54 protein-coding genes and 1 pseudogene are annotated in these 56,686 nt (G+C 55.3%); 38 read left to right on the top strand and 17 right to left on the bottom strand.

Annotation, left to right across the window (positions count from 1 at the left end; all coding sequences use genetic code 11):
• Positions 1–19 precede the first annotated feature (19 nt).
• From ptsP to IBT47_RS21290, 6 genes are all read left to right on the top strand, one after another.
• On the top strand, positions 20–2,530 hold the full coding sequence (gene ptsP, locus IBT47_RS21315; RefSeq protein ID WP_200562862.1) for a phosphoenolpyruvate--protein phosphotransferase: 2,511 nt from the start codon (positions 20–22) through the stop codon (positions 2,528–2,530).
• Between the two features lie 60 nt (positions 2,531–2,590).
• Positions 2,591–2,911, top strand: coding sequence for a PTS fructose transporter subunit IIB (locus IBT47_RS21310; RefSeq protein ID WP_200562860.1), 321 nt, complete (start codon positions 2,591–2,593; stop codon positions 2,909–2,911).
• A gap of 169 nt (positions 2,912–3,080) precedes the next feature.
• A complete protein-coding gene (locus IBT47_RS21305; RefSeq protein ID WP_200562858.1) occupies positions 3,081–4,184 on the top strand; it encodes a PTS fructose transporter subunit IIC in 1,104 nt (367 codons plus the stop codon).
• A 9-nt stretch (positions 4,185–4,193) separates the two neighbouring features.
• A complete protein-coding gene (locus tag IBT47_RS21300) occupies positions 4,194–5,447 on the top strand; it encodes a class II D-tagatose-bisphosphate aldolase non-catalytic subunit (protein WP_105592709.1) in 1,254 nt (417 codons plus the stop codon).
• 83 nt (positions 5,448–5,530) lie between these two features.
• Entirely contained in the window at positions 5,531–6,481 is a 951-nt protein-coding gene (gene tal, locus IBT47_RS21295) for a transaldolase (RefSeq protein ID WP_234472034.1), read from the top strand.
• Between the two features lie 104 nt (positions 6,482–6,585).
• Positions 6,586–6,921: a gamma-glutamylcyclotransferase family protein gene (locus IBT47_RS21290; RefSeq protein WP_200562856.1), complete on the top strand. Its 336-nt coding sequence runs from the start codon at positions 6,586–6,588 to the stop codon at positions 6,919–6,921.
• 13 nt (positions 6,922–6,934) lie between these two features.
• Here the strand turns inward: IBT47_RS21290 and IBT47_RS21285 are convergent, their stop codons facing one another.
• Entirely contained in the window at positions 6,935–7,717 is a 783-nt protein-coding gene (locus tag IBT47_RS21285) for an SDR family oxidoreductase (protein ID WP_200562855.1), read from the bottom strand.
• 214 nt (positions 7,718–7,931) lie between these two features.
• On the opposite strand from IBT47_RS21285, the gene IBT47_RS21280 reads away from it, so the two are divergent.
• On the top strand, positions 7,932–8,492 hold the full coding sequence (locus tag IBT47_RS21280) for a TetR/AcrR family transcriptional regulator (protein ID WP_200562853.1): 561 nt from the start codon (positions 7,932–7,934) through the stop codon (positions 8,490–8,492).
• Between the two features lie 19 nt (positions 8,493–8,511).
• Here the strand turns inward: IBT47_RS21280 and IBT47_RS21275 are convergent, their stop codons facing one another.
• Complete coding sequence (locus IBT47_RS21275; protein ID WP_200562850.1) at positions 8,512–9,090, bottom strand: TetR/AcrR family transcriptional regulator; 579 nt, start codon at positions 9,088–9,090, stop codon at positions 8,512–8,514.
• Positions 9,091–9,264: 174 nt separating this feature from the next.
• Here IBT47_RS21275 and IBT47_RS21270 point away from each other — a divergent pair, with 174 nt between their 5' ends.
• The 3 genes from IBT47_RS21270 to IBT47_RS21260 are packed head-to-tail and all read left to right on the top strand — an operon-like array spanning position 9,265 to position 12,128.
• Entirely contained in the window at positions 9,265–10,344 is a 1,080-nt protein-coding gene (locus tag IBT47_RS21270) for a sugar phosphate isomerase/epimerase (RefSeq protein ID WP_200562848.1), read from the top strand.
• Positions 10,337–11,206 (top strand): alpha/beta fold hydrolase, encoded by an 870-nt coding sequence (locus IBT47_RS21265; RefSeq protein WP_200562846.1) that lies wholly within the window; start codon positions 10,337–10,339, stop codon positions 11,204–11,206. The genes IBT47_RS21270 and IBT47_RS21265 overlap by 8 nt, the downstream gene beginning before the upstream one ends.
• Positions 11,193–12,128 (top strand): alpha/beta hydrolase, encoded by a 936-nt coding sequence (locus IBT47_RS21260; RefSeq protein WP_200562844.1) that lies wholly within the window; start codon positions 11,193–11,195, stop codon positions 12,126–12,128. The genes IBT47_RS21265 and IBT47_RS21260 overlap by 14 nt, the downstream gene beginning before the upstream one ends.
• A 70-nt stretch (positions 12,129–12,198) precedes the next feature.
• Here the strand turns inward: IBT47_RS21260 and IBT47_RS21255 are convergent, their stop codons facing one another.
• The 3 genes from IBT47_RS21255 to IBT47_RS21245 are packed head-to-tail and all read right to left on the bottom strand — an operon-like array spanning position 12,199 to position 17,114.
• Positions 12,199–12,927, bottom strand: coding sequence for an amino acid ABC transporter ATP-binding protein (locus IBT47_RS21255; protein WP_200546656.1), 729 nt, complete (start codon positions 12,925–12,927; stop codon positions 12,199–12,201).
• Positions 12,924–14,162: a M20/M25/M40 family metallo-hydrolase gene (locus tag IBT47_RS21250; protein WP_200562841.1), complete on the bottom strand. Its 1,239-nt coding sequence runs from the start codon at positions 14,160–14,162 to the stop codon at positions 12,924–12,926. The genes IBT47_RS21255 and IBT47_RS21250 overlap by 4 nt, the downstream gene beginning before the upstream one ends.
• 18 nt (positions 14,163–14,180) lie before the next feature.
• Positions 14,181–17,114, bottom strand: coding sequence for an FAD-dependent oxidoreductase (locus IBT47_RS21245; RefSeq protein WP_200562839.1), 2,934 nt, complete (start codon positions 17,112–17,114; stop codon positions 14,181–14,183).
• Positions 17,115–17,202: 88 nt separating this feature from the next.
• Between IBT47_RS21245 and IBT47_RS21240 the strand changes: the two genes are divergently transcribed.
• The 5 genes from IBT47_RS21240 to IBT47_RS21220 are packed head-to-tail and all read left to right on the top strand — an operon-like array spanning position 17,203 to position 21,848.
• A complete protein-coding gene (locus IBT47_RS21240) occupies positions 17,203–18,099 on the top strand; it encodes a dihydrodipicolinate synthase family protein (protein ID WP_105592721.1) in 897 nt (298 codons plus the stop codon).
• A 33-nt stretch (positions 18,100–18,132) separates the two neighbouring features.
• Positions 18,133–18,948, top strand: a complete 816-nt coding sequence (locus tag IBT47_RS21235) for an ABC transporter substrate-binding protein (protein WP_105592722.1) — start codon at positions 18,133–18,135, stop codon at positions 18,946–18,948.
• Between the two features lie 18 nt (positions 18,949–18,966).
• On the top strand, positions 18,967–19,716 hold the full coding sequence (locus IBT47_RS21230) for an amino acid ABC transporter permease (RefSeq protein ID WP_234472032.1): 750 nt from the start codon (positions 18,967–18,969) through the stop codon (positions 19,714–19,716).
• The gene (hydA, locus tag IBT47_RS21225) at positions 19,713–21,125 is read left to right on the top strand and encodes a dihydropyrimidinase (protein WP_200562837.1); all 1,413 of its coding nucleotides are present in this window, start codon (positions 19,713–19,715) and stop codon (positions 21,123–21,125) included. The genes IBT47_RS21230 and hydA overlap by 4 nt, the downstream gene beginning before the upstream one ends.
• Before the next feature lie 45 nt (positions 21,126–21,170).
• Positions 21,171–21,848 carry a GntR family transcriptional regulator gene (locus tag IBT47_RS21220; protein ID WP_105592724.1) on the top strand — a complete coding sequence of 226 codons (678 nt, stop codon included), beginning with the start codon at positions 21,171–21,173 and terminating at the stop codon, positions 21,846–21,848.
• A gap of 12 nt (positions 21,849–21,860) precedes the next feature.
• Here IBT47_RS21220 and IBT47_RS21215 read toward each other — a convergent pair whose 3' ends face one another.
• The gene (locus IBT47_RS21215) at positions 21,861–22,439 is read right to left on the bottom strand and encodes a TetR/AcrR family transcriptional regulator (protein ID WP_105592725.1); all 579 of its coding nucleotides are present in this window, start codon (positions 22,437–22,439) and stop codon (positions 21,861–21,863) included.
• Between the two features lie 151 nt (positions 22,440–22,590).
• A complete protein-coding gene (locus IBT47_RS21210) occupies positions 22,591–23,178 on the bottom strand; it encodes an NAD(P)H-dependent oxidoreductase (protein ID WP_200562835.1) in 588 nt (195 codons plus the stop codon).
• 260 nt (positions 23,179–23,438) lie between these two features.
• Here IBT47_RS21210 and lptF point away from each other — a divergent pair, with 260 nt between their 5' ends.
• Entirely contained in the window at positions 23,439–24,509 is a 1,071-nt protein-coding gene (gene lptF / locus IBT47_RS21205; RefSeq protein ID WP_200562833.1) for an LPS export ABC transporter permease LptF, read from the top strand.
• Positions 24,506–25,585, top strand: coding sequence for an LPS export ABC transporter permease LptG (gene lptG, locus IBT47_RS21200; RefSeq protein WP_200562831.1), 1,080 nt, complete (start codon positions 24,506–24,508; stop codon positions 25,583–25,585). The genes lptF and lptG overlap by 4 nt, the downstream gene beginning before the upstream one ends.
• On the opposite strand, the gene IBT47_RS21195 is transcribed toward lptG, so the two are convergent.
• Complete coding sequence (locus IBT47_RS21195; RefSeq protein ID WP_200562828.1) at positions 25,582–26,298, bottom strand: thymidylate kinase; 717 nt, start codon at positions 26,296–26,298, stop codon at positions 25,582–25,584. The genes lptG and IBT47_RS21195 overlap by 4 nt on opposite strands.
• A gap of 144 nt (positions 26,299–26,442) precedes the next feature.
• On the opposite strand from IBT47_RS21195, the gene IBT47_RS21190 reads away from it, so the two are divergent.
• Both IBT47_RS21190 and IBT47_RS21185 read left to right on the top strand, forming a co-directional pair.
• A complete protein-coding gene (locus IBT47_RS21190; protein ID WP_200562826.1) occupies positions 26,443–27,171 on the top strand; it encodes a hypothetical protein in 729 nt (242 codons plus the stop codon).
• Entirely contained in the window at positions 27,164–27,913 is a 750-nt protein-coding gene (locus tag IBT47_RS21185; protein WP_200562824.1) for a hypothetical protein, read from the top strand. Before IBT47_RS21190 ends, IBT47_RS21185 begins: the two co-directional genes overlap by 8 nt.
• Positions 27,914–27,941: 28 nt before the next feature.
• Here the strand turns inward: IBT47_RS21185 and IBT47_RS21180 are convergent, their stop codons facing one another.
• Both IBT47_RS21180 and IBT47_RS21175 read right to left on the bottom strand, forming a co-directional pair.
• The gene (locus IBT47_RS21180; protein WP_200562822.1) at positions 27,942–28,301 is read right to left on the bottom strand and encodes a diacylglycerol kinase; all 360 of its coding nucleotides are present in this window, start codon (positions 28,299–28,301) and stop codon (positions 27,942–27,944) included.
• A 26-nt stretch (positions 28,302–28,327) separates the two neighbouring features.
• A complete protein-coding gene (locus tag IBT47_RS21175) occupies positions 28,328–29,452 on the bottom strand; it encodes an N-acetyltransferase (protein ID WP_200562820.1) in 1,125 nt (374 codons plus the stop codon).
• Between the two features lie 580 nt (positions 29,453–30,032).
• Here IBT47_RS21175 and IBT47_RS21170 point away from each other — a divergent pair.
• Genes IBT47_RS21170 through IBT47_RS21155 form a run of 4 tightly spaced genes read left to right on the top strand, consistent with a single transcriptional unit; the run spans position 30,033 to position 34,137 of the window.
• Positions 30,033–31,772, top strand: a complete 1,740-nt coding sequence (locus IBT47_RS21170) for a fatty acyl-AMP ligase (protein ID WP_200562818.1) — start codon at positions 30,033–30,035, stop codon at positions 31,770–31,772.
• Positions 31,769–32,683: an NAD(P)-dependent oxidoreductase gene (locus IBT47_RS21165; RefSeq protein WP_200562816.1), complete on the top strand. Its 915-nt coding sequence runs from the start codon at positions 31,769–31,771 to the stop codon at positions 32,681–32,683. The genes IBT47_RS21170 and IBT47_RS21165 overlap by 4 nt, the downstream gene beginning before the upstream one ends.
• A 34-nt stretch (positions 32,684–32,717) precedes the next feature.
• The gene (locus IBT47_RS21160) at positions 32,718–32,978 is read left to right on the top strand and encodes an acyl carrier protein (protein ID WP_200562813.1); all 261 of its coding nucleotides are present in this window, start codon (positions 32,718–32,720) and stop codon (positions 32,976–32,978) included.
• The gene (locus IBT47_RS21155) at positions 32,965–34,137 is read left to right on the top strand and encodes an aminotransferase class I/II-fold pyridoxal phosphate-dependent enzyme (protein ID WP_200562811.1); all 1,173 of its coding nucleotides are present in this window, start codon (positions 32,965–32,967) and stop codon (positions 34,135–34,137) included. The genes IBT47_RS21160 and IBT47_RS21155 overlap by 14 nt, the downstream gene beginning before the upstream one ends.
• Here the strand turns inward: IBT47_RS21155 and IBT47_RS21150 are convergent.
• The 3 genes and pseudogenes from IBT47_RS21150 to IBT47_RS21140 all read right to left on the bottom strand — a co-directional run bounded on the left by IBT47_RS21150 (position 34,134) and on the right by IBT47_RS21140 (position 36,961).
• Positions 34,134–34,742 carry a YtfJ family protein gene (locus IBT47_RS21150; RefSeq protein ID WP_200562809.1) on the bottom strand — a complete coding sequence of 203 codons (609 nt, stop codon included), beginning with the start codon at positions 34,740–34,742 and terminating at the stop codon, positions 34,134–34,136. The genes IBT47_RS21155 and IBT47_RS21150 overlap by 4 nt on opposite strands.
• Before the next feature lie 48 nt (positions 34,743–34,790).
• Positions 34,791–35,624 carry a hypothetical protein gene (locus IBT47_RS21145; RefSeq protein ID WP_200562807.1) on the bottom strand — a complete coding sequence of 278 codons (834 nt, stop codon included), beginning with the start codon at positions 35,622–35,624 and terminating at the stop codon, positions 34,791–34,793.
• Positions 35,614–36,961: pseudogene (locus IBT47_RS21140) on the bottom strand (lipopolysaccharide biosynthesis protein). The gene IBT47_RS21145 and the pseudogene IBT47_RS21140 overlap by 11 nt, the downstream one beginning before the upstream one ends.
• Positions 36,962–37,433: 472 nt before the next feature.
• Here IBT47_RS21140 and IBT47_RS21135 point away from each other — a divergent pair.
• The 4 genes from IBT47_RS21135 to yobA all read left to right on the top strand — a co-directional run bounded on the left by IBT47_RS21135 (position 37,434) and on the right by yobA (position 40,871).
• Positions 37,434–38,180 carry an SDR family oxidoreductase gene (locus tag IBT47_RS21135; protein ID WP_200562804.1) on the top strand — a complete coding sequence of 249 codons (747 nt, stop codon included), beginning with the start codon at positions 37,434–37,436 and terminating at the stop codon, positions 38,178–38,180.
• Between the two features lie 210 nt (positions 38,181–38,390).
• On the top strand, positions 38,391–38,939 hold the full coding sequence (locus IBT47_RS21130) for a DUF2946 domain-containing protein (protein ID WP_234472031.1): 549 nt from the start codon (positions 38,391–38,393) through the stop codon (positions 38,937–38,939).
• Positions 38,940–39,034: 95 nt separating this feature from the next.
• Positions 39,035–40,423 carry a PepSY domain-containing protein gene (locus IBT47_RS21125; RefSeq protein WP_200562802.1) on the top strand — a complete coding sequence of 463 codons (1,389 nt, stop codon included), beginning with the start codon at positions 39,035–39,037 and terminating at the stop codon, positions 40,421–40,423.
• Between the two features lie 73 nt (positions 40,424–40,496).
• The gene (yobA, locus tag IBT47_RS21120) at positions 40,497–40,871 is read left to right on the top strand and encodes a CopC domain-containing protein YobA (protein WP_105592743.1); all 375 of its coding nucleotides are present in this window, start codon (positions 40,497–40,499) and stop codon (positions 40,869–40,871) included.
• A gap of 93 nt (positions 40,872–40,964) precedes the next feature.
• Here yobA and IBT47_RS21115 read toward each other — a convergent pair whose 3' ends face one another.
• Positions 40,965–41,882 carry a pyridoxal-phosphate dependent enzyme gene (locus tag IBT47_RS21115; protein WP_200562800.1) on the bottom strand — a complete coding sequence of 306 codons (918 nt, stop codon included), beginning with the start codon at positions 41,880–41,882 and terminating at the stop codon, positions 40,965–40,967.
• Position 41,883: 1 nt separating this feature from the next.
• Positions 41,884–42,549, bottom strand: a complete 666-nt coding sequence (locus IBT47_RS21110) for an alanyl-tRNA editing protein (protein WP_200562798.1) — start codon at positions 42,547–42,549, stop codon at positions 41,884–41,886.
• A 98-nt stretch (positions 42,550–42,647) separates the two neighbouring features.
• Here IBT47_RS21110 and IBT47_RS21105 point away from each other — a divergent pair, with 98 nt between their 5' ends.
• On the top strand, positions 42,648–43,358 hold the full coding sequence (locus tag IBT47_RS21105; RefSeq protein WP_200562796.1) for a transcriptional regulator: 711 nt from the start codon (positions 42,648–42,650) through the stop codon (positions 43,356–43,358).
• Here the strand turns inward: IBT47_RS21105 and cynR are convergent.
• Positions 43,306–44,202 (bottom strand): transcriptional regulator CynR, encoded by an 897-nt coding sequence (cynR, locus tag IBT47_RS21100; protein WP_200562791.1) that lies wholly within the window; start codon positions 44,200–44,202, stop codon positions 43,306–43,308. The genes IBT47_RS21105 and cynR overlap by 53 nt on opposite strands.
• A gap of 108 nt (positions 44,203–44,310) precedes the next feature.
• Here cynR and IBT47_RS21095 point away from each other — a divergent pair, with 108 nt between their 5' ends.
• Both IBT47_RS21095 and IBT47_RS21090 read left to right on the top strand, forming a co-directional pair.
• Positions 44,311–45,510, top strand: a complete 1,200-nt coding sequence (locus IBT47_RS21095; RefSeq protein WP_200562789.1) for a cyanate transporter — start codon at positions 44,311–44,313, stop codon at positions 45,508–45,510.
• Positions 45,511–45,689: 179 nt separating this feature from the next.
• A complete protein-coding gene (locus IBT47_RS21090; RefSeq protein ID WP_200562787.1) occupies positions 45,690–46,580 on the top strand; it encodes an oxidoreductase in 891 nt (296 codons plus the stop codon).
• On the opposite strand, the gene IBT47_RS21085 is transcribed toward IBT47_RS21090, so the two are convergent.
• Positions 46,581–47,288, bottom strand: coding sequence for a YceI family protein (locus tag IBT47_RS21085; protein ID WP_370569930.1), 708 nt, complete (start codon positions 47,286–47,288; stop codon positions 46,581–46,583).
• Positions 47,289–47,420: 132 nt separating this feature from the next.
• Between IBT47_RS21085 and IBT47_RS21080 the strand changes: the two genes are divergently transcribed.
• The 8 genes from IBT47_RS21080 (at position 47,421) to treA (ending at position 56,537) form a co-directional block, all read left to right on the top strand.
• Positions 47,421–48,626 (top strand): lysozyme inhibitor LprI family protein, encoded by a 1,206-nt coding sequence (locus IBT47_RS21080; protein ID WP_200562784.1) that lies wholly within the window; start codon positions 47,421–47,423, stop codon positions 48,624–48,626.
• 100 nt (positions 48,627–48,726) lie between these two features.
• Positions 48,727–49,242, top strand: coding sequence for a serine protease inhibitor ecotin (eco, locus tag IBT47_RS21075; protein ID WP_200562782.1), 516 nt, complete (start codon positions 48,727–48,729; stop codon positions 49,240–49,242).
• Positions 49,243–49,423: 181 nt separating this feature from the next.
• Positions 49,424–50,353 (top strand): N-acetyl-gamma-glutamyl-phosphate reductase, encoded by a 930-nt coding sequence (gene argC / locus IBT47_RS21070; protein ID WP_105592752.1) that lies wholly within the window; start codon positions 49,424–49,426, stop codon positions 50,351–50,353.
• A 222-nt stretch (positions 50,354–50,575) separates the two neighbouring features.
• Positions 50,576–51,178 carry a CDP-alcohol phosphatidyltransferase family protein gene (locus IBT47_RS21065; RefSeq protein ID WP_200562780.1) on the top strand — a complete coding sequence of 201 codons (603 nt, stop codon included), beginning with the start codon at positions 50,576–50,578 and terminating at the stop codon, positions 51,176–51,178.
• A gap of 15 nt (positions 51,179–51,193) precedes the next feature.
• On the top strand, positions 51,194–52,957 hold the full coding sequence (locus tag IBT47_RS21060; protein WP_200562778.1) for a bifunctional alpha/beta hydrolase/class I SAM-dependent methyltransferase: 1,764 nt from the start codon (positions 51,194–51,196) through the stop codon (positions 52,955–52,957).
• On the top strand, positions 52,950–54,269 hold the full coding sequence (locus IBT47_RS21055; RefSeq protein ID WP_200562776.1) for a phosphatase PAP2/dual specificity phosphatase family protein: 1,320 nt from the start codon (positions 52,950–52,952) through the stop codon (positions 54,267–54,269). The genes IBT47_RS21060 and IBT47_RS21055 overlap by 8 nt, the downstream gene beginning before the upstream one ends.
• Positions 54,251–54,637, top strand: coding sequence for a hypothetical protein (locus IBT47_RS21050; RefSeq protein ID WP_200562774.1), 387 nt, complete (start codon positions 54,251–54,253; stop codon positions 54,635–54,637). The genes IBT47_RS21055 and IBT47_RS21050 overlap by 19 nt, the downstream gene beginning before the upstream one ends.
• A gap of 223 nt (positions 54,638–54,860) precedes the next feature.
• Positions 54,861–56,537 (top strand): alpha,alpha-trehalase TreA, encoded by a 1,677-nt coding sequence (gene treA, locus IBT47_RS21045; RefSeq protein WP_200562771.1) that lies wholly within the window; start codon positions 54,861–54,863, stop codon positions 56,535–56,537.
• Positions 56,538–56,686 lie beyond the last annotated feature (149 nt).

Below are 56,686 nucleotides of genomic sequence, written 5' to 3'. Positions count from 1 at the left end.
AGCTTTATCGGGAGCGATGATGTCAGAGATAATAGCGTACCAGTGTGAACTGAATGAAGGCATTCACGCCCGGCCTGCAGGGCACATCGAACGACTGTGTAATACATTTCAATCCGACGTGTGCTGGAAGAATATTCGCAGCGGCATTCAGGGTAATGGGAAAAGCGCTCTCTCGGTGGTGGCTACCGACACATTATTCAACGACGCCTGCGAAATATCGCTCAGCGGGAAAGATGCGGCTGAAGCCGCACAGCAGCTGCGGGCGCTGCTGAAAAAGCTGCCCTCTTTCGAGGTCAGTCAGGCGGAGGAAGCCACGGCGCCAGCGGGCTATCTGCCGCGATCCCTGCGGGAAACCCGGCTCGACTTTATTCAGGGTTCACGCATCAGCGGCGGCGTGGCGATTGCGAAGCCGGTGCGCATACAGAGCCTGTCTTTAAACGAAATGCTGGCGCGTAATCCCGGCGGAGAATATTCAGCAGAACAGCAACAGCATATTTTCCTGGCGGGTCTGGCGGCACTGAAGGATGAGAAGCTTACCGCGCTGGAAATTAAGACCGGCGTTGAGCATGATATTTTACAGGCGCATTTATCGATCGTGACCGATGCGACCTTCCAAAGTCAGATTACCACCGCCATTGCAAACGGCGAGAATACGTGGAATGCCGTCATTAAATCGGCGATGGAATTTTGTGAAATTCTTAACCGTTCAGCGAGCAAATATATTAAAGAGAGAACCCTTGACGTTCTCGATATTACCGGACAGCTGCTTACCGCTATTTATGGCGCGGGTGCACTGCCGCAAAACAGCCTGGAATTAACCCAGCCGTCGATTATTCTGGCGAACAGCCTGACGCCGAGCCAGTTCCTCGGCATCAATAAGCAGTACCTTGCCGGCATGGTCCTGTCGGCCACCGGTAAAACCTCGCACACCGCGATCCTCGCGCGTTCGCTCGGCATCCCGACCCTGACGGATATTGATTTTACGGCCCTGGCGCTGGATGCGAACACGGACATCATTATCGACGGTAACCCGGGGATTTTGATTACCGCACCGGACGAGCAGGTCCTGCGCTATTACCGTCATGAAATCACCGTCCAGCAGCAGATGCGGCAGCAGATGATGGCGGGCGTGATACAACCGGCAACGACCTGCGATAACCATAGCGTGGAAATCGCCGCCAATATTGCCAGCGTGGCGGAAGCCGAAGCGGCATTCAACAACGGCGCGGAAGGCATCGGCCTGTTTCGTACCGAAATGTCGTTTATGGACCGCGAAACGCCGCCGGACTACCGCGAGCTGGCGGATCTTTATGGTCAGGTCATGGTACTGGCAGATGTCAGGCCGGTTATCTTCCGCACCTTCGATATCGGCGGCGATAAGCCGGTGGACTATCTGGATACCGGCGAGGAGGAAAACCCGTTTCTCGGCTTCCGCGCCGTGCGCACCTATCCGCGCTATCGCGACCTGTTTGCCATGCAGCTGAGGGCCATCCTCAGCGCCTCCGCACTCGGCGAGGCGAAGATCATGATCCCGATGATTGCCAGCGTCGATGAAGTTATCTGGTGCCGCGAGGTGCTCGAAGAGGTCAAAAGCGCAATGCGCGATGAAGCTCTGCCTTTCAACGAGGCCATCTCGCTGGGCGTGATGCTGGAAATCCCCTCGGTTCTCTTCGCCATTGGCGAAATTGCCGAATACGCCGATTTCTTTAGCGTCGGCAGCAACGATCTGACCCAGTATTTTTTTGCCGCCGACCGTGGCAATTCGCAGGTTGAATCGGTGTACGACAATTATGCCCCGTCCTTCCTGCGCGCCCTGAAGTTTGCCGTCGATGAGGTGCACCGCGCGGGCAAGTGGATCGGTATCTGCGGTGAGCTGGGTGCCAGCAGCGATTTCCTGCCGCTGCTGGTCGGAATGGGCTTTGACGAACTGAGCATGAGCGGGACCGCCATCCCGGGGGTTAAGCACACGCTGCGCGAGCTGGATTTCACCAAATGCCAGCGGCTGGTGCAGGAGATCGTCAGCGTAAAACGTTCCGCCGGGGTGAAAAGCGCCCTGCGCTCGCCGGAGGTCAGGGCAATAAGCAAAATGCCGATCCTCGCGCCGGAATTTATCCTCTGCGCTCTGGATGCTGGTGATAAGAACGAAGCGATCAAGATGATGACAGACAATCTCTGGCTGCATCACCGTACCGATAATCGCGATCGGTTAACCGATGATATCTGGGCGCGGGAAGACTCTTTTTCCACCGCCGTGGGCTATGGCTTCGCCATTCCGCACACCAAATCGGACCATATTCAGCACTCCACTATCAGTATGGCCACCCTTGCGAAGCCCATTACGTGGGGCGATCAGCAGGTTGAAACCGTATTTATGCTGACGGTGAGTAAATCCGCCGATCCTAACGAGCATATGAAATATTTCTCAACGCTTGCCAGAAAGCTAATGAAAGAGGATTTCCGCAATGAAATAAAACAGGCCGAAAACGTGACCGTACTCTACAACCTGATGGCCAGCACGCTGGCTATATAAAAACAGAATAACCGTCAGTCCTATTTTAAAAATCAGCCAATAAAAAATCAGGAGTTCATTATGAAAATTGTCGGCGTTGCAGCATGTATTACCGGAGTTGCCCATACCTATATGGCGCAGGAAGCGATTGAGCAGGAGTGTAAAAAAAGAGGTTATGACGTCAAGGTGGAAACCCAGGGCGGCATGGGCATTGAAAATGAATTAAGTGACGATGACATTGCCGATGCCGACGTGGTGATTCTGGCAATTGCTATCGGTATTGAGGGCGTTGAGCGCTTTGAAGAAAAAGAAGACGAGGGTCGGGTTATTTCCCTCAACCCGGCCGAAGTGGTGCGCGATCCGGCTGCGATTATTGATAAAGCGGTAAGCCTGGTGAATTAAACAACGCGCCGGTGCGTTTTATTTCGACGGCCGTCACCGGAATATTAAAAACGTTAATTACATGTCTGCGAATCCTGCAATTTTAAATAGCGCGCACGGGCGCACGGGTATCGCTGCGTTCAAAAATCTCAGCAGCCAATAAAAAATAGCGGATTCGGGAGGATAAAAAATGTCGGAAAATATCAAAGTCATTAAAGATGATTTAGTCAAAGCGTTCAGTACCGGGGTGTCCTATATGATGCCAGTGGTGGTGGTCGGCGGGATCTGCCTGGCGCTGTCGCTGGTAGGTGGCGAACCGGTCGTGGGCAAAGGGATGGTGGTGACTAACCCGTTCTTACTCAATCTGGGTGCTATCGGCAGTGCCGGGCTGGGGATGATGATCCCGGTGCTGGCGGCCTATATCTCCTACTCGATCGCCGGTAAACCGGGGCTGACGCCGGGCTTTATCACCGGCTTTATGGCCAGCACGCCGCTGGGCGCAGACCACGTGGTGACCGGTTTCCTGGGGGCAATGCTGCTCGGTATTCTCAGCGGCTACGTCGCCAAATGGATCAAAACCTGGAAGGTTGGCAAGGCGTTGATGCCGGTGATGCCCATTATGATCATCCCCATCGCCTCCACCTGTATTGTCGGCATGCTCTATCTCTACGTACTGATTGGGCCAATCGGCTTTGCGATGAAATGGCTGGTTTCCATGCTGTCGAATATGCAGGGAAGCAGCGGCGTTATTCTCGGCCTGATTCTGGGTGCGATGGCGGCCTTTGATATGGGTGGCCCGGTCAATAAAACCGCCACGGCCTTTACCCTAGCCTTAATGGCCGAAGGTATTTATGGCCCGAACGGCGCGTATCGTATTGCCTGCGCTATTCCACCGCTGGGTATTGCCCTCTCAACCTTTATTTCCCAGCGTAAATGGGCGGAAGACGAAAGAAGAATGGGCACCTCTGCTGCCTTTATGGGATTAATCGGTATTACCGAGGGTGCCATTCCGTTTGCCGTTAAGAATCTTAAAACCGTACTGCCGTCAATTATTATCGGCAGCGCCGTCGGTGCCGGTCTGGCAATGATTCACGGCGTTGAATCCATGGTTCCCCACGGCGGATTAATTGCCATCGCGGGCGTGAATAAGGCCCCGATGTGGTACGTCATCGATATGGCCATCGGCGTGATTGTGACCGCCATCTGCCTGCATATTCTGCGACCGAATATTACCGAGCCGGTAAAAAAATCATCGGCTAAAAAATCCATCACTTCTGATATGAATAAAGCCTGAGGAGTTATTATGAAAAACACAATGAAACAGTACGTTGATTATATTGTTAACGGTGGAAAATCTACCATGCTGGGAATTGGCCCCATGTCTCCGGCATTAATTCAGGCCTGTTTTGAACTGGGAAAAGAAAAAGATCTGCCGCTGATGTTTATTGCCAGCCGTAACCAGGTCGATGCCGATGAATTCGGTGCCGGTTACGTGAATAACTGGGATCAGTTCCGCTTTGCCGCTGACCTGAAAGCGATGGCGGATAAAGTCGGTTTTGACGGCGATTACTTCCTCTGCCGCGACCACGGCGGCCCGTGGCAGCGCGATAAAGAACGTAAAGACCATATCCCTGAAGACGAAGCGATGAAGCTGGCCCGCCGCTCCTATCAGATTGATATGGATGCCGGTTTCGACCTGCTGCATATCGACCCGACCAAAGATCCGTACGTTGTCGGTAAAGCGATTGATATCGAACTGGTTCTGAGCCGTACCGTTGAGCTGATCCGCTTCTGCGAAGATTACCGCAAAGCCAACAGCCTGAAAGAGTTCTTCTATGAGGTCGGCACCGAAGAGACCAACGGCGGCCTGACCGATGTCAGCGCCTATGAAGAATTTATTATCGAGCTGAACAAGCGCCTGGCGGCCGAATCGCTGCCGCAGCCGCTGTTTATCGTCGGCCAGACCGGAACCCTGACCCGCCTGACCAAGAACGTCGGTCATTTCAACGATAAGCAGTCCGCTGAACTGTCCGCCATCAGCACCCGTCACGGCGTAGGCCTGAAAGAGCACAACGGCGACTATCTGCCGGATGAGATCCTGCTGAAGCACCCGGGCCTGGGGATCACCGCGATGAACGTGGCCCCGGCTTACGGCACCATTGAAACTCGTGCCTATCTGAAGCTGGCGCAGGTGGAAAAAGATCTGGCGGCGAAAGGCTTTATCAAGACCGCGTCCGACCTGAAAACCGTGCTGACCCGCGAGTGCGTGCTGAGCCACAAGTGGGAAAAATGGATGACTGATGAGCACAAAAACAAGTCCGAAGAGCAGATCTTTAATGAGCCGGACCTGCTGAAAGAGATCCTTGAACTCAGCGGCCACTACAACTACGAAAAACCGGCGGTAGTGAAAGAGATGAAGGCGATGTTTGCCAACCTGAAATCGTTTGGCGTGGAGCCTGAACGTTACGTGGTCAATAAAATCAAGGATATGATTCAGAATGAAGCCGAGTGCTTCAATATGCCAGGCCTGACCACCCGCGTCGCGCAGGCTAACTGATCGCCCTTCCAGCCCCACCACAGGGAGCGGCTCCGTGCCGTTCCCCGTGCATTCAATCCTACTTCTCATTACAGGTCACGATTATGAATCAGCTTGAACAACTAAAGCAGCACACGACGATTGTTGCCGACAGCGGGGATATTGACAGCATTCTGGCGTATCAGCCGGAAGATGCGACCACCAACCCGTCGCTCATCTACAAGGCCGCGCAGCTTCCGCAGTATCAGGCGCTGATTACGGAAGCCGTCGCGGCGGTCAAGGCCCGCCAGGCGGGAAAACCGATAAAAGCGTCAGACATTGCCGACACGCTGGCCGTCAGTATCGGCGCACTGATCCTGAAAAGCGTGCCGGGGCGCATTTCCACCGAGGTGGATGCCCGCCTCTCCTTCGATACCGCAGCCAGCATTGCCAAAGCGCGGGAAATCATTGCCCTGTATGAAGCGAAAGGCATTGGCAAAGAACGGGTGTTGATTAAGCTTGCCGCCACCTGGCAGGGGATACGTGCCGCCGAAACGCTGGAAAAAGAAGGCATCCAGTGCAACCTGACGCTGCTGTTCTCATTTGCCCAGGCCAGAGCCTGCGCCGATGCCGGTGTGTTCCTGATTTCACCGTTTGTCGGCCGTATTTACGACTGGTACAAGAAAAACAATCCCGGCACCGCCTGGACCGTCGACAACGATCCGGGCGTGGAGTCGGTGCAAACTATTTATCGCTTCTATAAACAGCACGGTTACCACACGGTCGTGATGGGTGCCAGCTTCCGCACGCCGGAACAGGTGCTGGCGCTGAACGGCTGCGATCGTCTGACTGTTTCTCCGGCGCTGCTGGCACAGCTACAGCAAAGCCAGGGGCCGGTGCCCGCGCCGCTGAACTATGCGGGCGAAGTACTGGCTAAGCCTGTGGCCATGACCGAAGCGGAATTTTACTGGGCGCATAATCAGGACGCGATGGCGGTGGAAAAACTGGCCGAAGGGATTCGCCTGTTTGCCGTCGACCAGAACAATCTGGAGACGTTGCTGGCGCAGTATCTGTAGGAGGGTGCCCGCGTGACGAAGGGTTTGCCAGCCGCCGGATTAGGCCGTATGTTGAAGGCTGTTCTTTACCCGGCGGGTAATCCCTTTTTCAATGTTGAGGCAAGATGGAATCGTTGTTTGTCTACGGCACGCTGCGCCCGGGCCATTCGAATGCGCATATCATGGAAAACATCGGCGGCGAATGGCTGGCAGGCCACGTGACCGGCACCTTTTACGAGCGGGGCTGGGGCGCGGCGGCGGATTTCCCCGGCATTGTGCTGCACAGCGATGGCGCGCAGGTGAACGGCTACCTGTTTTTATCCGACAATTTGCAGGCGCACTGGCCGATGCTGGATGAATTCGAAGATGGCTATGACCGGGTGACGGTTGACGTCACCACGGTTGATGGCCTGCAGGTGAGCGCCTGGATTTATCAGCTACAGCCCAAGTCCGGGCTGTAGCAGTAAGCGCGGGTCAGGCAGATTGATACCTCTCCGCCACCTTCGCCTGATTGATATCCGCTATCAACGCCTGCCGCGCCGCGTCCAGGCTATTCCAGCTTAATGCACTCTGCACCGGTGGGATGGTGATCGTTTCCCGGCGGTCAAAGCCCACCAGTGCGGCGTCGACCAGATCGCCGGCTTCCATCATTTGCGGCAGGGTGTTGATATCAATGCCCGCACGATCCCAGATTTCGGTGTAAGTGCCGGCAGGCAGCACCGCCTGTACGTATACGCCTTTATCCGCCAGTTCAACGTTCAGCCCCTGTGACAGGAACAGTACGAAGGCTTTCGTTGCGCCATAGACCGACATGCCGAATTCCGGTGCCAGCCCTACGACCGAGCTGATGTTGACGATAGCGCCCTCCCCGGCCTGCACGAAACGTGGCGTGACCGCGTTAGCCAGCCGCGTCAGTGCGGTAACGTTCAGCGCGATTAGGCGCTCAATCGAATCGGCCGTCTGCCCGGCAAATCCCCCCGACTGGGCGATACCGGCATTGTTGATCAGAATGCCAATTTTCGTATCGTCGCGCAGGCGCGCTTCTACCGTGGCGACGTCATCCGACTGGGTAAGATCGGCGGGCAGAATATCCACGGCAACGCCGTTTTCCCGCTGCAAACGTTCGGCCAGTGCGGCCAGCTTTGCTTTATCACGCGCGACCAGCACCAGGTCGTGCCCGCGTTGGGCAAAGCGCTGCGCATAAACTGCGCCAATACCGGTTGAGGCACCTGTAATCAGAACGGAAGGTTTGGACATCTGCGTGTTTCCTCTGTGAATGATTGAATGAGTCGTGCTGCCCATATTGCTCTCTGCCTGCCGCACCCGGTTGGCACGGAAGATCCCGCTGACGGCAACAACGCGACGTGGAATTAATGATGACGATCATAATCTAAACAGTCAACATTTTTTGATTATGGTCATCATCAATGTATAATTGCGCCAGAAATTTCGCTCAGAGGAGCCAGCAGCAATGAAAGTGTCGAAAGAACAGGTACGCGAAAATCGCCAGCATATTGTCGAAACGGCCTCGGCGCTGTTTCGCGAGCGCGGCTTCGACGGGGTTGGCGTGGCGGAACTGATGTCTGCGGCGGGCTTCACCCACGGTGGCTTCTACAAGCACTTTGCTTCCAAGGCGGATCTGATGGCTGAAGCGGTGAGCTGCGGCTTTGTGCAGGCGGCGGGTATGTCAGGCGGCACCACCCGGGAAGAATTTGTTGAGCGCTATCTCTCCCGCCAGCATCGCGATGCGATGGGGTCAGGCTGCGTGATGTCGGCGCTCAGCACCGACACGGCGCGCCAGCCCGAGTCGGTGAAGGCCATATTTGCCGCCGGTATTGAAAAGAATCTGGCCAGGCTCTCGGGTGAAGAAGGGGAAAAAGGCGCAAAGCGTGCCGATCTGATCGACACCCTCGCGCATCTGGTGGGTGCGATGGTGCTGTCCCGCGCCTGCCCGGATGATTCCGCGCTGGCCGATGAAATTCTGGCAGTTTGCCGGGCACGAATTCTTGCAGAGGGCAATGACCAGGATTAAGCCATCCGCGGCTTAACCGTCAGAGCACCGCCAGCGAGGCGTTAACCACCTCGATCAAGACGCCCGCCGGCACGCCGTCCCGCGCCTGTACCGACAGGCCGTGCAGCACCAGCGCGAAATAGTTGCCCAGCAGGTCCGGGTTGGCATCGCTCTTCAGCTGCCCGGACTCCGCCGCCTGGCGGAAGCGGTCAATAATCGCTTCCGTACGCAGGCGGCGCTGTTCTGCCATCCACTGCTGCAACGGCTGATTTTCATCGCTGAGCGCACCGGCGGCGGAAACCACCATACAGCCCGCTGGCGCAAGAGGCCGGGTATAGAGCGCGATGGCATCCATTAACATTCGCTTGATCGCGAGGGCGATCTCGCCCTCTTCCAGCGCCCGCGCGGCAAAACCGCCTTCGTGTTCCGCATAGTGCGCCACCGCCTCGCGGAACAGCTGTTCCTTTGAACCAAACGCTTTGTAAATGCGGGCGGAGGCAATGCCAAGCGCCGCCACCAGATCGGACATCGACGTGCCCTCAAAGCCGTGACGCCAGAATAAATCCCGCGCCTGAATCAGGGCGGCTTCACGATCGAATTCTCTGGGTCTTCCGGCCATAGCGGTTCTCTTCTCTGCGATGATACGTTCAGGATCTGGCAGCAAGAATATCACATTAAATCAGCCACCTTCTGCCCTTGCGACTGAGCACTCTGTGCTGCGTTAACAAAAACGCCTTGTGGCCGTTTCGTCAGACCTCTATTGTTTGCCAATCGACAAACAATAGAGGTTCATATGCAAACGATCAAGGGTCCCAGCCTGCACCTGGCACAATTCAGTGATGATGTTTTCCCGTTTAACAGTCTTGAGGCGATTGCCGGATGGGCAGCGGAGAACGGCTTCCGCGCTCTGCAAATCCCGGCCTGGGATAAGCGACTGTTTGACGTCAATCTGGCGGCGGAAAACCAGCAGTACTGCGATGAGATCACCGACATGCTCGCGCGGCACGGGCTGGTTATCAGCGAGCTGACCACGCATATTTTCGGCCAGCTGATGGCGGTACACCCGGCCTACGATGCGCTGTGCGACAGCTTTGCGCCGCCGCACCTGCACGGCAAACCGGAAGCCCGCACCGCATGGGCAAAACAGCAGCTGCTGGCGGCGGTCAGCGCCTCTTCTCGTCTTGGGCTGACCGAGATGGGCACCTTTTCCGGTTCGCTGGCCTGGCCCTACGTGTTCCCCTTCCCCCAGCGCCCGGCCGGGCTGGTGGAAACCGCCTTTGACGAGCTGGCCCGCCGCTGGCTGCCGATCCTTGATGCCTGCGAGGAGCAGGGTGTGAACCTGTGTTATGAAATTCATCCGGGTGAAGATCTGCACGACGGCATCTCATTTGAGATGTTCTTACAGCGCACCGGCCATCATCCGCGCTGTAAAATCCTGTTCGATCCCAGCCATTTCGTCCTGCAACAGCTGAATTACCTCGATTTTCTGGATATCTATCGCGACCACATCGGCATGTTCCACGTTAAAGACGCCGAGTTTAATCCCACCGGGCGCCAGGGCATGTACGGCGGCTACCAGTCGTGGGCCGATCGCGCCGGGCGTTTTCGCTCAACGGGGGACGGCCAGGTCGACTTCAGGGCGATATTCTCCCGCCTGACTCAGAACGGTTACGCCGGATGGGCGGCGCTGGAATGGGAGTGCTGCCTGAAGAATAAGGACGATGGTGCGCGCGAGGGGGCGGCGTTTATCCGCGACCATATTATTCCGGTCACCGATAAAATTTTCGATGATTTCGCGGCAGCCCCGGTCAGCCAGTGTCAGATAGACCGCCTGTTAGGCATCACCACCACGGAGGCTGAACACCATGGCTAACCCAACCCGGCACCATCACTATCTGCGCGTTAACGGAAGCCGTCTGCACTGCGTCACTCAGGGCCACGGCCCGGCGGTCCTGCTGATCCCCGGCTGGCCGCAGACGTGGTACACGTGGCGACACGTGATGGAGCATCTGGCCCGCGCGGGCTATACCGCCGTCGCGGTCGATCCGCCCGGCACCGGCGAGTCGGACGCACCAACCGGCGGTTTTGATACCGGGAATATCGCCGCGCAGCTGGTTGACGCGATGTCCCAGCTCGGCCACCAGCGCTTTCCGGTTATCGGCCATGATATTGGCATGTGGGTGGGCTACGCCATGGGCGCAGATTTCCCGCAGCGCGTACATTCGCTGCTGCTGACCGAAGCGGTGATCCCCGGTCTGGCCCCCGCGCCGGAGATTTTTGTCAGCCCGCAGGAGAATATCTTCCTCTGGCACTTTATGTTCAACCAGCTGAACGGCCTGCCGGAGGCGCTGATTGCGGGGCGCGAACGGCTGTATCTCAGCTATATGTTCGATAAATGGTCATGGCGGCGGGAACGCGTGGCGGCGGAAGTCTATATCGATGCCTACAGCGTGCCGGGGAAACTGGAGGCCGGGTTTAACTACTATCGCGCCATCCCGGAGACCATCCGCCAGAATCAGCAGCGGGCCGCCACGCCGCTGAGTATGCCGGTGCTGGCTATCGGTGCCGAGCACGCCACGCGGGATGCCCCGGCGGAGACGATGAAAAAAGTCGCCCCCGATTTACGCAGCGCGATGGTCAGCGACTGCGGGCATTTTATTACCGAAGAGTGCCCGGATGAATTCTGTGCGCTGATTGCGGCGTTTTTACAGGAGAAAGGCTATGCCGCTCGATAGCGCAACGCAGCGCTGGCTGGCCGCCGCGCCCGCTTTCAGCGCCGCCGTGCCGCTGGCGGTAATGCGGTCGGCCACCGACGCAGGATTGATCGCCGGTCAGCAGCCCGTTGCCGAAGAAACTCGCCTCCGGGAGGCGTTAAGCATTGCGGCGCAGGATGGCTGGCCGATCTCGGTAAGAATGTATTTTCCGGCCGGGGCAGAAGACGGTGAGGCACATCCGGCTTTGGTGTATGCCCCCGGCGGCGGCTGGTGCCTGGGCGGTCTGGATGCCTGGAATACTCCGTGCCAGCAGCTGGCCGACGCCACCGACAGCGTGGTGTTCTCCGTTGGCTATCGCCTGGCCCCGGAGCACCCGTTCCCGGTGCCGTTAAGCGATTATTATGCCGCGCTTTGTGCCATCGCCGACCGGGCGGATTCGCTGGGCATCGACCCGCAGCGCATCGCGGTTGGCGGCGACAGCGCGGGCGGCAACCTGGCCGCGGCGGCCTGCCTGCTGGCGCGAGATCGCCAGGGGCCGTTGATTGCCCGCCAGCTGCTGCTGTACCCGGCGCTGGATGCGGCGATGCAGTCGGCTTCCTTGCAGCAGTTCGGCGAGGGCTTTGGCCTGACGCGGTCGGTGATGGAATACTGCTGGGAGCGCTATTTGCCCGACGCCCGCGAGCAGCAGAATCCGCTGGCCAGCCCGTCTGCGGCAGCGTCGCTGCACGGCCTGCCGGACACGCTGCTGCTGAGCTGTGAATGCGATCCGCTGCGGGATGAGGCGGAAGAGTACGCCCGCGGACTGGCGCGGGATGGGAACAGAGTGCGGCTCGTACGGCTGGCGGGGACGGTCCATGGCGCGATGCATATGACCGCCGTCACGCCCGCCGCGCGGCGGGTATTTGAACAATGCGCAGCGCTGTGGGATAAGCCTGCAACTTAACGCCGCCGGATCTTCCCGTTGAGCGCGTTCCCGCGCCTGCCGCAATGGTCAGGCGCGGTTTTCAACTCGGTTAATGGTGGATAATCTGCTCCAGGAAATCTCTTGCCCGCCCGGAAGCCGGAGCGGTAAAGAAGGCATCGGTCGGCGAATCTTCGATGATTTCTCCGGCGTCCATAAAGATCATCCGGTCGGCGATTTTCCGCGCGAAGCCCAACTCGTGGGTCACGCAGCACATGGTCATGCCCTGCTCCGCCAGTTCCGCCATCACCGCCAGCACTTCGGCGACCATTTCAGGATCCAGCGCCGAAGTCGGTTCATCAAACAGCATCACCTTCGGCTCCATCGCCAGGGCGCGGGCTATCGCCACGCGCTGCTGCTGGCCGCCGGAAAGTTGTGCCGGGTATTTATGACCGTGGGATTTCATGCCGACGCGCTCCAGCAGCTCGTGGGCTTTTTTCTGCGCCTGCTCGCGGCTGTGTTTAAGGATGCGCATCTGCGGCACGATTAAATTGTCCATCACCGTCATATGCGGGAACAGCTCAAACGACTGGAATACCATACCCACCTGCTGGCGCAGCGCGGGCAGGCTGGTTTTTTTATCGCTCAGCACCATACCGTCGATATTAATCTCCCCTTTCTGGAACGGCTCCAGCGCGTTCATGCACTTGATCAGCGTGGATTTCCCGGAGCCGGAAGGACCGCAGATCACCACCACTTCCCCCTTCTGAATATCCAGGGTGCAGTTTTTTAGGACCGGCAGCTCGCCGTAGTATTTAGTCAGATTTTTAATGGCAATCATGCGGTTTTCTCCTGCAAAAGGGTGGCCAGGCTGTTGGCAACCACCAGGGTGGCGCGGCGTAAGTCATCAAGGTGAATGCGTTCGTCGGCGCGATGGCCGTTCGCTTCCAGGAAACTGCGCGGTCCGGCACCGTACATGATGGTCGGGATACCGGCACCGCTGTACAGCCGCGCGTCGGTGTACAGCGGCAGGCCGACCAGCGGAATGGGCTCATTGAATACGGCTTCGGCCTGCTGGCTGAAAATCTCTGCCAGCGCCAGGCTTTGCGGCGAAGGGGTAAACGGACGGGCGAGCAGGATGTGACGCGCGTTGAAGGCCACGCCGGGAACCTGCCGCTGTACGTCGGCGACCAGCGCCAGCAGTTCCTGCTCGACGGCCTCCGGGTTTTCTTCCGGGATAATGCGGCGATCCAGGCGCAGCACGAAATTGTCCGACACGACGTTGGTGTTAATGCCGCCGTTGACCAGGCCAATCACCAGCGTTGGTGAGTCAATACCGTCAATTGCCGAACGGGTTTCGCCCAGCGCATCACGATAGCGGTAGAGCGCGCTCATCAGGCGATTTCCGGCTTCAATAGCATCGCAGCCGGTGGTGGGAAATGCGGCGTGGGCCGACTGGCCTTTTAAATCAATTTCCAGGTGCAGGCAGCCGTTGTGCGCGGTGACCACAAAGTAGCTCAGCGCGGCGCAAACCACGTAGTCCGGTTTGCTGTGGCCGTTGGCCAGCAGCCAGCCGGGGCCGGTCGATCCGCCCGTCTCTTCATCGTAAGTGATATGCAGTTCAACGGTGCCTTGCAAATCTGCACCGCTGTGAATCAGCGCCAGCAGCGCGGAAGTGTAGGTGGTGATATCGGATTTCGATACCGCCGCGCCGCGCCCGTACAGCCAGCCGTCCTCAATTTCCGCGCCGTAGGGATCTTTGCTCCAGCCGCCGCCCGGCGGCACCACGTCACCGTGGGCGTTCAGCGCCACGGTCGGGCCGGGGCCAAAGCGGTGGCGGACAATCAGGTTGGTGGCGCTGCGCATGCCACCTGCGGCGACGACGTCATCGGGCACGGTGAGGATTTCCACCTCCAGCCCGAGGTCGTGCAGGCATTGAGCTGTCATTAACGCGTGCGGAGTACAGTCGCCTGGCGGATTGTCAGACGGCATCTGTACCAGCTTTCTCAGCATCTCAACCTGCTGTTCAAAATGGTTATCAATCCAGCTGGCGAGAGTGTGTTGTGTATTGCTCACGAAAAGAAGTCCTTATTATCAGTGGAATCGGGAAATCGCATAGGGCGCAAGATCGATCTCGCTGCGGCCCTGCAAAATCTGTTGTGACAGGCTCCAGGCGACAACCGGTGCCAGCGTGTAGCCGTTAGAGGTAACCGCGTGGTAAAAGCCCGCTTTGCCGGGGACTTCACCGACGATCGGTGCACCGTCGATATTGATGTTCATCCCCGCCCAGCTGCGCACCATATGCAGGCTGTTGAGGGCGGGCAGCACCTTCCCGGCCACCCACAGGTTGCCTTCAATGCTGGCGCGCAGTGACTGGTTCATCCGCATTTCGGGGTTAAATCCGGCGCTCCAGCCGCCGCCGATCAGAATGCTGCCGTGTGCGGTTTGCTTGAGGCTCAGGTGGCGGCCCGCGTGGGCGATCAGGTGGTCAATACGCGGTGCGGACTGTTCGGTGACGATCATTTGCAGCGGCGCGCCTTTCACCGGCAGCGCAACATCAACCATTTCAGCCACTTTGGCCGCCCAGGCTCCGGCGGCGTTGATCACCCGCCCGGCTTCAATCACCCCACGGCTGGTCTGCACCCGGTAACCGCCGTGCGGCAGTGGTTCGATGGCCTGCACATCGGTCCCGCGCTGGAAGCGTGCACCGGCCTCCGTCGCCAGTCTGTTAACCACGTAGGTGGCACGCAGCGGGTTGATTTTTCCTTCCATCGGGCAAAACTCCGCGCCGAGCAGGTCCGGTGACAGATGAGGAGAAAGCCGGTTGAGCTGGGCGGCATCCAGCAGTTCGGTTTCAATGCCGTAGCGGCGCTCCAGGGCGATTTTCTGCTCCAGAAAACGCATGTCCTGTTCCGTTTCGGCCACCATCAGCCCGCCGGTAATTTTAATTTCCAGCGATTCGCCGCTGGCCTGTTCCAGCGCCTGCCACAGCCTGACCGACGTCGGACCCAGCGGTAGCGTCTGCGCCGCCGGGCCGCCGCCCTCCTGCGCCTTGCTACCAAAATCAAAGGACAGCAGCTGTACGTGCAGGCTGCCCGCATTGGCACCGGAGGCCTGCAGGTTGATCTCGTCACGCTCCACCACTAGCACACCGGCGCCGCCCGCCGCGAGGTAATAACCGAGGCAGTTACCCATCACCCCACCGCCAATCACCAGAATGTCGGTTTTTTGCAACGGCAGCGCGGTCTGCTCCACCGGTCGGGCAAGATTGGGAGTGATGGCGGGCTTATGCCCGCCCCATTCCGGTTTTTCAAAGGCCAGTGCGGCAATCGGAACGGGGCGCACGGGGAAACGCGGTGCGTAAAATCCGCTGACGGTGTTCCGGCGGCCGGTCATCTCCTCCACCAGCTGCGCCACCATTCCTGAACAGGTGCGCCCCTGGCACAGCCCCATGCCGCTGCGCAGATTGCGTTTCAGCGCGGCGGGGGTGTCGATCCCCTGACTAATGGCCTGGCGCAGGCGGCCCAGAGTGATATTTTCGCAGCGGCAGATCACCGTTTCATCTTCCAGCGAGGCCAGGCTGACGGCCGGTGCCTGATAGACCTGCCACAGCGCGCGCTGGAAATCCTCGGCCCGGGTCAGGCGGGATGTAAGGGTGGGAATCTCCTGAGGGCTGACCGTTTTGCCCAGCGCGGCAGCGGCGGCGAGACCCGCCAGCCTGCCACGCGCCTGCGCCACCTGTGCGCCGCCCAGTTTCGCGCCGTCACCCACGACGTAAACCCCGCTGACGCTGGTTGCGCCGTTTGGGTCGGTTTTAATCGTCGGCGTGCTGAACGGCGTGGCGGAAAGCTGCTGTTCGCAGCCGAGCATACGGGCAAGATCGGTGGAAGGGATAAAACCGTGGCCCAGGCAGAGCACATCGCAGTCGATTTCCCGGCGGGAACCGGCAATACGCTGCCCGTTCGCGTCGACGCGCATCACGGTGATCCGCTCCAGGCGCTGTTGCCCATGCGCGGCCACCACCTCATAACCCCAGCTGAGCGGCACGCGATGTTTTTTTAATACGCCAAGGTAGTGCCGCCCCTTCCACAGCAGTTCGGGGGCCGCCTGCAGCATGGTGAAGATCTGGCGGAAATGCTTCAGCCCGGGTTTCGGCGCGCGCTCCAGCACTTCGACAACAGAACCCTGACTCTCCAGCAGGTCGGCGGCAAACTGCAGATTCAGCGGGCCGTTGCCACTCACTACCACCCGGCTGCCCGGGATCACGCGATAGGCTTTAGCCAGCGTCTGCCCGGCTCCGGTGGTCATCACGCCCGGCAGCGTCCAGCCGGGAAACGGCACGGGGCGTTCGTAGGCACCGGTGGCAATAATCAGCTGCGCGGGGCGAAACAGCCGCGTCTGACCGTTAACCATCACGGCGATTTCATTCACGGAGAAGGCCGCCCAGACGGTGGCCTGTTGCACCACGGTAACGCCCGCTGCGACGGCGTCGGTCAGCAGCTTTTCGCCGTCGCGCCACTGCGGCGGCATGTTGCCGTGCAGAATATGGGACGGTGCCAGCGGCTTGAAAAACTGCCCGCCGCTCTGCGGTCGCTCATCGATGACGATCACCGCAGCCCCGGCCTGCGCTGCCGCCAGCGCGGCAGAGAGTCCGGCAGGCCCGGCTCCCAGCACCAGCAGATCGCAGGCGGTTTCAGCGGGTTCAACCGTCGCGGGTGCCGACGCCAGCGGCTGAGGCGTGCGATCGTCTGAACGACGGCTGTGAATTTGCATCCCCTGCTCAACCAGCGTCATACAGCTGCGCTGCGATCCTTTGCCGTCCACTTCCACCACGCATTCATAGCAGGAGCCCATCCCGCACCACAATCCGCGCTTTTCGCCCTGCGTATTTTCGCGCAGCGCCACGATATTACTGCGGGCCAGGGCGGCCGCGATCGTCTCTGAAGCCAGAGCCTGTATGGCCTGGCCATCAAACCAGATGGTCCGGGTTTCGGCACTCTGGCTGATATCTTGAGATTTTAGTTCCACAGATCTTGTGCTCCGACATCGTATACGTATACAGTACGTATACGGTATACAAACGGTGTTCATCAAGAACTTTCTCAAGGAACTCAGCATGTCTACGTTTCGCGGCACTTACACGGTATTGATTACCCCCTTTACCCCTGATGGTTCAGCAATAGATGTGCCAGCTTTGAAAAAACTGGTTAACTGGCAAATTGAACAGGGAATTCATGGACTTATTCCGCTCGGCAGCACCGGTGAATTTTTATCGATGAGCCGCGAGGAGCGCCAACTGGTCACTGAAACGGTAGTTTGCACCGCAAACGGGCGCGTGCCGGTGCTGATGGGCACGGGTGCAGAGTGGACCCCGGAATGCGTTGAGCTGAGCAAAGAAGCGGAAAGCATGGGTGCAGACGGCGTGATGATCATCCCGCCGTTTTACAGCTGCCCGAATGAAGACGAACTGTTTGCCCACTATCGCGCGGTCGGGGAAGCGATCTCCATCCCGATCATGATCTACAACAATCCGGCCACCGCCAACGTTGACCTGCTGCCGAAAACCGTCGCCCGACTGTCGCAGATCGATACGGTCAGCTACATCAAAGAATCCACGCTGGAAGTCACCCGCGTTCGCGACATTATCGAACTGTGCGGCGATCGGATGAACGTCTTTGCCGGAATACTCGGTTACGAATCCTTCTGGCTGGGGGCCTGTGGCTGGGTGGCCGTGGCCTCTAACCTGCTGCCGTCGCAGTGTGCGCAGATGTTTGAAGCCGCAGCGGATCGTCTGGATCGCGACGCGGCCCTCGCCCTGTATCGCCAGATCCTGCCGGTGGTGCGCGCCGTGGGCGGACCGCACTACGTCGCCGCCAGCAAAGCCGGTTTGTCGATGATGGGGCTCGATGTTGGTATCCCGCGCGCGCCGCGCCTGCCGCTGGCCGACGATTTACATCATGTTTTACGTCATGAATTAGAAAAACTTAACGTGCTGAACAGCTTCCAGCATTAATCACTGGCCTGAATTGACACCCGGAGAATCAACATGAAAGCCAAATTAACCTTATTAGCCGCGTTAACGCTGCTGTCCGGCAGCTGCTTCGCCGACTGTACGGCACCACAGGGTGCCAGCCTGGTTACCTCAGGCGAGTTGAAGATGTCAACCAACCCGACGCTGCCGCCGCTGCAATATGTCGACGGTGAAGGAAAGTTAAAGGGCATGCGCATTGAGATGGGCGAGGAGATTGCCAAACGCCTGTGCCTGAAAGCCGATTACACCCGCATTGAGTTCTCCGCGATGGTGCCCGGCCTGCAGGGTGGCCGCTGGGATATGATCAATACCGGCATTTTCTTCACCCCGGCCCGCGCGAAAATGATGTACATGATCCCGTATGAAAGCCAGGCGGTGAGTATTTCTACCCCACCTGCCGATGCAGGAAAAATCACCAAGGTTGAGGATCTGTCCGGTAAGAGCGTGGGCGTTGAGCTGGGCGGTTTTGAAGAAACCACCATCCGCAAAATCAGCCAGCAGCTGGTTGCCAAAAACCTTAAGCCCGTTGATATCCATACCTTCGACAACTTCACCGTCGCTTTCCAGGCACTGCGCGCGGGCCAGGTGAATGCGGTGATCAGTATTGACGCCGTGGCCGCCGACTATCAGCACAAAGGGATGTTTAAGCAGGTGATCTCGGGGCTGGAACCCACCCCGGTAGCCATCGCCTTTAAAGATCCGAAGCTGGCCGCCGCCGCCGCCGATGCGCTGAACAAGATGAATGCCGACGGCAGCCTGCCTGCGCTGTTTAAGAAATACGGCGCGGAAATGATCCCAGGAACCTTTAGCGTTCAGGGCCCCTCCTCTTAAACCACAGGAACTTTCACTATGATTCAGGGCTGGAGCTGGGAAGGCTACTTCCATTATCTCACCAACTATTTCATTTTCCTTGGGGCGGTGAATACCGTCCTGTTAACCCTGGCTGGAATGGCAGGTGGGCTGGTACTGGGTGTGGTGCTGGCCTTCGCCAGGCTGTCGCCCTGGTCCTGGGTTAATCAGTTAGCGCGTACCTATATCTGGATTTTCCGCGGTACGCCGCTGCTGGTGCAGTTGATTATCATTTATACCGGCCTGCCGCAGATCGGCATTCGCTTTACGGTGATCGAAGCGGTGATCACCGGGCTGGTGCTGAATGAGGCGGCCTATCTGGCAGAGATTATTCGCGGCGGTGTGCAGGCGCTGCCGAAGGGGCAAATCAACGCGGCCAGGGCGCTGGGCTTTAACCATGCAGGCGTGGCGCGCTACGTGATTTTCCCGCAGACCATGCGCCTGATCCTGCCGTCGCTGGGCAACAGTTTTAACGGCCTGCTGAAAACCACCTCGATCGCCTCGGTGATTTCGATGGAAGAGCTGCTGCGCCGTACGCAGATCCTGATGCAGGAGCAGTTTATGGTGCTGGAGCTGTTTATGGTGGCGGCAACCTACTACCTGATCCTCACCACGCTGTGGGACTTCATTCAGCGGCGCATCGAGCTGCACTACGCGAAAGCGTATCAGAGTACCCAGCATAGCCGCCCGGTGAAAAAGGCCCCGTTAACAGACACCAGCACCGCGCTGGCCAAGGAGACACAGCGATGAGCACGTTCGATCTGATTGTGAAAAATGCCGATATCATTACCGCTTCCGACCGTTATCACGGCGATATCGGCATCCGCGACGGCAAAATCAGCATGATTGCCGCCGGGCTGAATGCCGAAGACGCGCGTCAGGTGATTGATGCCGCGGGCAGAATGGTCACGCCGGGCGGCGTTGATGCCCACTGCCATCTCGATCAGCCCTCGACCGATGGCTCAATCGGGGCCGACGATTTCATCAGCGGCACGCGGTCGGCTGCGTGCGGAGGCACCACCACGGTGATCCCCTTTGCCATGCAGTTTAAGGGCCAGAGCCTGCAGGATGCCGTTGCGGACTACCATCAGCGCGCCGAGGGCAAAGCCTGCATTGATTACGCATTCCATCTGATTATTACCGATGCCAACCCGGCGGTGATTGCTGAGCTGCCGGCGATGATCGAGCAGGGCCACACCTCATTTAAGATTTATATGACCTATGAGGCGCTGAAGCTGCCGGATCACCATATTCTGGATGTGCTGGATGCCGCCCGCCAGCTGGGGGCGATTTCGATGATCCACGCGGAGAACGATGACTGCATCAACTGGCTGACCGAGCGGCTAAAGAAGCAGGGAAAAATCGCCCCGCGCTATCACGCCCTCGCCCACTCGCCGATCGGCGAACGCGAGGCGACCCACCGCGCGATTTCGTTGGCCGAACTGGTCGATGTGCCGATTCTGCTGGTGCACGTTTCCAGCCGGGCGGCGATTGAACAAATTTACTGGGCGCGCGGCCAGGGCATGCACATTTTTTCGGAAACCTGTCCGCAGTATCTGTTTCTGACGGCGGAAGACCTCGGGATTGATGACAGCTTCCACGGGGCGAAATGCATTTGCAGCCCGCCGCCGCGCGATACGGACAGCCAGAACGCGGTATGGACGGCGCTGGCCAACGGCACCTTCACCATTTTCTCCTCGGATCACTGCCCGTTTAATAATGATGCCACCGGCAAAAAGCTGCACGGTGAAAACGCATCGTTCGATCTGGTGCCGAACGGCATTGCCGGTCTGGAAACGCGCATGCCGCTGTTAATGAGCGAGGGCGTGCTGAAAAATCGCCTGTCGGCCCAGCGCTTTGTCGATCTGACCGCTACCGCCCCGGCGAAGCTTTATGGCCTCTATCCGCAAAAGGGCACTATCGCCCCCGGTTCTGATGCCGACCTGGTGATCTGGGATACGCAAACGCCGAAAACTATCAGCAGCGCCATGCTGCACACCAACGCCGACCATACGCCGTATGAAGGGAAAGAGGTTCAGGCCTGGCCTGCCGTTACGCTGTCGCACGGCGTGGCGGTGTGGGACGATAATCAGTTCCACGGCGTGCCGGGCCAGGGGCGTTTCCTCGCCTGCGCGGTCCCTTTCCCATCGGAAGGATAATTCGGTAAACTAGCGGCGGAATTAACTACTGGAAACTGCGTGAAGATGACTGACTATCAGGACCATACGCTGGCGGCAATTATGGCGTCAAAACCGTTGTATATGAAATCGGCCAGCCTGTCTGAGCAGGTCTATGTATTACTGAAAGAGTTAATTCTTGAGCGTAAAATTCCGGGCAACAGTGAAATGTCGGAGTCGCGCCTGGCCGATGAGCTACAGGTTTCACGCACTCCAATGCGTGAAGCGCTGGTCAGGCTGGCCGGTGAGAACCTGCTGGAGCGCCGCGGCGCACGCTCTTACACCGTTCGTTCGGTGGATATCAAAGAATACTTAGATACCATGGCGCTGCGTGAACTGCTGGAAGTGGAAGCGGTTGGCAAGGCGCTGGATAAAATCGGTACGCCAACGCTGGATGCGCTGATCGCCGAGCTGCATGAACTGATGAAGGCCGACGAGGAGCATCTTTTCTGGCGCTATGACGAGAAGCTGCACAACACCATCGCGGAAGCCAGCGGCAACGTGGTGCTGGCCGGCGTGTTAAAGGGGCTGCGGGTTAACGTTCGCCTGTTCCGCCTTCACAGCCCGCTGCATCGCCAGAGCGAGAATCACACCGAGCATCTCGATCTGCTGACCGCCATGCGCGAAGGCGACCGCGAGAAAAGCCTGGCCTCCATCCGCAATCACATCAGTAAGTTACGCAACGACGTCATGGCGTCTTTATAAACGACAGCCGCACTAGCGGCTGCGTTCCACCATCGCCACAATCACCTGATACAGTTCATCAACCGCCTGCTGCTCAGCAATATCGCCGCTGACGGCGGTGGCAGAAAGGCTGTCCGCCGCACCGAGCATCGCCCACAGCGCCGCATCCGACAGACCGCGTGGGCCGCTAAACATCGCCAGCGAGCGGCGGCATTTTTCCAGATAGCTTTTCTGACACTGCTTCCTCAGCTCGGCAAGTTCCGGCGAACCGCTCAGCGCGGCAAGCACATCGGGAATTTCCCGCCCTTCCGTCAGCACGCAGTTCACATAGCTGGACGCAATAATACGGGCTTTCTCATTCAGAACCGGTTCCGCAGCGGCCACCGCATCGTCGATAACCTTATTCTGGCGGGATTCAAAATCCTGATACAGTGCAGCCAGCAGCCCCTGACGGGAGCCAAAATGCTCGTACACGGTGGGCTTAGTGATGCCTGCCGCCTCGGCAAGATGGCCCATCGTCAGCGCATCGGTCCCTTCGCTGGCAATCAGCCGCCACGCAACCGCGATCAGCTGAGCAAAGCGATCTTCCTTAGATAAGCGACGCCGCGACATCACTGACCCCGCGCCGTCATGCTTAACGCTGTATGGTGAATAATGACGCCGTGCTTCTCGTTCAGAATGCGGGGCATGCCGAAGCTCCTCGTTGTATCAATCCTGAAAAGATCGATGGTGAAAATAAGGCTGACTGGCCGCTGGCGTGGCGTTATCCGGCGATTTTATTACCGATTTTCAGCGCGATTTCCAGATGTGATTCAGGGAATTGGCCGTTTGGCGTCAGCAGCAGCTCAGATGTAACCACCTTTGCACCCACAAAATCAAATATTCCACGATCGATCTGCGTTCTCATCGCCTCATCATACCCACGACGAGAATAGGTCCCTTCGTCGGCGGCACCAATGCCAATCAGATGAACGTTCAGATTCGGCAGCATTTTTATCAGCCCACCGTCTTCTGCGGAGTCATAGGCCCAGCCGTTGGTAAACACGCGATCGATCCAGCCTTTCAGCATACCGGGGAAAGACCACCAGTAGATGGGATAGACCAGCACCAGCGCATCAGCCCGATCGATACGCTGCTGTTCAGCCACGATTTCCGCCAGCGGCGATGACTGATTGCGGAAAAATGCCAGGTCCGGCGCGGCAAAACGCGGATCGAAATTTTCTGCAAACAGATCGGCGATTTCAACGGTATTGCCACTCCCGGCATCAGTGACACCTTTCGCCACGCGGGCGGCAACATTGTGGGTGAATGACTGTGTATCCGGATGAGCAACAACAATAAGTGCGTGCATAGGTAGGTCCCCTGAGCGTGATGAGAGTGTGTTTGGCCATGATTGCCACAACATACCAAAAGTATGTTACTAATGGTATGTTGTAAATTATTCTCAAATACAGATCAACTACCAGATGGCTTACCGCACTAATCGCTCATCGCGAGCAGGCCGCTCGGGCAATAGCACGTAACTGCAAGACGGTAACGCGACTGAACTATTACTCTGAAAGGCTATAAAAATCCGTTATTTATGACGCTGATATTGAGTCTCAATATTTTATGTATTTAATCGAACGCTACATCATGGTTGCAACGCAACGACTGGTGATAACAATAATCGGCTTCCTGATTTTTATCTTTGCCAGTTATTCAACTCAACGCTATCTGACCGATGCCGCCAACGGCACGCTGGCGCTGCAATCGGTGATGTATATCGTTTTCTATAAAATATTGATTGCTCTGGAGATGCTACTTCCCATCGGGCTTTATGTTTCCGTTGCCGTTGCACTGGGACAGCTTTATAACGATTCAGAAATAACTGCCGTACTGGCTTCAGGTATAAGTCCTTTTCGGATTTATAAAGCCATCATGTTCCTGGCGATCCCGTTAGGTATTTTAGTGACCCTGCTCTCGATGTACGCTCGCCCCTGGGCCTATGCGCAAATATTCCAGTTAAAACAGCAGGCGCAGTCTGAATTAGATGTCAGCCATCTACAGGAAAAGAAATTTAATCTGAATGACAGTGGCAGAATGATTTTGAGCGATAAGATCGATCGTAAAAATAACCTGCTGTCAGATGTGCTGATTTACAGCACCTCCGGCAATAACACCTTGTTATTCCGGGCACACTCTGTGCAGGTGGTCAATCCTGCGATCGCCTCACCGGCGGTCACGCTTCATTCCGGCACGGCATATCAACTTGACCGTAAAGGCACGGATGACAACGTGCAAACGTATAAAAACTTTAATCTGCATCCTAAGCCAATGAAGCAAAGCATCGAACTCAGAAGTAAATCTGCCTCAATGGCGGAACTGTCGCGTTCACACGATCCCGCCGATATTGCCGAACGCCAGTGGCGGGAAAGCCGTGGAATTATCGCTATTTTAATGGCCCTGCTGGCGATACCATTAAGCCGTACGCGGCCACGCCAGGGGCGATTTGCCACACTGTTACCCCTGGCCGTACTGTTTGTTCTCATCTTTTATGCCGGTAACATCAGCCGTTCACTGGTGGCCAGCGATATTATCCCCTCATTCCCCGGCGTGTGGACGGTGCCATTGATAATGCTGATGGGTTTCTTCGGTCTTTTGACCCATCAGGCCTCGCTTTTACAGAAGTTTTTCCGGTGAATATTTTTAGCCGTTATCTGATTAAAAATGTTTTTCTCGGTTTCGCTGCCGCGGCGGCTTTGCTGATCCCACTCTTTTCCACTTTTGATTTTATTAATGAGCTGGATGATGTCAGTTCAGGCGGATACCACTGGACTCAGGCATTGATGGTGGTATTGATGAAACTGCCTCGCTGCCTGATCGATCTGGGGCCTTTTATCGCTTTGCTTGGCGGGATTGTCGGGCTGGGCCAGCTGTCGAAAAGCCTGGAGCTGACTGCGATGCGCGTCTCCGGCATGTCAGTTTTCAGGATAGGAATGAATGCGCTATGCGCAGGTATTATTTTTACCGTAGCGCTGTGTGCGCTGGACGAATGGGTGGCTTCACCGCTTCAGCAGCGGGCACTCCAGTTAAAAGATATTGCCGAGGCCAGAGATGATAATGCGTCCGGCTCAGCTAACACGCTGTGGGCGCGTAAAAATAATGAGTTTGTTACGATTAAAACGCTGGATGAATACAACCGGCCTGTTGGCATTGAGATATTTAAATATCACAAGGATCAAACCCTTAATTATTATATTTATGCGAAAACCGCGACCATTATTGGCAACGGCATATGGACTTTATACGATGTTAATCAAAAAACATGGACCGACGGAAAAGAAACTTCAACGTTACATGACAGTATGTCGTGGCAATCGATATTCAACCATACCAGCCTGAAAGAATTAATGATGCCCAGTGATAGCTTTTCAATCCGACAGCTGAATAACTACATCAATTATTTGCAAACAACAAACCAACCCGATCTAGAGTTCAGAATTGCACTTTGGCAAAAGCTCGGGCAGCCTGTTTTGATACTTGCGATGATATTACTTTCCGTTCCCTTCACATTTAGCAATCCTCGGGCGCCAGGTATGGGAAGCCGCCTGGCTACGGGTGCTGTTATTGGGTTACTCACCTATGTCAGCTACCAGATCATCGTCAACCTTGGCCTGTTGTTCTCTTTCAGTGCACCGTTGACGGCACTTCTTCCCCCCATACTCCTGCTGGCATCAGCATTAATACTGGTTAACCGATTTGACAAGAAGCATTAGCCCTGATGACTAGCCCCCATTTTGTATCCTCTCGACTGCAAAAAATCAGCAACGACACGTTCTGTCAAAAGAAGAACATGGTCGAGAGGTTGATTAACGTCGATATCGACAGTTTCAGAACCGGGGAAATTCAGCTTTGAAGTGACGGCTACTTTTTTTTCCAGCGATTCCCGGCGGTGATCGGGTTTTCGTGCACAGGCAACATCAATGTCAACGTCAAGTTTTAACACCAGGTCGGGCTTGTAACTGGTCATCCAGCGAAATGCCTGATGTTCACGGCCAGCCAGCCAGTTAATGAAAGGCCTGCCGGGAACATGCTCAGGCAAAAGAACACCATCATAGGCACCGGGAATTTGCATCTGAGGATAGCGATCGGCCAGGATAATCAGCCCCTGCTTGCGAAGGCGTAGCATACGGCGAAAACGAAAAAGACGCCGTAAAACAAAAATCATCATGACCAGTGCTGGTACCACACCGATTTTCGATTTTGCTACTTTCACTTTTTTACGATCGATAGTTTTACCCAATTTTTTACCCAGCAGCGGCAATTTCACTAACTGACGTTCTACATTACCTGCCTGCTTTCCTAAATGTACTTTAACAGCAGGGACATATTGATTAATAAATCCAATAAGGTGTTCAGAAATAGTCGACTTTCCGGAACCGTCGCAGCCAATAATAGCGATGATTGGTGGGTTGTTTTTCGAATTCATACAGCCATCCCTGTGAAATAAACTCCTCAGGATATAGCATTTTAAAAGAAGATTGTCGCTAATCATGCTTGTTATTCTACAGAGCTTAAACGCACCGAGAACATCGTGCATTATGGAATGCAATGTTAAAACAGGGTTGTTAACGTGAAGAATTTAAAAACGATTATCAATCACTCCCCGGTTCGGGCGATCGCGATTACGGGATGCGACGGTGCCGGAAAATCAACGCTGGCCGCTCATCTTGCAAATCATCTTTCATCTCAGGGTGAAACAGAACTGATTTATCTGGGGCAGTCTTCAGGATTTATTGGCAAACGGATCGCCGAAATTCCGGTTATCGGTTCATATATTGGGAAATATTTAATTAACCGTTCTGAACGCGTGCACAATCGCCCCTCTTCCCCACCGGGAAATATCGCTGCGCTGGTCATTTATCTGCTCTCCTGCTGGCGGGTCTATAAGTTCCGCCGCATGTTGGCGAGATCCCAACAGGGCTGTCTGTTGATTACCGACCGCTATCCGCAGGCAGAAATTCCGGGGTTCCGCGTTGATGGTCCTCAGCTTGCAAAGGCGGAAGGCGGTAATTACTGGGTGCGCATGCTGAGAAAAAGCGAACTGCGGCTTTACCGCTGGATGGCTTCATACCCGCCGGCGTTGCTGATCCGTTTGAATATTGATGAGCAAACGGCGCACTTACGCAAACCCGATCACGCCCTGTCTGCACTACGCGAGAAAATTGCCGCGATACCACAGCTGACCTTTAACGGCGCGCAAATTCTTGATTTAGATGCCCGTGAACCGGAAAGCAAAATAATCGATACATCACTGCGGGCGGTTCATCTCGCCCTTTCAGGCCTACAGAAAAATGCATAGCGATAAATTAAACGCCCAACACTCTGCCACCCACATTCCCGGACTGATTGCCGTGGTGGGCTGCGACGGCACCGGAAAATCGACGCTGACCGCAGATTTAGTGAAAACACTCAGTTCATCCTGCGCAGTGGAACGCCGCTATCTTGGATTAATATCCGGCGAGGATGGCGATAAAATCAAACGTTTACCGGTGATTGGCGTATGGCTTGAGCGCCGGCTGGCGGCAAAATCGGAGAAAACCCAGCGCATGAGCAGTAAAGCGCCTGCTCTCTGGGCCGCACTGATTATGTACGGGCTTTCCGTGTGGCGAAAAGCGAATCTGGCTAAAGCGAAACGCTTAGCTCAAAGCGGCGTACTGGTGATCAGCGATCGCTATCCGCAGGCTGAAATTTCCGGCTTTTATTATGATGGCCCCGGCATTGGAGTTGAACGCACAAGCGGGAAATTGATGACGTATCTGGCGGAACGTGAAAAACATTTATACCAGCAGATGGCTTTGTACCAGCCTGAGCTGATTATTCGTCTGGAAATTGATGCCGATACCGCCTTTTCACGCAAACCCGATCATAACTATGACGAACTGCGCGACAAGGCCCTTGTGATGAGCCAGCTTAATTACAATGGTTCCAGAGTGTTAAACATTGATGCCCGGGCTCCCTATGATGAGGTTCTGCAAACCGCGCTGGCGGCAATTTATCCGGTTATTTCTGCCGAACGGACGGAGAAACTTGCCGAGGCTTAATTTGGTATAAACATAGCGAGATTATCGGCTAAAGCAAAATCATTGCCCAGACGGTCACGGTCATCAGCATCGTGACAAGTTGTGCGGCACCGCCAATATCTTTTGCTCGTTTTGACAGTGGATGAATCTCCAGAGAAATCCGGTCGATGGCGCTTTCGATAGCCGTATTAAGGAGTTCTACGACCAGCAGGAGAAAGCAGCTGGAAACTAAAAACAGACGTTCAACGGCTGACACATCAACGCATAGCGCAATGACGAATAATAGTCCAGTAATAATAAACAGCTGCCTGAATGAATTTTCCGTTAACAGTGCGTTAGCAAGACCAGACAGCGAGTTTTTTATACTGTCGAACAGACGGCCGAATCCCTTTTTCTTTTCAAATAGCATCGCGATATTATTAACCCAAGAAGATATTAAAGTTGTTTTTCATATAACCGGTAACGCTTGTAAGGTATCGCACCAATTTTTTCCAAAATATTCCTCATCCCGGCGTTAGATTCTAAAATCCACGACATTTCTAACGCTTCGATGTTCCACTTACCAAATGCGGCATGCAGCGCCTCGATAAGTAGCAGGGCAATAACCGGCCCAATCCGGCTAAACTGGTGTTCGATTTTTACCCCCATCAACGGCACCCTGGCCGTACGCACCTCGCTGACCTTCAGCCGCCAAAGGAGTTTCGCCCAGCCAAGGGGGAATAATCGCCCGTTGAGATCGGCAATCGCTTCATTGATATTAGGCAGGCCGATAATGAACGCGACGGGTGCGGAATCTATCTCGGCGATAAAGATCATATCATCCGGCACCAGGAATTTTAGCTGGTCCCCCATAACGGCAAATTCGTGTTCGGTAAAGGGTACAAATCCCCAGTTTTTCTGCCATGCCGAGTTAAAAATCTGGCGCAGAACCTGCATTTCCTCGCTGAATTTCTTGCGATTAAGGCAGCGAATGCTGACTTTGCTGCGAGCGTGGTCCATAAGTTTAGCCAGTGATGGTGGGAACTGGAGTTCCGCCAGGCGCATCCAGTAGGCCAGCAGATCGATGCCCTGTGTATAACCCTGCTGCTCAACTCTGGCTGAATAATAAGGCATACCGTGCGTCATCATGGCGCTTGGCGGGGTGTCAAAGCCGTCAATCAGCAGGCCACTCTCCTGATTGATATTCAGACTGAAGGGGCCGGTGATTTTTCTGGCACCTTTTGAAGCCAGCCAGTTTTCCGCAGCCGAAAATAACAGTCTGAATACCTCTGGATCGTCGACGGCATCAATCATGCCGAAATGCCCGGTATCCGGTCCATAGAGCCCTCGGTGTAAGGAATCAACCTGGGCAGATATCCTGCCAACAATTTTCCCCTCTTTTTTTGCCAGCCATGTCTGCCATTCGATATGTTCATCTGCCGGATTTTTTTTCGAAAAGTGCTCTAACCGCTCTAAATTTAAAGGATTAATCCAGCCGGGATCGTGTTGAAAAAGATCGGAGGGAAACGTAATAAATGACTTAAGTTGGCGCTTATTGATAACTTTTTCGATGTGAATCATACATACCATTGAAACTGATAATTGACGAAAAAAACACACAACAACCTGTTAAAGATTGTATTAGCTACGGTTATTGTGCCCTTTATCCCTTTTCATTCTGCAATACTCGAAATGTATTAAATACTTATATAGAAAAGGAAAGCTTTGTTTTTTTATCCTGTAATCTAAGCGAAGTAAATCATCAGAGCGTTAGGCATATTATGCTGTTAACAAACCATTCTAATAAACAATTACAGTTTCTTATTTGAAAAATATTTTCCCTAAAAGAAGTCAAAAAGCCTTTAACACTAAATGCTACATTCAAGCAAGCGCAGGAATTTTCGCTACAGGAGGGTTTAAAAATCACAGCCGCCGCAGTATTTTAATGCCGTGATAAAATTAAAAAACAATGTGTCATATTTTCCTCTCGGGCTGTCCGCACGCAGTATTTCCTATCATGCTGTGACTTATCAACACCTGTGTCATTAAAGGCAATTTTGTGAGACAAAAAATGTGCTTGTGTAAATAGTTACGCAAATAAAAACCTCCAAATAGTAATCATTTCTATTACTAGATAATTTAATCTATAAATGGGTTGTATATGCACGAAACACGATCTACGCATTCTCTTCCTATGCGCTACGCAGACTTTTCTTCTCTCGTTGAAGCTTTAGACTACGCAGCCCAGGGAAGTACCGGGATGAATTTCTACGATCGACGTAACCAACTCCTGGCCTCGCTGGAATATCGCGTACTACAGCAGCGAGCGGTGAGTGTGGCCCGTCGATTGTTATCAATGAACCTGAAAAAAGGGGATCGCGTCGCGCTGATTGCAGAAACCAGCGTCGGCTTCGTCGAAGCTTTTTTTGCCTGCCAGTATGCGGGCCTCGTTGCGGTTCCTTTGGCCATTCCTATGGGCGTTGGCCAGAGTGCATCCTACATCGACAAGCTACAGGGGCTGCTCAAGAGTTGCCAGCCGGCCGCAATTATCAGCAGTGATGAATGGTTACCGTTAGTCAAGCCCGTACATAACGAAGCCGCGCATATACGTATCCTCACTCACCGAGAAATCAATGAGCTGCCGGAGAAAGATATCCAGCTCAAGGTGCCTCTACCGGATGATATCGCCTATCTTCAATACACTTCCGGCAGCACGCGCTTTCCACGCGGAGTGATTATCACCCAGCGTTCGGCAATGGCGAATCTACAGGCCATTAGCCGTTATGGTATTAAGCTGCAGGCCGGTGACCGCTGCGTTTCCTGGCTGCCTTTCTATCACGACATGGGGCTGGTTGGTTTTCTCCTTACGCCAGTGGCAACCCAGCTCTCCGTTGACTATCTGCGTACGCAGGATTTTGCGATGCGCCCGATGCAATGGCTAAAACTCATCAGCAAAAATCGCGGCACCGTTTCCGTTGCCCCTCCTTTTGGCTATGAGATATGCCTGAGGCGCTGTAGTGATAAAGAGATTGCTGATTTGGATCTGTCCAGCTGGCGTGTGGCCGGGGTCGGTGCCGAGCCGATTTCTGGCGAGCTGCTACAGCGTTTTGCCGAGTGCTTCAGCAAAATTAACTTTGATAGCAAGGCGCTGATGCCCTGTTATGGCCTGGCTGAAAATACGCTGGCGGTTAGTTTCTTCGATAACGTTGCCGCTCGGATGGTCGATACGGTCGATCGTGATATTCTGGAATATCATGGCAAAGCCGTTGAGCCAACCCGGAACACGCGCGCCAGAGTAACTTTCGTTAACTGCGGGCGGGCGCTTCCGGGGCATCGAGTTGAAATTCGTAATGAGTCAGGGAAAATCTTAGCCGACCGTGAAATCGGTCATATCTGGATTTCAGGTCCCAGTCTGATGAGTGGCTATTTCAGAGATAACGCTTCTCGCTCGAAAATCGAGTCCCTCGGCAGAATGGATACCGGCGATCTAGGCTACCTGCTGGACGGGGAGCTGTATGTTACCGGTCGGAAAAAAGATCTTATTATCATACGCGGCCGTAATATCTGGCCGCAGGATATTGAATACGTTGCCGAATCGGTACCGGAAGTTCGTACCGGCGATGCCATTGCCTTCGTGACGTCAAACGAGCGTGATGAGGCAGGGAAAATTATTTTGCAGATACAGTGTCGTGTGAATTCCGAAGAGCGCCGGGATCAGATTATTCATATGCTGACGTCTCGTATTCAAAGCGAGTTTGGCGTAACAGTAGAAGTTAAACTTTTGCCTCCGCATAGTATCCCCCGCACATCTTCAGGAAAACCGGCGCGGGCCGAAGCTAAGAAGCGCTATCTCAGTGAGGCGATGAGCTCGCCCTTGCAGCTGGCAGGCTATGCACAATGAACAGAACGGTAGCCGTTACGGGCGTAACGGGGTTTATCGGCAAGCATATTGTCGAGAAACTACTTTCACGAGGCTTCGTTGTCAGAGCATTAACCCGGCAGGATAGTACCCTTACGGCAGATAATTTGATCTGGGTGTGCGGTGACCTGGACGATCGGGTAGCATTGGCTGAACTGGTCCGGGGAGCAGAATGCGTTATCCACTGCGCGGGCCAGGTCAGAGGCAGTCAGGAAGACGTTTTTACCCACTGTAACGTATCCGGCAGTCTGCGTCTGATGCAGGCTGTGCAGGCAGGCGGTCACTGTCAGCGCTTCCTGTTTATTTCTTCGCTGGCCGCGCGGTATCCGCAGCTTTCGTGGTATGCAAATTCAAAGTTTATTGCCGAGCAGAAGCTAACCGCCATGGCATCTGATATTTCTCTCGGTATTTTCCGCCCCACGGCGGTCTATGGGCCGGGTGATAAAGAACTGAAGCCGGTATTTAACTGGCTCCTGCGCGGTATTCTTCCCCGCCTCGGCTACGCTGAATCCCTCCTGTCGTTTCTTCACGTCAGCGATTTAGCAGAAGCCGTCTATCAGTGGGTTATCACGGAAACATCTGAGACAACCCCCTTCGAGCTTTGTGACGGAGATGTAGAGGGATACAGCTGGAAACGTCTGCAGGAGATCGGTTCCCGTATACGTGGTAATCCGGTGCATTTAATCGGCGTTCCCCTTCCACTGTTAAAACTGGCCGCCGACGTCAGTATGCTATCGCATCGTATAATGCGAAAAGAACCGATGTTAACCCGCAGCAAAATCCGGGAATTAACCCACAACGACTGGTCAGCAAGCAATTCCCATATATCAAAATATATTAACTGGCGTCCTGAGGTTAGCGTAGAGCGTGCGCTGCGCGAAAGACTCTTTTAATTTCCCCAGACTATAGGTATTAAAAATCATTTCTATGTGCAACCGTGAATTACTAATGGACTATATCCTGGAATGCATCCAGGAGATGGCAAAAAAAGATGTTGAAATTAAGAAAGAAAGCGATCTGATCAACGACCTTGGCCTTGAATCCGTTCAGGTGATGAATTTGTTAATGATGCTTGAAGATAAACTCGATATTTCAATACCCATGAATATTTTATTGAACGTCAGAACGCCTGAGCAACTACTTGAAACCTTATTCTCATATCTGGAGAGCACTAATGGGTCTGTATGATAAATTCACCCGCCTCGCTAACCAGCGAGAGCAGTTTCAGACATCCGGCCTTAATCCCTTCGGTACCTGCATTGATGAAGTCTATTCTGCTACAGAAGGCCGAATCGGCGAGCGAAATATTGTCCTGGCAGGAACTAACAACTACCTCGGCTTAACCTTTAATGCGGAAGCCATTGCGGTTGGCCAGGCGGCACTGGCTAATCAGGGAACGGGCACCACCGGTTCACGTATGGCGAACGGCAGCTACGGTTCTCATCTGGCGCTGGAACACGAGCTGGCGACTTTTTTTGACCGGCCTACCGCGATTGTTTTCTCTACCGGCTATACCGCGAATTTGGGCGTTATCAGTACACTGGCCGACCCGAATGCTGTCGTGCTAATCGATGAAGACTGCCACGCCAGCATCTATGATGCCTGCGTTCTGGGCGGCGCGCAGATAATCCGTTTCCGACATAATGATGCCAGGGATCTGGAACGAAGAATGGTTCGGCTGAAAGAGCGGGCGAAAGACGCAATTATCATCGTCGAAGGGATTTACAGCATGCTGGGGGATGTTGCCCCGCTGGTTGAAATTGTCGAGATTAAAAAACGCTTCGGAGGTTATCTGCTGGTCGACGAGGCACACTCGTTCGGCGTTATGGGTGCTACCGGCCGAGGCCTGGCTCAGGAGCTGGGGGTTGAACAAGACGTAGATATTGTGCTGGGTACCTTCAGTAAAAGCCTGGCGTCAATCGGTGGATTTGCCGTCGGTTCTGCAGCAATGGAAGTTCTGCGGTACAGCAGCCGTCCTTACATTTTCACCGCGTCGCCATCACCCTCATGTATTGCTTCAGTTCGGGCATCGCTGCAAATTATCGCCCAACAACCTGAGTTACGTGAAAAACTGTGGGCTAACGCCGCCAGACTTTACCAGGGCCTTGAAAAAATCGGCTACACCCTCGGTGCACATATCAGTCCGGTAGTTCCGGTCGTGATTGGGTCGAAAGAAGAAGGCCTGCGTTACTGGCGGGAACTGATTGACAGGGGCGTTTACGTTAATCTCGTTCTGCCACCGGCAGCACCATCCGGCATTACGCTACTCCGATGCAGCGTTAATGCCGCACACAGCGAAGAGCAAATCGATAAAATTATTCAGGCCTTTACCGCGCTACAGCGTTAAGGGGAAACTGCCGCAGAGGATGGGGCACCGCTATGGCGATCGGGTTTGCCCGTATCGAGTAAATGCTGTATCAGGCTAATTACCTGAAGCACTTCACCTGGCGTCAGCGCCCCATCTTTTGCCCACTGAACCCGCCCTTCACGATCGAGAACCACTATCGTAGAACTGTCCTCTTTCAACTGCCAGACCTTGCGCCCCAGGCCATCACTATCGATGATAAACTGGGCCCAGGGATAATGGCGTTGATTTTTCTCCACTTTACCGACCACAAATAAGCCTGTACCGGGAAACTCATCATCCGTGTTCACAATCGTTGTCGGCTGGAATTGGTCACTCGGGAAGTTTGCCGCTTTAATCGCTTTTATCAGGATGGAGTTTTTCTTTTTTGCTGAACGACGCCCGGCAATGTAGTGCACTACCCGAACTTTCCCCTGCAATTTTGAACTGTTCCATTTTTTATAGCTGATTTCATTACCGTTAAGGACTAATTCGCCGCGATCGGCTATTCCAACCGGGGCAACATGTTGCCCCTTGATGAAGTTATGTGAAAATGCCAGCGTCGGAAACAAAATAAGCAATAACAGTGTCGAAATACGTAGCACCATAGACTTTCCTTATCAACGAATTATCAACGTAAACATTCCCTCTGAGGTTTATAAAGGATAACGCGTAACAAACATTTCAATAGGTTGACGAATATTATTAGCCATCTGGCTGGATTCACTGTAGGACTTTTTACCTGATAATTTATCGGCAACCATCTCGTCATGACGGTCACCCATTAATCCATTAATATTGGATAAAAATCCGGAAAGCTGACATGCATCTAAATTACCCGGGTCCAGCGACCTCATCGTGTCATAGTAAGATACCTGCTGGCTGACAATTTTACGGACATCATGGAACTCATCTCCCGTCAGTTTAGGATTAGCTATCGCCTCTTGCAGTTTACGTATCTGCTGCTGCCTGTACTGTATAAAACCATGATCATCATCCAGGACCGTATGGCGCAGGCAGTAGCGAACGACGGACCAGACCGGCGCACTTAAAATCACATTCAACAATCGCCCGTAAATCTTGATGTTTTTTTCATTGTGATTGCGAAAGGCATCCTGGAAATGCCCCAGAAAAACCGTAGTCTGACGGAAAATAAAGTTGGATTCATGTTTTTTACTGTAAAGTCGCTGGGCAAACCGTAAATGTTTATAGCGTGCGCGAATATATTTATACTGAAGCCGTTCTTTTTCACTCAGAACGTTTCCCTGTAATACATGATTAATTAAATCCAGCAAATCCTCACGTTTGAATCCATCTTCCCAGAATTGTAAACACAAGGCGTAATAATGACGGATATCATCCGTTGAGCATCGTAACTCAATAAACGTCGGTAAACTGGCTGACTCGACAAGCTTGTCATCTTCTTCTACAGCCGTGAAGAGTCGTTCAATTGTTTCAGGGGAAAACTTTTCCCATTTTTTACTGCTCATTTTTACTCGCCCCAACAGAAGTATTAACAGAAAGAGAACGGCGATGACGATAAGCCCATAGCGTAGGGATTAGAGAGAACAGGACGTCAAAACACTGCCCGCCAAAATACGCATAGGCTGCGCCGATCACACCAAAGAAATGCGGTAATACAAGTAACAATACGATGTATGACGCGGAAGCAAATGTTTGCATAACCAGATAGGTCCGCTGTTTTCCCGCCATCAACAATAATGACTCCTGCGGAAAACCCATCATGGAGATCACAACGGCCCCCAGCATCACCTGTATAAGGTCATATGCTTCAAGATACTTTAGCCCAAAAACAAAGGAGATTAATGGCTTACCCACGACAACCACCAGCAACGCGACCAGTATTCCTATGGCCCCCGCCAGCAGTGCTGACCGTAGCCCAAGCACCCAGGGCCTTTTACTGGCAGGGGTCAAGACGCATGATCTCCGGATAAAAACTTTTCGCCAACAGGCTTGCTGGCGTTCCCGTGGCATCAAAAACGGTCATGGCGATCTTAAATAGCCCCGCTGCCACCGGCCCCAGAATAATACCCACCAGGACCGTGCTGCATGAATTGCGCGCAGACCAAATAGAGTGCGAAAGATTGGTCGTCCACACAAAGTTCCATGCACCCGATAATCTCCGCGCCGGTTCAATAAAACCGGGGCGCAGAGCTTTATGAAAGTTTTTCCTGCGGAGTTCGCGCGCGGAAAACCACCAGAATAACAGGCTGGCGAACAGATTCGAGACAAACCAGGTGACAATAAATCCGGCAAAACCGAGCTGGAAGAAATAAGAAATGACACTGCCAATAGCAATCATTAATGGTTTGATTGCCTGCTGAACGGCAATCAGGTCGAAACGGTCCAACGTTCGCAGAATTCCCGTTGGCGTTGATGAGGCCATAAAAGGAATCAGCGTGCAGTATAATAGTGCCAGTTTAAAGTTTTCCGCATCCAGTCCAATAACGTCGGACAGCCAGGGCAACAATATCATTCCGGCCAGCATTGCCAGCGCGCCGCTGACAATATCCAGCCCAAATGAAAATGCAATCACATCGCGAAAGCGTTGTATATTTTTACTGACTAACGCTGGCATACCAAACTGAACGATGAATTGCCAGGTCTGAAACTTGGCAAAATCACTGACGGCTTTGGTATAGGACTGAATAACAATCAGTACGCCAAACATCTCAGGCGACATGCCTCTGCCGGCACATGAAAGCGCCAGCAGCCCCAGCAACGCACTAACAACGTTTCCGGAACCTAAATAAGCACTATTGCGGATAATGGTGCGGAAAGCACCATCAGAAAACCATTTTTTCATGGAAAAACCAGATCATAGACAGCTTATAGATCAGAGCAGGTTATCAATCATTTAGCCGATATCACTCCGCCTGACAGGTATAAAAAACAACGACCCTGGATAAGCCAATTTATGATTATTGATATAAAAAATCACCTACTCTGCTTTCTTATTCTTTCAAGAAAACGGCGATGACTGTCTGTTCAAGCGAGGAAACAGGATAAACGATATTGCTCACCGGCTAAAGGCTTTTACCCTAAAACCGCATTAGTAATCAAAAAATGTATTATTGGCAAAGTCAGGCTGTGGGTTCGGGAAATATTTTAAATTATCACGCGATCAATATTACAAAAATAAATAAAAGTTAATTAACATCTGACTGGCTGGATTTTTTAGCTGACGCATTTTGAGCACTGTTGGGAAAACGGCCTCCGTTCACTTGTGTCAACTTACGTGTAAATGAAATAATTTATGATAAATCAGAGAGGAAGAAATGCTGAAAGGCAAACGAGCAGTGATTACCGGAGGCGGCCGTGACTTTGGTCAGGCCATTGCCGTCTGGTTGGCCAGAGAAGGAGTCGAAGTTGATCTTTGCGCGCGCAAAATTACCGATGCAAAAGCTACCTGCGACATTATTCACTCAGAAGGTGGAATGGCACGCGGTTATGAGTGCAATATGGCTCAGCCGGACTCGATTAGCCGGTTCTCTACGGCGCTTTTACATCCGCAAAAAGCCATCGATATTCTTATCCTCAGTGCTGCGCAATGGCTGGAAGGAGAACTGGATGAGCAAACGCCTGCTGAGATCATCAGCACAATCAACTCCGGATTAACCGGCCCTGTTCTGTTAACTCAGGCGCTTTTACCCGGCTTACGTCTGTCATCGGGTGCAGATATCGTGACTATCGTCTCATCCTGCGGCATTCCACAGTTTACGGACTCAGTTGCACATCCCGCATTTTTCGCCAGCAAGCATGGAATAAGCGGTTTCAGTCAGAAACTCGCCGGTCAGATGGCAAAGGAGAACATCCGTCTCACTGCGCTGTATCCACCGGATTTTGAAATCACCAGTTTGCAGGCATCGACCACGGGGAATGAGCGAATGGGAGAAAACCTGCTTAACGGCCAATCGCTGTGGGAAACGATCCGTTTTGTGCTGACCCAGCCGCGGAGCTGCCATATCAGCACGATCTATTTTCAGGGACCGACTCGGCAGGCGTTAAGCCGTTCTACTCCGTAAAAATAATTGACCCGCAATGTTAACGAAATGTTTAAATAAAGCCGAGTTACCGCGTAATTTTTTGCACTATATGGCAAAGCAAATAAAAAATAATTTTTTCCTTGATTTAGATTTCATATTTGCCAGAAAAGCCGTTAAAATTTCCACCATTATGAATAATGCTATCGGACTTTCGCTTTGGTTTCTCTGTTAGGCCTTTCGCAACGCCGCATGCCAGCCTTTATTGCCGTACTGGCAATACTGATGCTGTTTATTGCTCCAGAGGTGTCGAAAACTCTGGCGCAATGGCGTGCAGCAAACGCGATAATGGCTCAGGGAGAACAGGCTGACTCAGGACCTGACGATTCAATGCAGGCTGACGGCATGTCTGATGGCGCGCTCCCTGACCATTCAATACCGGTACGAGATACCCAACATGCCGTAGCGCACGACGCTTCCATGCCCATGCACCATATGGCTTCCGGCATGGCCCATCATACAATGCCCGCCGTAAACACCGAAGGCAGCGCGAAAAAATCCCCATCGATGTCGGACCATAATAGCTCGCAGCCCGTAACAGGCGGAATGGCGACGATGGACGATCTCGCCTGCGGCTACTGCGAACTGCTGGTACACTTCCCGTTTATGATCTGGGTGCTTATCCCTCTGATCTGGCTTTTATGTACTTCAACGCGCGCACCGCCGGTACGCCTTGTTGTCTCATTTTTCGCGACATTCCTGCCTGGCTGCTGCCTTCCCCGAGCTCCGCCTGCCCACTAATCACGCCGTTATTCCACTATAAAATTAAAATTCCTGATTAATTTTCAGGAAAAGAAACCTGCATTTTAAATTATGTGCTCTGCACAGGATTACCCATGTCGCAAATTAAAAATAACGATAAAAAAACACGCGGAGCCGTGCTGGAGTTTTTCCGCCGTCTGCATTTTTATATCGGTTTGTTTGTTGGGCCATTTATTTTTGTCGCCGCCTTAACCGGCACGCTTTATGTGTTCAGCACGCAAATAGAGAGCCGACTTTATGCCCATGAGCTGACCACGCAGCCGGCTGGCGAAGCACATTCACTGGCCGATCAAATCTCAGCCGCGCGGGCTTACGCCGGGGAAGATACGCGAATTTATGCCGTACGCCCTGCTCCGGGCCGCACTGATACTACCCGCGTACAGTTTGTTGATCCGGTGCTGGGGTCCTCAGAATCACGGGCCGTTTTCGTTGACCCCTATTCGCTTGAAATCCGCGGCGATCTCACCGTCTATGGCAGCAGCGGATCGCTACCGCTGAGAAAATGGATCGATCAGGTTCATCGTGGGCTGCTGCTGGGCGATACCGGCCGCCTCTACAGCGAGCTGGCGGCCTCCTGGATGTGGGTGGCTGCCGTGGGTGGCGTGGTGCTGTGGTGGCTGGGTCGCCCGAAACGTCGTCTGAAAAAAGCACAGGGGCGCATGGCCGCCAGCCGCCGGTTGCACATTACCCTTGGCCTGTTTCTGCTGGCCGGTCTGCTGATGTTCTCCGCAACGGGCCTGACGTGGTCGCAGTGGGCCGGCGGCAATATTGATAAAATGCGCAGCGCCTTCAACTGGCTGACTCCACAGGTCAGAACCACGCTGGATACACATGCGGTTTCCCCTGCCCCTGCCGATCCGCACGCTGAACATCATATGTCGATGGCCGGTATGGTCATGCCTTCCGCTGAGGACAATACCTGGCAGCAGGTGCTGGCCAGCGCCCGCCGGGCAGGGATTGATGCACCGAAAGTCGAAATTCGCGGCCCGAAAAGCGAGGGCAAAGCCTGGACGGTGGCCGAAGCCCAGGCGCGCTGGCCTTCGCAGGTGGATGTCGTCGCCATCGATCCACGCGATATGCGCATTGTCGATCGCGTCTACTTCGACCAGTACCCGCTCGCCGCCAAACTGACCCGCTGGGGAATCGATTTCCATATGGGACTGTTATTCGGTCTGGCCAATCAGCTGCTGCTGACTGCCTTCGGCATCGGCGTTTGCGTGATGATTGTGCTGGGATACCGCATGTGGTGGCTACGCCGCCCGACGGCCCCCGCAGACAACGTTGCCAGTTCGCTACTCCATACCTGGCTGCGGCTACCGATGCGCTGGCGGATTGGCTCTCTGCTGGTCACCTCGGCTCTGGGTTGGTGTTTACCGGTAATGGGAGCCAGTCTGCTGGCCTTCCTGTTGATTGATGTCGCGCGCTGGCAGCAGCAGAAACGCCAGGTGTCGCAGTTCGCCTGAGTCAACGGCGATAAATGTATTCATGCTGTCGGCCATCGTCCGGCAGCCGTTTGTCACGCAAGGAGAAGTTCAGATGGTATTACGTATGAAGAAAGCCCTCACCGCCGCTGCTGTGCTGGCTGCAACACTGGTGTCTCAGCAGGCTCTGGCCCACGCTCATCTTGCCAGCGCGTCACCGGCCAGCAAGGCCGAAGTCAGCGGTTCACCAAAAGAGCTGACCCTGACCTTTACCGAAGGCGTTGAGGCCAGCTTCAGCGGTGCGGCAATCACCGATGCTGCCGGCAAAGCGGTGGACACCGCGAAGGCAACCGTCGACAGCGCGGATAATAAAGTCCTGCATATTCCGCTGTCATCAGAGCTGAAAGCCGGTGAGTACATGGTTGACTGGCACGTCCTTTCCGTCGACGGCCATAAGACCAAAGGGATGTATAACTTCACCGTGAAGTAATGCAGAATCCGGGCATCGGCGCGGCTGATGCCCGGCAAGAAAGCTAAGCTAAGCGACCCGCCGACGGCCGCTCACGACCGTCCGTTTGCTTCGCTACGCGCCGCCGTGCAGGCTGAAAAGCTGTTCGGCGGACATCGTTGCGCCGCCGCAGACGATCACCAGCGGATTGCGAAAGGCTTTCAGAACGGCTTTTTGCTCATAAATGCACGCCAGGCTCGCGCCACATGCCGGTTCCGTCACTACGCGATGATCGTCGATAAACCGACGACAGGCGCGCACCGCCTCTTCATCAGTCACCACCTCACTGATAACGGGATGCAGCCCTACCAGCCTGACTGCCTGCTCACAAACCTTTTTCGCTCCCAGACTGCTGGCAACGGTGTTGATGTGTTCCAGTTCAACCGGCTTACCGGCCTCAACGGCGGCACGAAACGAGGCGGCACCTTCCGTTTCTACTGCAATTACCGGGATATCGTATAGCCCGTTACGCTGCAGCCCTTCAATCACGCCGGACAACAACCCGCCGCCACCGACGGAAAGTACGACCGCATCGGGCCGTACGTTGCTGGCGACCACTTCATCTATCATCGAGGCGTGTCCCTGCCACAGCAGCGGATCGTCAAAGGGGTGCAGAAATGCGTCCGATTCCCCTTTCAGGGTGAGCGCATAGCGGTTGGCCTCCAGCCATGAAGCACCGTGGACGATGACGTCAGCCTGTTCAAGATGCAGCAATTCCTTCGCGCGCGCTGAGGTTGTTTCCGGAACCACCACCGTCACCGGTACGCCCAGCGTTCTGCCAGCCCAGGCAACGGCCAGCCCTGCGTTACCGCCAGACGAGGAAATAAAGCGCCGGGCCCCCTGCTCGTAATATGTTCGACAGGCCAGCCCGATTCCGCGAATTTTAAATGAACCACAGGGCTGGAGCGCATCCATTTTCAGCCAGACGTTACTGCCGCTCAGCTGGCTGAGTGCCCGTGAGTTCAGCAGTGGAGTATTCAGATGTAGTTGCATATCAGGCTGCCTGATTGAGGGTTAACGGTCGCAGATCGGCCAGTGAGTAAGAAACGGAAAGCTGCCCTTTGCGGAACTTCACGCTGCTAATCAACACCTGCCCAATCCGATCGGTACTGATGACGTGCGTACCGCCGCAGCTGTAAAACGGCAGTTCACCCCAGGTGATACGACGTATGCCCTCTGGCATAGTCTGCTGACGCGGCAGAGCCTGATTCACCAGTTTATTAACTTCATCACAGAGTAATTCAGCATCGGGGACGGCCTGCCCCGCGACTGCGGCTGCAAATACCACTCGGCCCTCACCGGGACGATGGTTGCCCTTAATCGCCTGCCAGCCCAGATCCTCGCCCACGGCGGCAATCAAATGCCCGGCGGAGTGCATACGGGTATGCAACTGCCGACACTCTTCATCCACCGCCATGGCGCACTCGCCCACCGGGAGTGCACTGTCGGTAACATGCACTATTTCATCCTTCTCCTGAAATACACCCAGCACGCTGGCATCACCAATCATACCGATGTCATAAGGCTGCCCGCCGCCCTGCGGATGGAACAGCGTTTCTGACAGAACAGTATGGAACCGGCCGTCTTCCGCCAGAGTGGATGATAGAACGGTCGCTGCGGCACGGAGGCTATCGCTTAAAAGATACAGTTTGCTGGTCATCGGCCCTCACCGGCGTTGATTTACAATCAATGTTGATGTTTCAACAATTTGTTTATATTCTTATCCAGAATGATATCTGACACAACGAGTTTTTATTGATGACTGCCAGTACCGATAAATCACTGCTGATTGGCCAGCTTAGCGCCGTTATGGACGCCTTCGCCTCCGTTGCGGGTCGCCATATCGAGGTCGTTTTACACGATCTCGCACAGCCGGAAACGTCGGTAATCAAAATTATCAATGGGCACGTTTCCGGCAGAAAACCGGGCAGTCCGCTGCTGGATGCACCGGATAACGACAGGGGGTTTCTCGGCCTGCTTAATCCTTCCGCAGCCCAGTTGGATCGCGAACCCACGGTTTTTAACAGCTATCCAACGGCCAGCCTGCAGGGGAAACCGCTACAAAGCTCAACGGTGTTCTTCAAAGATGAAAACGGCAAACCCCAACTTTCACTCTGTTTTAACGCCGACAACAGCGCGATAAATGCGGCACGCGAGGCCTTAGCCATTTTGCTGCCTCAGGAAGCGGAGGAAAAACAGGAACAGGACATCGGGCTGGAGGAAAAGCTGGATGAGATTATTCGTGCCTGCATTCCCCCCACGGGGCAGCTCAGAACCGGAGCCAGTAAGCAGGAGAAGGTCGAGATTGTTCGCCAGATGCAAAACCGGGGGATGTTTATGGTGCGCGGCGGGGTTGAGAAAGCGGCAAAAGTGCTGGGCGTGACGCGTTACACCATTTACAACTATCTTGATCAGATTAAGAAGGAAGCGGGCCCGACAACGTTGCCCACTGCAAAGCCAGCTGAATAAACGCCCGGGCGGCGGCGCTTTGATAGCTATCCCGGTGCTGCAGGATGACCGCCGTTCTCTCCAGCAGCGGCGGCTCAAGGGTAATTCCGGTCAGCAAGGTATTTTCCCTGGCGATTGCCGCGGGTAACAGCGTTGCTAACGGCGCACAGCGGATGATTTCGACTACCGCGTTGACCGAATTTGCCTCCATGACCACCCGAGGGCTCAGCCCGTTTTGCCAGCAGCAGCGATCGATCTGCCCGCGTGTGGCAAATTCTGTACTCAGCAGCACCAGCGGCAGCGCATCCAGGACCTCTAAAGACAAACTCGCGTGTTCCCCAAGGGGATGACCACTACCGACGACCAGCACCAGCGTTTCCCTGAGCAGCACCTGCGCTTCGATTTCCTGTGCATACCCCCCTGCAAAGCCAATACCCGCATCCAGTTCGCCTGCGCATAGTTGTTCCTCAATACGCTCCTGCGCCATCTCACGAATGCTGACGTTGATATCCGGGTAGCGCTGATAAAACGCGGCCAGCAGCGGCCCAATCAACCATGAGCTAAAGGTTGGCGTTACAGCAATCCGCAGCAGACCGCGACGCAGGTCTGCAACATCGTGGATCGCCCGTTTCCCCTCCTCCAGCCCCTGCAGGGTCCGCCGGGCATAGTTCAGATAAACCACTCCTGCATCGGTCAAACGAATGCTTCGGCCGCTTCGGTCGAAAAGCGTCGCGCCCAGATGCGCCTCCAACTGCCTGATCTGCTGAGACAGCGCTGGCTGAGAGACATGCAGTGCCTGAGCTGCACGGGTAAAGCTTTGATGCTCGGCTACGGCCAGAAAATAGTTGATATGTCGAAGCAGCATGACGCCATCCCATAAGCAGAACCAATAGACTTAATCATAAATGAATATTTTATCTTATGTGAACTCATCCTTACCCTTCTGCGAACGATAAGTAATGAGAGTGATGTGATGAGTCTGAAGATAAAAAACGGCCTGATGCTGCTGGTTCTGGTGCTGGTTGGCCTGAATATGCGTCCTCTGCTGACCTCGGTGGGACCGCTACTGCCGCAGCTTCGCGATGCCAGCGGAATGAGCTTTGCACTGGCTTCCCTGCTTACCGCTCTGCCGGTAGTGGCAATGGGGATAATGGCGCTGGCAGGAGAGTGGCTGAGCCACCATCTGAACGAGCGTAAAACCGTCGCGCTGAGCCTGATGACCATCGCCGCGGGCGCACTGCTGCGCGTACTGGCTCCTCACAGCACTCTCCTGTTGAGCAGTGCATTAATCGGCGGAATTGGCATTGGCCTGATTCAGGCCACCATTCCTGGCATCATTAAGCGGCTCTTCGGCCACAGCACACCCGCGGTTATGGGGCTGTGGTCGGCTGCACTAATGGGCGGGGGCGGGCTGGGTGCGGCAGTGACCCCGTGGCTGGCACAGCACAGCGAGGTGTGGTTTCACGCGCTGGCGTGGTGGTCGCTACCGGCCATTCTGGCGCTCACCGGCTGGATCGTCATCGGTCAGTCCGCCATTCGTCCACCGATTAAAACGTTATCTGCCCCTCGGGTACGGTTACATGTCAGCCCGCGCGCATGGCTGCTCGGGCTGTACTTCGGGTTGATTAACGGCGGGTATACCAGTCTGGTCGCCTGGCTACCGCCCTATTATATGCAGCTTGGGTCCACGCCGCAGTCCAGCGGCAGTCTGCTGGCGCTGCTGACGCTGGGCCAAACGGCAGGCGCGCTACTGACGCCAATGCTGGCGCGTCATCAGGATCGGCGTCGGTTATTGCTGATTGCGCTGATGATGCAGTTGGTGGGATTCTGCGGTTTTATCTGGCTACCGCAGCAGTTGCCGGTTGGCTGGGCGCTGATTTGCGGGGTGGGCCTGGGCGGCACCTTCCCGCTGAGTCTGGTGCTGGCGCTGGAGCACTCTTCCCATGCACCTCTTGCCGCACGGCTGGTGGCTTTTATGCAGGGCATCGGTTTTATTATCGCCGGGGTATCACCCTATCTGTCCGGATTCCTGCGCAGCACCACCGGCGATTATCTGGCCGACTGGATCTTTCACGCCGCCTGCGTGGCAGGTCTGATGTTGCTGACGCTGCGCTTTGCTCCGTCGCGCTATCCCTCCGAGTGGCAGGCGGCTTCCCACCAAAAAATCATCTGACGAAATAGGGTCAGGCTCAACTCGGTGATGTTTTTTTGGACGATCGCCCCTGGTTTGTTCATATTACCAGGGGAAGATAATGCGCCAGGCGGATACGGTGCAGCAGCCGGAGCACGCTCGCGCACAGTATTACTGGTTTCTGTCATCCCCGAATCGCTGATTAACAGGAAAAACGCATCATGTCCCAATACCCTGCTATTGCACTTATCGGCCCCGGTGCGATTGGCATCACCGTCGCGGCAGCGTTGCATGAAGCTGGCCGCACACCCACGCTCTGTGGACGTACCGCCCACGACAGCCTGCTGCTGCGCGTGGACAACCACCGCATTGAAATCCCCGGCCCGATCCTTACCCATCCTTCCGCTGTTCAACAGCATCACGACCTGGTGTTCGTGGCGGTAAAATCCACTCAGGTTGCCGAAGCCGCACCGTGGCTGGCGGCGCTGTGCAGCGAAAAGACCGTGGTTTGCGTACTGCAAAACGGTGTTGAACAGCGTTCACTTTTTGCGCCTTACCTCTCCGCGCAGCAGATCCTGCCCTCGGTCGTATGGTTCCCCGCGCAGCGCGAAACGGGAAATGCCGTGTGGTTGCGCAGCAGCCCGCGCCTCACCCTGCCGGATGTAGCGGAAAGTCATCTGGTGCTTGAAGCGCTGCAAGGGACACGCTGTGAGGTTGATGTCACCACCGATTTCACGCAGGTAGCCTGGCGTAAACTGATGCAAAACGCACTGGCCGGATTGATGGTGCTGACCGGCCGCCGTGCCGGGATGTTTTCTCGCATTGATATCACCGGCCTGTCGCTTGCGCTGCTCCAGGAATGCCTGGCGGTGGCGCGTGCAGAGGGAGCCGCGCTGGGGGATGAGGTTCCGCAAGAGATCCTGGCCTGGTTCCATCGTGCGCCTGCCGACCTCAGTACATCAATTTTGACCGATCGTCAGGCGGATCGCCCACTGGAATGGGATTGCCGCAACGGTGTGATCCAGCGACGAGGCCAGGCGCACGGCATTGCAACACCGATTAGCGATCTGATTGTTCCCCTGCTCGCCGCCGCCAGCGACGGACCGGGATGATTACGGCGAGCTGGCATTCTCGTCAGGGGCCAGATGCGCGCGAATAGCGATATCAATTTTAATGCGGTCGTCTACCAGTATGGCCAGACGATCCATCTTAAATGCCGAGCGGGAGATAGTCGTGGTGGCGAACAGCACCAGTTCATCAGGCGATGATAATGCCTCCTTTCCAGCCATTGTGGCTTCAAGGATCACCGGGCGCTGGACGTTTTTAACCTGCAGCAGACCAAAAATTTTGTACTGCCCCTGGCCTTTATCGACCACTCGTGTACTGGTAAAAATAATATCGCGGTAGCGAACTGCGTCAAAAAACAACTGGCTCTTCAACTGCCAGGTCAGCATATCGTTAGAGGCCTTCAGGGTAGAAACCGGAATTTTGACGTTGATGCGGTCGTTATAATCATGGCCGGGGTCCAGCAAAACCTCACCGGTGACACCGCTGAGCCGTGCCTGAGAGAACGTGTCGCCGAAAGCATTCCATGACAGTGCGATATCGGTCCTGTCGGTCGCAACCTGATAAGTGAGAGGCGTCGCGTGCAGCATCGGGCTGGAAAGCAGGCCGAAAGCCAGCAGCGTGGCGATGCGGGTCATACCGTAATTCTCCTCAAAACAGACCGGGCGCACAAACGCCCGTTTTAGCGAGTTATTGGGGAACTCAATGACTAAAATTCGATGCACCACGGCTTGCAAGCGGGTATGAGGGAACATTTCGCTCCCGAAAACAGGACATACATTACGGTATTCATTCAACTCAGGGTGATGCAGGAAATGCGTCTTTTACTTGCCGCTATCTTTAGGATAACGTGGCAAATTATCCCCTCTACTTCAAAAGGAATGCCCATGGCGATACGCGCTGTTCTGTCCGAAAAATCCCGTCTTTTCATGCTGATGCTGCCAGTTTTTGGCTGTTTTTCAGCGCAGGCGGCCTCTTTCGACTGCCAGAAAGCAGCCACGCCAACGGAGCGAGCAATCTGTGCCGATAAGGCACTCAGTGATAAGGATGCGTCGATTGCTGACAACTATCAGCAGCTGGTTGCGGTGCTGCCTGAAGCTGAAATCAACACATTGCGCACCGAACAGCGCAACTGGCTGAAACAACGCAATAGCTGCGCCAGCGACAGCGCATCGCTCAATTCCTGTCTGGGCCAACAGTTAACCCTACGTGAAGGTGCACTCAGCACGCGGCTACATCCGGCGCAGGCGGCGTTAGATGCGGTGATTGCCACCATCCCGACGACACCAGCCCAATCGGCGATACAGCTGCGTCACTACAGCAGCAGCCCGCTGGCCGCGGCCTGGCTGGTCTATCTGCATCAGTTTATTCCGACCAGCGGCGTCAGTCAGCAGGAGGCACAACGGGCCGAAAATACCGCCATTGCGGCCATCACCGCGCAGGACAGTTTTGCCGCCTCGATTTTGCAGGATACGCGAAAAGATCCAAAAACCTCACGCGATGAAGCCGTGCTGCTGCTGCTGCGCATGACCATTGAAATGAACGGCTACGGCGCAGAAGATCGCCCCTACGTTCACTGCTTCGTTTTTGCCCGTCAGGGGGATGCGGCTTACCAGGCATTTGGCCCGCTCTACGGTTCCAGCCGTGATAGTTCCGCGCCCATCTGTGCTCCGCAGGGTGGACTGTTTAAACAGGAAGCCTGGCGGCAGCTGCGTAATCAGCTGACCGCGCCGGAAAGCGCGGTCAGTGCCAATGCAGGCACCATCCGCTTTGCCAGTTTCGCCGCCTGGCGCATCCTGGCTCTGCGCGCCACCCTGTCACCGCAAAGTTTCCTGAAATCAGAACAGGACACGGAACAAAACGGCGATCCGGCGCAGCGCATTCGCGACTGGACCGATGAAAAGAACTGGCCTGCCACCCAGCGACAGCTGACGCTGGCGGCAATCGAACCCGCCCGGCAGGCCACCAGCCAGTGGCTGCAGCTGGAGCGTGGTTTTTCCGCTACGGATGCTGCCACTGCCGCACAGAATATCGTAAAACAGTGGCTAAACCAGCATCTGGATTATATTTCCGAGAACAGCGACAGCGAATAATTCCGCAATAACAATCTTAAAGCCACATGATTTACCTTTATGTGCGGTTTTTTCGGTGTATAATTCCAGCATTTTCACCGATCATTTAAAGGAAGAAACGATGAATACGCTGTTTTCAACTCTCTCTGTTTTGCTGCTGGCCGGCTCCGTCTCGGCCATCGCGGCCTCCGGTACACCACCGGAAGGCAGCCCGAGCCAACAGCCGCTGGAGAAAATTGCACCGTATCCGCAGGCCGAAGCGGGAATGACCCGCCAGGTGATTACCCTGCCGCCAAAGGATAATGAGCGGGATCTTAAAGTAGAGCTGCTGATCGGTAAAACGCTGGAAGTGGACTGTAACCGGCATATGATTGGCGGCACGATCAAACGTGAAACGCTCTCCGGCTGGGGCTACGACTATCTGGTCATTGAGAAGCTTTCTGAACCGGCATCGACCATGATGGCCTGCCCCGATCGCGCCAGACAGCAAAAATTTATCGCCGCCAACCTGGGTGAGGATGCCTTCCAGCGCTACAACAGCCGCCTGCCGATTGTGGTCTACGTACCAAAAGATGTGCAGGTAAAATACCGCATCTGGCAGGCCTCTGAGACGATAAATCAGGCCACCGAAAAATAAGCATAGCCTTCCCACTGGCGGGATTCGCCGCCGGTGGGAAGGTCAGAATCCGCTGACTTCAATCAGCATAAAAAATCCCTCGGCGTGAATATTCATGCAAATTTTTTCATAAAGCGCTTTTAATCTGCTGCAATCTGATTACACTGTTTTTTTCTCATTTATTCTTAAGGCAAAGGCTGTAATGAGTCAGAAATATCGTGTGTTCATCGACGGTCAGGCGGGTACGACCGGTTTGCAAATCCAGCAGCGTCTGGCCCGTCATCCCCACATCGAATTACTCAGCATTGACGACGCACAGCGTAAAGAAGCGTCTGCCCGTCAGGCCCTGATGAAACAGGCTGACGTCACTATCCTTTGCCTGCCCGACGCCGCCGCACGTGAAGCCGTTGCTCTGGCTGATGAAGTCGGTGCCCGCGTGCTTGATGCCAGCTCGGCGCACCGCGTGCAGGACGGCTGGGTTTATGGTCTGCCGGAACTGGATGCCGGTCAGCGTGAGAAAATCCGCCAGGCCAGCCACGTCTCCAACCCTGGCTGCTATGCCACCGGCGCTATCGCCCTGCTCGCCCCACTCACCCGCGCCGGACTGCTGGCCGCCGATCGTCCGCTGGCGATCAATGCGGTATCGGGATACAGCGGCGGCGGTAAAGCGATGATTGAAAAGTACCAGCAGCAGGGTACTGGCTTTGCCGCCTACGGCCTGGGCTTCGATCATAAGCATCTGAAAGAGATGCAGGCCTGGGGCGGATTGAGCACCCGGCCGATCTTCCAACCGGGCGTGGGTGACTATGCACAGGGCATGCTGGTATTTATTCCGCTGAACGATACCGACGGCGAGCCGTTGCAGCGTGAGCTGGCGGCGTTCTATGCCGGTCAGCAGTTTATCCAGGTCCGCGAGCTGAATAATCTGGACGGCGATACCGCGCCATACCTGCTGCCGGAAGCATTAAACAACAGCAACAATATGGAGCTGTTCGTCTTTACCCATCCACAGCAGCGCCAGACGATACTGGTTGCGCGCCTGGACAACCTCGGTAAAGGCGCGTCCGGGGCTGCCGTACAGAACCTGAATATTATGCTGGGCCTGGCGGAAGAAACCTGCGTTAATCTGTAACTGCTTTTAAGCCGGGAACCATAATGTTCCCGGCTCTCCGCCCGCTGCGGCGGCAAAAGTCCCCATCTGAGTTATATTTATCCGCATCCCTCCCCGTATTGCACCCCAGTGCGCACGCGGGATTGTAACGACGGTATTCGCAGCACGTGATTCACAACACCGGATATCCATCACACCCGAACGGGCAACGCGCCCGTCGCGAAGAAAGGCAGGAGCCAAAACGTGACGCTGTACGACATCAAACCCAAATTTCAAAACCTGTTAAGACCGCTGGTTGCCCGTCTGCATGCATGCGGCGTGACCGCTAACCAGGTCACCCTGCTGGCCATGCTGGCCTCGATCGTGCTGGGCGGTATATTGATCGCCTTCCCACATCCGCTGTTATTTATTTCCCTGCCGATTTTCTTGTTTCTGCGCATGGCGCTGAACGCCATCGACGGCATGCTGGCGAGGGAATTCAACCAGCAGTCCACCCTGGGTGCGGTATTGAATGAAGTCGGTGACATCATCTCCGATGCCGCACTCTATCTGGCTTTTGCTTTCGTGGCCGGTATCTCGCCGTGGCTGGTGATTCTGGTGGTGCTGCTCGCCTGGCTGACGGAGTTCTGCGGGATAATCTGCCAGACGCTGACCGGCGTGCGCGACTATCGCGGCCCGCTGGGGAAAAGCGATCGCGCCTTCGTTTTCGGTGCCTCAGGCCTGATCATAGCCCTCTGGCCGCAGTATATCGCCGCGTTTAACGTGGTATTTGCCGTCTGCGCCCTGCTGCTGGTCTGGACCTGCATTAACCGCTGCCGCAGTGCGATTGCGGCGAAAACCGCCTGAAAAAAGGAAACGGCCATGACTCAGCCATCACGTGAATATCAGGAAGGCACCTTCGCCACCAGTGACGGAGCCACGCTCTATTTTCGCCACTGGCCCGCTGCGGAAAGCGGCAGCCGTAAAGTCATCGTGCTGTTTCATCGCGGGCACGAGCACTCCGGGCGATTGCAGCACGTTGTCGATGAGCTGATGATGCCCGACACGCACTTTTATGCCTGGGACGCGCGCGGCCACGGCCATACCCCTGGAGATCGCGGCTACAGCCCAAGCCTGGCGCGTTCAGTGCTGGACGTCGATGAATTCGTGCGCTTTGTTGCCCGTGATGCACAGGTTGGCCTGGAGGATATCGTGGCAGTTGCCCAAAGCGTCGGCGCGGTTCTGGTCGCCACCTGGGTACACGACTACGCGCCGAAAATACGCGGCATGGTGCTGGCATCACCCGCCTTTAAGGTCAAACTGTATGTGCCTTTTGCCCGCGCAGGGCTGGGATTAATGCAGCGCATACGCGGGCTGTTTTACGTCAATTCCTACGTGAAGGGAAAATTCCTCAGCCACGATCCGCAGCGCATCGCCAGCTTCGAGCAGGACCCGCTGATTACCCGGCAGATCGCCGTCAATATCCTGCTCGATCTCTACAAGACCGCCGAACGCATTGTCTCCGATTCTGCTGCTATCACCCTGCCGACTCAGTTGCTGATTTCCGGCGATGACTTCGTGGTGCACGCTAAACCGCAGAAGCAGTTTTATGCCGGTCTGCGCAGCGCAATCAAAGAGCAGCATATCCTGCCCGGCTTCTACCACGACACGCTGGGTGAGAAAGATCGCCAGCTGGCGTTCGATAAGATGAAAAACTTTATCGACCGTCTTTATACGACTGCGCCTTACGTCTTTGACTATGGTCAGGAAGATCGCTGGAGCCCGAGCGCGGACGCCTTTCGCGAACTGCAGGCTCCGCCGAATTCACGCTCGCCGCAGGGGCTGTTTTACGCCGCGATGCGCTACGGCATGAAAACCATCGGCCGACAGTCTGCGGGAATGCGGCTGGGCTATGAAACCGGCTTTGATTCCGGCAGCACGCTGGATTATGTCTACCGCAATCGGCCGGAAGGCAACGGCATACTGGGGCGAGTCATCGATCGTCAGTACCTGAACAGCATCGGCTGGCGCGGTATTCGAATACGCAAAGAAAACCTCCAGCGGATGATTAGCACCGCGGTAGCGCAGCTACAGCAGGGAAACCTGCCGGTACGGGTGGTGGATATTGCTGCAGGACACGGCCGCTACGTGCTGGATGCGCTGGAACACCAGCCTGGCGTCGACAGCATTCTGCTGCGGGATTACAGCGATCTCAACGTGGAGAAAGGACAGGCGATGATCGCAGAACGCGGGCTGAGCGAGCGGGTACAGTTCCGCCACGGTAATGCGTTTGATACCGAATCCCTGGCCGCGCTCGATCCGGCACCCACGCTGGGCATCGTCTCCGGGCTGTATGAACTGTTCCCGGATAATGCGCTGATTAAAGCCTCGCTGGCCGGGCTGGCGGCGGCGATCCCACCGGGCGGCGTGCTGGTGTATACCGGGCAGCCGTGGCATCCGCAGCTCAAAACTATCGCCTGGACGCTGACCAGCCATCAAAACGGCATGCCGTGGATTATGCGCGTGCGCAGCCAGAAAGAGATGGATACGCTGGTGGAAGAAGCCGGTTTCGAAAAGCGCCAGCAGGCGATTGATGAATTCGGTATTTTCACCGTATCGCTGGCGGTGAGAAAGCCCCATGGCTGATTCGGTTATCGCACCGGGCCGTTATCGCCTGTGGATACAGGGGCTTTGCTGGCTGCTGCTGCTCGGGCCGCTGTTCTTTCTCAGCTACGGTCAGGTCAACCATTTTACCGCCACCCGTGCCGATGTCGGCAGCCTGGTTTTCAGCTGGGAACACGCGATCCCGTTTATCCCCTGGACCATCGTGCCCTACTGGAGCATCGATCTGCTGTACGGCCTTTCGCTGTTTATCTGCACTTCTCAGCGCGAGCTGACCCGCCATGCCTGGCGACTGCTGGCGGCGTCGCTGGTGGCCTGCGTTGGATTTTTACTTTTCCCACTGCGCTTCACCTTTAGCCGCCCGGAATCACCGGGGATCTTCGGCTGGCTGTTCCACCAGCTTGAACAGTTCGACCTGCCCTATAATCAGGCGCCCTCACTGCATATTATTCTGGCCTGGCTGCTGTGGCTGCGTTTTCGCCAGCATGTGACTGGCCCGATGCGCTGGCTGGTCGGTGGCGGATTCTGGCTAATCGCGGTGTCGGTGATGACCACCTGGCAGCACCATTTTATTGACGTGCTGACCGGTATTGCAGCGGGCATCGCTATCAGCTATGCCATTCCGATGTCGGGTAGCTGGCGCTGGCAGCGCCCCTCTTCTCACGCCCGGCGGCTTGCGGCACGCTATGCCGCTGCTGCACTGCTGCTGGGGCTTATCGCGTGGGCGATGCCTTACTGTGCTGTTCTGCTGTGGCCCGCCGCCGCGCTGCTGATGGTGGCAACCGGGTATGGCGGGCTGGGAACCCGCGTATTTCAGAAAACGCCGGAGGGCCAGATATCGCTCTCCGCCCGCTGGCTGCTGTTGCCCTATCTGGTTGGAGCCAGGCTGTCGAAACGCTGGTTTTCCCGCCGGTTACCCGCGTCGTCGCCGATTTCAGGCGGTGTGTCCCTTGGCGGTTTTCCCGATAAGGCGTCACCGCAGGCGGCCGTGCTGGATCTGACCGCTGAATTTCATCACCGCCCCGAACCAGAAACTGTCTGGCACAGCTGCCCAATGATGGATCTGCTGGTGCCGGAAATCGCCGATCTACAGCACGCGGTGGATCGGCTAAACCTGCTGCGTCAGTCGCAGGACACACTGCGGGTCTGCTGCGCCCTTGGACTTTCCCGCAGCGCGACGGTGGTGGCCGCTTGGCTACTGACGGAAAAGCATGCCGACAGTGTTGAAGCTGCGGTGGCAATGATCCGCTCGCAGCGACCTCAGGTGGTGCTGACGCCGGATCATCTCCGGCTGCTGGAACAGTTTAAGGAGGCACAATGCCCGACATCCGTATGACGCAGCGCGTGATTCATATTCATCTCGCCAGCTGGCGCTTCTTTTCCGCACTGGCCCTGCCGCCGCTGTTGCTGGCCCTGCTTCTGTTCGGGTCATATCAGAGCGCGTTCTTGCTGCTGCTGTTTCTGCTGACGCAGTATTACTGCTGGCGTCTGTGGCTGGATGAGCGGCTGTTTCAGCTGGTAAACAGTGAGGATGACCTTGCCGCATTTGATGCCGGGATGGCTCGTTTGTGGGCCGTGAAACCCGGAGCTACGCGTTCACTGGAGGATCGCTGGCTGGGCGCACGTCGGATACTTCACCGGGCAATCTGTGCGCTAGTCTGCCTCTGGCTGGTAGCGATATTTTCCACGCTGTGGATGATTTAGTCAGGCACTGACCTGAACCTGCTGCCGATGCCGTTATTCATCCGACTTTATGGATAAATAACGTATTATCGGCACGGTTTTCCCCACCGCTTTAAGCGCAAAAATGCCCGTCTGACTCACATTTTCCGGCCTGCCTCCCTGACCAAATGCGAAAAGTCGTCTAAAGTTTTTCGCAGGGTCAATAGCTTACAGATCAACCGGATCTGGACATGGAGAAAAGCCGATGAGAAAAGTCGAACAACGTCGATTGAGTACGCGCCTGATTTATCCGCTTCTGCTGGCGGGAATGGTTGCGGCCAGCTGTACGGCGCAGGCGGAAGATAATCAGCGGATGCTGAGCAGTACTCCGCAGCCGCCGGATGTGCGTCTCGGACCGCTGTATCACGCCGTTCAGGCAGCGAAACTCTACCCGGACCAGAAAACCTTCGCCGATGCGGTGCCTCACGGCGATCCGACCTCTATTCTCGCCGACTGGCAGATGCAGAAAACCCAGGGCAATTTTGACCTGAAGCGCTTTGTGAATACCAACTTTACGCTGCCCGCCGAAGGGGAAAAGTATGTGCCTCCCGCCGGGCAGAGCCTGCGTGAACATATTAACGGCCTGTGGCCGGTGCTGACCCGTTCCGCCAGCCAGGCTAACCAGTGGGATTCCCTGCTGCCGCTGCCGAAGCCCTATGTGGTTCCGGGCGGTCGCTTCCGCGAAGTCTATTACTGGGACAGCTATTTCACCATGCTGGGGCTGGCGGAGAGCGGTCACTGGGATCGCGTGCAGGACATGGTGGACAACTTCGCCTCTGAGCTGGATAAGTACGGCCATATTCCGAACGGCAACCGCAGCTACTATCTGAGCCGCTCACAGCCGCCGTTCTTCAGTATGATGGTCGATCTGCTGGCTACGCACGGTGGCGACGAGGTTTACAGCAAATATCGCCCGCAGCTGCAAAAAGAGTACGACTACTGGATGGCCGATGCCGATAGCGTGGCCGCCGGTGCCGCCAGCAAGCGCGTAGTGAAGCTGAAAGACGGTACGGTGCTGAACCGCTACTGGGATGCGCGTGATGTGCCGCGTACCGAATCTTACATGGATGACATCAGCACCGCCGATAAAGCCAAAAATCGTGAAAAGGCTGCGCTGTATCGCGATCTGCGTGCGGGTGCGGCCTCGGGCTGGGATTTCAGCTCGCGCTGGTTTGATAAGCCCGACGATCTCAGCACTATCCACACCACGCGCATCGTTCCGGTCGATTTGAATGCGCTGGTGTTCCACCTGGAGAAAACCCTGGCAAAAGCCAGCCGGATCGCCAAAGACGATGCGGCAGCGAAGCGTTTTGATGCCCAGGCGGAAACCCGCAAGCAGGCAATCAACCGCTATCTGTGGGATGAAAAACAGGGGTGGTACGCGGATTACGACTGGCAGAAAGCCAGCGTGCGCCCGCAGCTGACCGCCGCCGCGCTGTTCCCGCTCTACCTGCAGGCGGCCACCGATGAGCACGCAAGCAAAACCGCCAGTGCCGTCCAGGCGCAGTTGTTGAAGGAGGGGGGTCTGGTCACCACGACCGTTAACAACGGCCAGCAGTGGGATGCACCCAACGGCTGGGCACCGTTGCAGTGGGCGGCCGTTGAGGGGCTGAATCACTATGGCAAGCAGGAGCTGGCAAAAGAGGTTGGCATGCGCTTCCTGCAGAATGTGCAGGCAACCTACGATAAAGAGCACAAGCTGGTGGAAAAATACGTGGTGGAAGGGAAAGGTCTGGGCGGTGGCGGCGGTGGTGAATATCCGTTACAGGACGGTTTTGGCTGGACCAATGGGGTGACGCTGAAGCTGCTGGATCTGTACTGCCCGAAGGATAAGACCTGTAATAATGTGGGTGATATCGGGGTGGAGAAAGCGGCGCAGTAAAGAGAGATAGATTTGTGGCCTGCCATCATGGTGATGGCGCTGACTGGTGGTTTTCCCTAATGGGCGGTCCTCGCGCCGCGTTGCGGTGCCTTTACTTATTTCGTCAGCCTTTCGGACCAGTGCAGACGGGGCGTCCTGCCCCGGCTGCA

Origin of the sequence: Erwinia sp. S43 (assembly GCF_016624745.1) — a bacterium.
Taxonomy (GTDB): domain Bacteria; phylum Pseudomonadota; class Gammaproteobacteria; order Enterobacterales; family Enterobacteriaceae; genus Erwinia; species Erwinia coffeiphila.
Note: the sequence above shows the minus strand (reverse complement) of the source record. Positions and strands in the feature narration are given on the sequence as shown.

Coding starts and splice junctions, on each gene's coding strand:
- ptsP (WP_200562862.1), top strand. CDS start 20: ATGTCAGAGATAATAGCGTACCAGTGTGAACTGAATGAAGGCATTCAC.
- IBT47_RS21310 (WP_200562860.1), top strand. CDS start 2,591: ATGAAAATTGTCGGCGTTGCAGCATGTATTACCGGAGTTGCCCATACC.
- IBT47_RS21305 (WP_200562858.1), top strand. CDS start 3,081: ATGTCGGAAAATATCAAAGTCATTAAAGATGATTTAGTCAAAGCGTTC.
- IBT47_RS21300 (WP_105592709.1), top strand. CDS start 4,194: ATGAAAAACACAATGAAACAGTACGTTGATTATATTGTTAACGGTGGA.
- tal (WP_234472034.1), top strand. CDS start 5,531: ATGAATCAGCTTGAACAACTAAAGCAGCACACGACGATTGTTGCCGAC.
- IBT47_RS21290 (WP_200562856.1), top strand. CDS start 6,586: ATGGAATCGTTGTTTGTCTACGGCACGCTGCGCCCGGGCCATTCGAAT.
- IBT47_RS21285 (WP_200562855.1), bottom strand. CDS start 7,717: ATGTCCAAACCTTCCGTTCTGATTACAGGTGCCTCAACCGGTATTGGC.
- IBT47_RS21280 (WP_200562853.1), top strand. CDS start 7,932: ATGAAAGTGTCGAAAGAACAGGTACGCGAAAATCGCCAGCATATTGTC.
- IBT47_RS21275 (WP_200562850.1), bottom strand. CDS start 9,090: ATGGCCGGAAGACCCAGAGAATTCGATCGTGAAGCCGCCCTGATTCAG.
- IBT47_RS21270 (WP_200562848.1), top strand. CDS start 9,265: ATGCAAACGATCAAGGGTCCCAGCCTGCACCTGGCACAATTCAGTGAT.
- IBT47_RS21265 (WP_200562846.1), top strand. CDS start 10,337: ATGGCTAACCCAACCCGGCACCATCACTATCTGCGCGTTAACGGAAGC.
- IBT47_RS21260 (WP_200562844.1), top strand. CDS start 11,193: ATGCCGCTCGATAGCGCAACGCAGCGCTGGCTGGCCGCCGCGCCCGCT.
- IBT47_RS21255 (WP_200546656.1), bottom strand. CDS start 12,927: ATGATTGCCATTAAAAATCTGACTAAATACTACGGCGAGCTGCCGGTC.
- IBT47_RS21240 (WP_105592721.1), top strand. CDS start 17,203: ATGTCTACGTTTCGCGGCACTTACACGGTATTGATTACCCCCTTTACC.
- IBT47_RS21235 (WP_105592722.1), top strand. CDS start 18,133: ATGAAAGCCAAATTAACCTTATTAGCCGCGTTAACGCTGCTGTCCGGC.
- IBT47_RS21230 (WP_234472032.1), top strand. CDS start 18,967: ATGATTCAGGGCTGGAGCTGGGAAGGCTACTTCCATTATCTCACCAAC.
- hydA (WP_200562837.1), top strand. CDS start 19,713: ATGAGCACGTTCGATCTGATTGTGAAAAATGCCGATATCATTACCGCT.
- IBT47_RS21220 (WP_105592724.1), top strand. CDS start 21,171: ATGACTGACTATCAGGACCATACGCTGGCGGCAATTATGGCGTCAAAA.
- IBT47_RS21215 (WP_105592725.1), bottom strand. CDS start 22,439: ATGTCGCGGCGTCGCTTATCTAAGGAAGATCGCTTTGCTCAGCTGATC.
- IBT47_RS21210 (WP_200562835.1), bottom strand. CDS start 23,178: ATGCACGCACTTATTGTTGTTGCTCATCCGGATACACAGTCATTCACC.
- lptF (WP_200562833.1), top strand. CDS start 23,439: ATGTATTTAATCGAACGCTACATCATGGTTGCAACGCAACGACTGGTG.
- IBT47_RS21195 (WP_200562828.1), bottom strand. CDS start 26,298: ATGAATTCGAAAAACAACCCACCAATCATCGCTATTATTGGCTGCGAC.
- IBT47_RS21185 (WP_200562824.1), top strand. CDS start 27,164: ATGCATAGCGATAAATTAAACGCCCAACACTCTGCCACCCACATTCCC.
- IBT47_RS21180 (WP_200562822.1), bottom strand. CDS start 28,301: ATGCTATTTGAAAAGAAAAAGGGATTCGGCCGTCTGTTCGACAGTATA.
- IBT47_RS21175 (WP_200562820.1), bottom strand. CDS start 29,452: ATGATTCACATCGAAAAAGTTATCAATAAGCGCCAACTTAAGTCATTT.
- IBT47_RS21170 (WP_200562818.1), top strand. CDS start 30,033: ATGCACGAAACACGATCTACGCATTCTCTTCCTATGCGCTACGCAGAC.
- IBT47_RS21165 (WP_200562816.1), top strand. CDS start 31,769: ATGAACAGAACGGTAGCCGTTACGGGCGTAACGGGGTTTATCGGCAAG.
- IBT47_RS21160 (WP_200562813.1), top strand. CDS start 32,718: ATGTGCAACCGTGAATTACTAATGGACTATATCCTGGAATGCATCCAG.
- IBT47_RS21155 (WP_200562811.1), top strand. CDS start 32,965: ATGGGTCTGTATGATAAATTCACCCGCCTCGCTAACCAGCGAGAGCAG.
- IBT47_RS21150 (WP_200562809.1), bottom strand. CDS start 34,742: ATGGTGCTACGTATTTCGACACTGTTATTGCTTATTTTGTTTCCGACG.
- IBT47_RS21145 (WP_200562807.1), bottom strand. CDS start 35,624: ATGAGCAGTAAAAAATGGGAAAAGTTTTCCCCTGAAACAATTGAACGA.
- IBT47_RS21135 (WP_200562804.1), top strand. CDS start 37,434: ATGCTGAAAGGCAAACGAGCAGTGATTACCGGAGGCGGCCGTGACTTT.
- IBT47_RS21130 (WP_234472031.1), top strand. CDS start 38,391: ATGCCAGCCTTTATTGCCGTACTGGCAATACTGATGCTGTTTATTGCT.
- IBT47_RS21125 (WP_200562802.1), top strand. CDS start 39,035: ATGTCGCAAATTAAAAATAACGATAAAAAAACACGCGGAGCCGTGCTG.
- yobA (WP_105592743.1), top strand. CDS start 40,497: ATGGTATTACGTATGAAGAAAGCCCTCACCGCCGCTGCTGTGCTGGCT.
- IBT47_RS21115 (WP_200562800.1), bottom strand. CDS start 41,882: ATGCAACTACATCTGAATACTCCACTGCTGAACTCACGGGCACTCAGC.
- IBT47_RS21110 (WP_200562798.1), bottom strand. CDS start 42,549: ATGACCAGCAAACTGTATCTTTTAAGCGATAGCCTCCGTGCCGCAGCG.
- IBT47_RS21105 (WP_200562796.1), top strand. CDS start 42,648: ATGACTGCCAGTACCGATAAATCACTGCTGATTGGCCAGCTTAGCGCC.
- cynR (WP_200562791.1), bottom strand. CDS start 44,202: ATGCTGCTTCGACATATCAACTATTTTCTGGCCGTAGCCGAGCATCAA.
- IBT47_RS21095 (WP_200562789.1), top strand. CDS start 44,311: ATGAGTCTGAAGATAAAAAACGGCCTGATGCTGCTGGTTCTGGTGCTG.
- IBT47_RS21090 (WP_200562787.1), top strand. CDS start 45,690: ATGTCCCAATACCCTGCTATTGCACTTATCGGCCCCGGTGCGATTGGC.
- IBT47_RS21085 (WP_370569930.1), bottom strand. CDS start 47,288: ATGTTCCCTCATACCCGCTTGCAAGCCGTGGTGCATCGAATTTTAGTC.
- IBT47_RS21080 (WP_200562784.1), top strand. CDS start 47,421: ATGGCGATACGCGCTGTTCTGTCCGAAAAATCCCGTCTTTTCATGCTG.
- eco (WP_200562782.1), top strand. CDS start 48,727: ATGAATACGCTGTTTTCAACTCTCTCTGTTTTGCTGCTGGCCGGCTCC.
- argC (WP_105592752.1), top strand. CDS start 49,424: ATGAGTCAGAAATATCGTGTGTTCATCGACGGTCAGGCGGGTACGACC.
- IBT47_RS21060 (WP_200562778.1), top strand. CDS start 51,194: ATGACTCAGCCATCACGTGAATATCAGGAAGGCACCTTCGCCACCAGT.
- IBT47_RS21055 (WP_200562776.1), top strand. CDS start 52,950: ATGGCTGATTCGGTTATCGCACCGGGCCGTTATCGCCTGTGGATACAG.
- IBT47_RS21050 (WP_200562774.1), top strand. CDS start 54,251: ATGCCCGACATCCGTATGACGCAGCGCGTGATTCATATTCATCTCGCC.
- treA (WP_200562771.1), top strand. CDS start 54,861: ATGAGAAAAGTCGAACAACGTCGATTGAGTACGCGCCTGATTTATCCG.